The organism is Sphingomonas radicis (genome assembly GCF_051400635.1).
GTDB lineage: Bacteria > Pseudomonadota > Alphaproteobacteria > Sphingomonadales > Sphingomonadaceae > Sphingomonas.
Genome location: NZ_JBLFFG010000006.1, coordinates 116708 through 173776 on the forward strand (window position 1 = coordinate 116708; position 57069 = coordinate 173776).

Consider the following 57069-nt stretch of genomic DNA (forward strand, 5'->3'; position numbering starts at 1 on the left):
GGTGTAGCTCAGTTGGTTAGAGCGCCGGCCTGTCACGCCGGAGGTCGCGGGTTCGAGCCCCGTCACTCGCGCCACGCCTTTGCCTTTCGGTGTCCACTAACGCCCGCCGATCACGGAATCGGCCGAATAGCGGCCCGCACCAACGGTCGCGAAGATCAGCCCGAACAGGATCAGGCACGAAGCGGGAAAAGCACCGCGAATGCCAAGCTTGGCGTCGACCATAGCCACCGCGACTGCGAAATTGACTGCGCAGAGTAGCCCCCACCAGCGCGTCCCCAGGCCCAGGATGAAACCCGCGCCGCAGAGGAATTGTGCCCATACGGAAAGCGGGGCCGCGTAGCGGGGCAGGGGAAAGCCGTGGCTGGCGAGGAAGCCTGCGAACTCGGCCATGCGCGCCTCGCTCTCGATATTGTCCGACACGCCCCAGATCAGAAAGGCGCCGATCGCGACACGGGCAAGCAGCAGCGCCGCATCGCCGTAGCGCGACCAGCCAGGCCGGGCGATCTTGCTGCCGAGTCTCGTCATAGCTCGCCTCCTGATCTTTTGCCTTCGGTGGGGTCAGAGCAGCGCAAATCCGATCGCTCGGTTGACGATGTCGCGCACTGCCGCGAGCGCCGAATTGATTGCTGATTCGACCGCGATGATGCCCATGCCCCTGATCGCCAGCAACACCGTGCGAGCCGCGTTCTTCTGCATTTCGAGCATCACGCTCGCTTCGCCTTCGCTGATCTGCCCGGAAAGCGTCAGGCGCGTGATCTGCGCGAGCGAGACGCCAAGCTTCTGCGCCTCGCCTTCGGCAAAGTCACGAACCTGCGGCCATTGCTCGGCAAATGTCCCACGCATCGCGCCGACGATGGCCTTTACGATGTCCTGGAGCGGCAAATCGGCCATGCGCTATTCCCCATCCTCGCCACGCTTCTTCGCGAGCTCGAGCGCCAGGATTGCCCCGAGCTGCTGGTCGATCAGCTTTTGCGGTACGCTCGCGACGATCGGGCTCAGCCGTACGTCGCCGCGATCCTTTACATCCTGGCTGGCGCCATAAAGCGTCTGGCAGTCCATCGAGAGGTCGGGTCCCATCTGTTCCACTGCCGCACGCTGGGCATCGGTGAGTGGCCCCGTCACGCAGCCTTTGTGAAGCAGAATGAGATAGGCGAAATTGATCTGGGTGAGATCGATCTGCCCGCTGGTGATCTGGTTGCGGTAAATCGCCCCGACACGGACCTGAAGCGCGGAGAAATCGACTGCCGCTTCGCGATAGAAGTCGATGTTGTTCCTGAACGCGCGCTGCTCGGGATCGGTGGCCGAGGCGATCTTGACGAAGAAGGCGGCGAAATCGCGCTGAAGCTGGCTGGCTGCGAGTTCGGTCGCTTCGTCATATTGCGAGATGAGCTGTACCGGGGCGCAGCCGGACAGCACCAGCAGCGCAGTGAGGAACGACAATAGAGGGAGGCCGAACCGTTCGCGCATCGATGTTCCCTTCGAGTGACGGAAGGATACGCGGGTACGTGGCGGGACTATATCCCGCTCCCCTGCGCGAACAAGGGCGGGATCATGCGCGCCAGCGGCCCGTCTCCATCCAGCGCAGCAACGGCTTGAGCGGCGCGATCCAGACGATTCCGAGAACGACGTAGATCAGCGCCTGGACGAGCACCGGCAGCGCGCCGATCTCTGCCGAGAAGCTGGCGACCGCGATCACCCAGAAGAGGATCAGCGCCAGGACGGCGAACATGCCCGCGGGCTTGCGCCACGTCGCCTTCACGCTCCCTCGTGCCAAAACATGCCCTCCTCGGTGATGATCGCGTGCAGCGGCACGTCCCAGATGTCGGCGGGGATAGCGGGAACCTCCTGGATCGACCAGGCTACACCCACGCGCCATGCATGCTCGAACCGGGCAAAGGCGCGGTCGTAGTGCCCTGCGCCCTGTCCCAGCCGGTTGAGCCGCCGATCGTAACCGACGAGCGGAGTCAGGATCACGTCGGGCGTGACTTCGGGACGTGACGGATCGGGCTGGCGCAGCCCGAAGGGCCCCGGCACCAGCGGCTCGCCGATCTGCCAGGCGAGGAAGCGAATCGGGGTTGCGCGGTCGAGCACATGGGGAAGTGCGAGTTGGCAGCCGTGTTCGGCCGCGGCCGCGGCGAGCTGTGTCGGGTCCGCCTCGCTGCCGACGGGGCAATAGGTGGCGACAGTGCAACCGGGCGTCAGCCGCGAGATGAAATCCTCGGGCGCAACTACCGCCGTGGAGGATTCGGCCGCGAACAGGTCGCGGTCGGCGCGCAGCTTCGCGCGAAGGGCGGGTTTGTCGATGATCATGAAGCGGTGTGGCGGGACCGCCGTGGCCGTTTGCCAGAATATCCTCTGACGCCCGTTACGTCAGGTGGGGACCATATGCGACAGACCAGGATCTGCACAGGGACAGCCCCCATGGATGATGAATAGCCTCAGGGATAATGCCAAGGCTCGTACCGGGCAGTGCCCGCCACGGAGGTATCTAGGCGGTCGCGGCGTCTTCCTCAAGGGCTGCCGCGACGGCTTCGAGACGATCGGCGATGCGATCGAGCAGCACGGGGGAGACCCCCTGCGGCGGATTGCGTTCGGCCTCGTCGAGCAAATCCGCAAGGATCAGCGCGAGATAGACGAGCGTGCGCTCGGCGTTGAGCCCGCCCGAAGCGCGCTGCGCGGTCTCGGCATGGCGCTGAAGAATCGATTCGAGGTGCCGCAAATGCGGCTCGTCGCCATCGCGTGCGGCGACCGAATAGCTGCGGCCGGCGATGCTGATCGTGACATCCGCCATTATTCGGGCTCCGCTTCGGCAACGGCAGCGCGGGCGATCAGCGTATCGAGCGAAGTCACGGCCTCCTCGATCCGCTGGCGCAGTATGGCGTGACGCTGGGCGAGGCGTTCGGTGGCGTAGGCGCGGGCGCTTGCCGCGGCTTCGATCCGGGCCAGCGCCTGCTCGATGCGGGCTGCGTGTGTGTCGGCCATGTTGAAAACGGGATTAGGCACGGTCGGGCAGGGCGGCAACCCCGATGCAGCAAACCGTCCACCGAAAAATTTGCTGCGTGCCCGCGCCTCTGCGTGGTGGCGAGGGCGCGTCGGTTGACGCGCGCGCCCGTGCGCCGCAAAGGCGTCCGCGCAACGACCACGCGGCAGCAAGGAAAAATCAGTGTCCGCATCCTTCACCGACTGCGCCAACGCCATCCGGGCGCTCTCCATGGATGCGGTGGAGGCAGCCAACTCTGGGCACCCGGGCATGCCGATGGGTATGGCCGATGTCGCGACCGTGCTGTTCCAGCACTATCTGAAGTTCGATCCGGCCGATCCCTATTGGCCCGATCGTGACCGGTTCGTGCTCTCCGCCGGCCACGGCTCGATGCTGCTCTATTCGCTGCTTCACCTCACCGGATATGCGCGCCCGACGCTGGAAGACATCAGGAACTTCCGCCAGGTCGGCAGCCCCTGCGCCGGCCACCCCGAGAATTTCGAGCTGCCCGGTGTCGAGGCGACGACGGGTCCGCTCGGGCAGGGTGTGGCGATGGCGGTGGGCATGGCAATCGCGGAGCGCCACCTCAACGCGCATCTCGGCGACGATCTGGTCGATCATCGCACCTGGGTGATCGCAGGCGACGGCTGCCTGATGGAAGGCATCAACCATGAGGCGATCGGCCTCGCCGGGCATCTCAAGCTCGGCCGCTTGATCGTGCTGTGGGACGACAACAAGATCACGATCGACGGTGCGGTCTCGCTTTCGTCGAGCGAAGACATCCCGGCGCGCTATGCCGCGACCGGCTGGCACGTCGTCGAGTGCGACGGGCACGGCGATGCGAGCATCGCCGCGGCGCTCAACGCCGCAATGGCCGACGACCGCCCCTCGCTGGTCCGCTGCCGCACGATCATCGGCAAGGGTGCGCCCAAGAAGCAGGGCACGTCCAAGTCGCACGGCTCGCCGCTCGGCGCCGAGGAGATTGCCGGCGCGCGTGAGGCGCTCGGCTGGCACCATCCACCGTTTGAAATCCCGGGTGACATTCGCGACACTTGGCTGCGCGCCGGCAAGCGTGGCGCGGCACCGCATGCCGAATGGAAGCAGCGGCTGGCGAGCCATGAGGATCGCGTCGAAATCGAGCGCCGCTTGGCCGGGGACCTGCCGGGTTGGTTTCAGCTCGACGACCATATCCAGGGCCTGCTCGACGCCCCGCAGAAGATAGCGACCCGCAAGGCTTCGGAGATCGCGCTTGAGGCGATCAACGACCAGCTTCCCGACACGCTCGGCGGCTCGGCCGATCTCACCGGGTCGAACAACACGCTCACCAAGGCGCTCAAACCGCTGACCGCCGAGGATTACGCCGGGCGGTACATCTATTACGGCATCCGCGAGTTCGGCATGTCGGCCGCGATGAACGGCATGGCGCTGCACGGGGGCGTGATTCCCTATGGCGGCACCTTCCTGGTCTTTTCGGATTATGCGCGCCCGGCGATCCGCCTCTCGGCGCTCCAGCGCGCGCGCGTCGTCTATGTGATGACGCACGATTCGATCGGCCTCGGCGAGGACGGGCCGACGCACCAGCCGATCGAGCATCTGATGAGCCTTCGGGTGATCCCGAACCTCGACGTCTACCGGCCGTGCGACACGATCGAGACCGCCGAATGCTGGGCGCTCGCGCTCGCGAAGAAGGACGGGCCATCGTTGCTCGCGCTCTCGCGCCAGAACCTGCCGCAGCTTCGCACCGAGGCGGCCGAGAACCGGTGCGCCCGCGGTGCTTATGCGCTGATCGAGGCGGCGGCGCCGCGGAAAGTGGTGCTGATCGCGTCGGGCTCCGAAGTCGAAGTTGCAGTCGCGGTGCGCGAGGCGCTGGAGGCGCAGGGCATCGGCGCGGATGTGGTTTCGATGCCGTGCTGGGAGCGGTTCGACGCTCAGCCGAAAGAATATCGTGAGGACGTGCTGCCGCCGCACGCGCTCAAGGTTTCGATCGAGGCCGGAACGACGATGGGCTGGGAGCGCTACGTGGGAACGGATGGGTTGCGCTTCGGGGTCGATGCATTCGGCGCCTCGGGCCCCTATCTCAGGCTCTACGAGCATTTCGGGCTCAGCGCTGCGGCGATCGTGCCGCAGATCGTCGAGCGGCTGAAGTAAACAGTCTCAAACAGTCAGGAGAAGACGGGACATGACGAAGGTTGCGATCAACGGGTTCGGACGCATCGGCCGGCTGGTGGCGCGCGCGATCCTCGAGCGTCCCGATTCCGGGCTCGAGCTGGTGACGATCAACGATCTCGCCGACGCTGAATCGAACGCCTGGCTCTTCTCTCGCGACAGCGTCCACGGGAGGTATCCGGGCGAGGTCGCGGCGGACGGCAACGACATCGTCGTCGACGGCAAGCGCATCAAGGTGACGGCGGAAAAGGACCCGGCCAACCTCCCGCACAAGGAGAATGGCGTCGAACTGGTGCTCGAGTGCACCGGCTTCTTCACCGATCGCGCGTCGGCCCAGAAGCACATCGACGCAGGCGCGAAGAAGGTGCTGATCTCCGCTCCGGGCAAGAATGTCGACCTCACGGTGGTTTACGGTGTGAACCACGACAAGCTCGAGGCGGGCCACACGATCGTCTCCAACGCGTCGTGCACCACCAACTGCCTCGCACCGGTCGCCAAGGTGCTCAACGACACGATCGGCATCGAGCGCGGTCTGATGACCACGATCCACGCCTATACCAACGACCAGAAGATCCTCGACCAGATCCACAAGGACATCCGCCGCGCCCGTGCGGCCGCGATGAGCATCATCCCCACGACGACCGGCGCCGCGCGCGCGGTGGGCGAGGTGCTCCCGGAGCTCAAGGGCAAGCTCGACGGCTCCTCGGTGCGCGTGCCGGTCCCGGACGGCAGTCTCGTCGACCTGACCTTCACGCCCAAGCGCGACACGACCCGCGACGAAGTCAATGCGATCCTCAAGAAGGCTTCCGAGGAAGGCCCGCTCAAGGACATCCTCGTCTATTCGGAGGATCCGCTGGTCTCGATCGATATCGTCCATACGCCGGCTTCATCGACCGTCGATAGCCTCGAGACGGCCGTGATCGAGGGCACGCTGGTCCGCGTCGTAAGCTGGTACGACAATGAGTGGGGCTTTTCGAACCGCATGGTCGACACGGCCACGGCGATGGCGAAGCTGGGCTGACGCATATCTATCCCCCTCCCGCTCGCGGGGGGGGGGGGTAGGGGTGGGCGCCCGCCCTCCTCATGGGACAACGCGCGGGGTAGCGGGCGCCCACCCCCGGCCCCTCCCGCAAGCGGGAGGGGAGAAGAGAGAGTGATGACGCGATCCTTCAAGACGCTCGACGACATGGGTGACATCGCCGGCAAGCGCGTGCTGGTCCGGGAGGACCTCAACGTGCCGATGGCCGATGGCGCGGTGACCGACGACACCCGGCTGCGCGCGACGCTGCAGACGGTGACCGAGCTTGCCGATCGCGGCGCGATCGTGCTGATCCTCGCGCATTTCGGCCGACCCAAGACGCCGACGCCTGAATTCTCGCTGGCGCAGATCGTCAAGCCCTATGAGACTGTGCTCGGCCGGCCCGTGCGCTATATCGATTGGGAAGGCGATGCGGAGAATGTCGCGACCTTGCAGCCCGGCGACATCGCGGTGCTCGAGAACACGCGCTTCTTCGGCGGGGAGGAGAAGAACGATCCGGCGGTGGTCGATCGCTTCGCTGCGCTCGGTGACCTCTATGTCAACGACGCCTTCTCCGCCGCGCATCGCGCGCATGCCTCGACCGAGGGCTTGGCACACAAGCTGCCGGCGTTTGCCGGCCGGCAGATGGAAGCCGAGCTCGATGCGCTCGACAAGGCGCTCGGCAACCCCGAGCATCCGGTCGCCGCGGTGGTCGGCGGGGCCAAAGTCTCGACCAAGCTCGACGTGCTCAAGCACCTCGTCGCCAGGGTCGATCACCTGATCATCGGCGGCGGCATGGCCAACACGTTCCTCGCCGCGCGCGGCGTGAGCGTCGGCAAGTCGCTGTGCGAGCATGATCTGACCGGCACCGCCGAGGAGATCCTCGACGCCGCCGACCGCGCCGGCTGCACCGTCCATCTGCCCTATGACGTGGTGGTGGCGAAGGAGTTCAAGCCGAACCCGCCCACCCGCACCGTCAACGTCCACGAAGTCGCCGAGGACGAGATGATCCTCGACGTCGGCCCCGCGGCTACCGAGGCGCTCGCCGATGTGCTCAAGACCTGCCGCACGCTGGTATGGAACGGTCCGCTCGGCGCGTTCGAGACGCCGCCGTTCGACACCGCCACGGTGAGCCTCGCCAAGACTGCGGCTGCACTCACCAGGGAAGGTTCGCTGGTTTCGGTTGCGGGCGGCGGCGACACGGTTGCGGCGCTCAACCAGGCTGGGGTCGCCGGCGATTTCAGCTTCGTCTCCACTGCGGGCGGCGCCTTCCTCGAATGGATGGAAGGCAAAGCGCTTCCCGGCGTCGCTGCGCTCCAGCGCTAGGCGCCACGCCGGCTTTCCGGCTATCACTACAGTATCGACCGGATTTCCGGCGACTTCGAAGGGGCGTGGATGGCCGAAGAGCTGAGCGGCGAGCGTGCGGATCGGCCAGGGCTTCGCTGGCTGTTCGTAATCGCGATCCTTTCCGGATCGTTCCTGCTCTTCCTCGTCCAGCCGTTAGTCGCGCGCATGGCGCTGCCTCGCGTCGGCGGCGCGCCCGCCGTGTGGAACTCGGCGATGCTGGTGTATCAGGCGCTGCTGCTCGGCGGCTATGCCTATGCGCATTGGCTCGGTCGCGTGCGGCCACGGATGCAGGCCGGGATCCACCTGGCGGTGCTCGCGGTGGCGGCGCTGTGGCTGCCGATCGGGTTGATCGCTACCCAGCTTCCCGGAAGCGCCGAACCGGCTTTGTGGGTACCGTGGCTGTTCGGCGCCTCGATCGGGCCGCTCTTCTTCGCCATTTCGGCACACGCGCCATTGCTCCAGCGCTGGTACAGCGTCGCGAGCGGAGGGCGCGATCCCTATGCGCTCTACGCCGCGTCCAACATCGGCAGCTTCGGCGGGCTGATCGCCTATCCGCTGCTCGTCGAGCCGTTCATGGCGCTCAAGGTGCAGAGCTGGCTGTGGACCGCCGGCTATGGGCTTGTCTTCCTGCTGCTGGCGGGCTGCGCAACACGACTGCCGCGCGGCGGCACGGGTGAGCGCCACGTGCCCCACACCAGTCCGGCGCCGGGGTGGAAGCGCGTGCTCCTGTGGGTGGCGCTCGCCTTCGTGCCCTCCGGGCTCATGCTGGCGACGACCACTTTCCTCACCACCGACATCGTAGCGATTCCGATGCTCTGGGTGCTTCCGTTGGGGCTCTATCTGCTGAGCTTCTCGGTGGCGTTCCGTGAGAGCCGCTGGGTGCCGCATGCCTTCAGCCTGTTCGCACCGGTGATATTGCTGCTGTTCGGTGCCACGCTGATCGCAGGGCATCAGCAATATGCCTATTTCAATGCGCTGATCGGGCTGGTGCTGTTGTTCATCGTCGCGATCGCGCTCCATTCGCGCATGTACCAGCTTCGACCCGCGCCCGATCGACTGACGGGCTTCTATCTCGCGATGTCGGTGGGCGGTGCGCTCGGCGGCGTCTTCGCGGGGCTGGTCGCGCCGGTGGTGTTCGACTGGACCTATGAATATCCGCTGCTGATCCTCGCTGCCGGGGCGCTCGTTCCGCAGACGTTCCTGCTGGGAGTCACGGTACGGCTGTGGCAGGGGCGGCCGAGCGTACGGGCGGCAAAGGCCGCAGCGATGGCGTTGGCAGTCGGGCTGATCGTAGCGGCCGGGATACTGAACCCCGGCGGCGTGCTGGGCCAGGCCCATGATCAGGTCGCCTTCCTGCTCGTCGCGACGCTGGGGCTCGCCGCGGTGGGAGCACGGCTGCCCTTCGTGATCGCGCTCGCGGGCGGGCTGTTCCTGTTCGGCGGCTATCGAGCGATCGAGACGTCGCTGAGTGGCGATCGGACGCGGAGCTACTTCGGTGTCTATACAGTGAACGACTTGCCGACCCAGCGCCGGCTCGCACACGGGACGACGCTGCACGGCGTCCAGCTCAAGGGCACCCAATCGGCGACGCCGACCACCTATTATGTTCCCGGATCGGGGGTGGGCCGGGCGATGCTGGCGGCGCCGCATCTCTATGGACCATCCGCACGCATGGGCGTGGTCGGGCTCGGCACCGGTACGCTCGCTTGCTACGCAATCCCAGGCCAGCAATGGCGCTTCTTCGAGATCGATCCCGAAGTGGTGCGGCTGGCGCGCGACACCGGCGACTTCACCTTCCTTCGCGAATGCGCTCCGCAGGCGCAGATCGTCCTCGGCGATGCCCGGCTGCGCATTGCGGACATGCCCGAAAACAGCCTCGACCTGCTCGCGCTCGACGCCTTCTCGTCCGATTCGGTGCCGATGCACCTGATGACGACCGAGGCGTTCGACACTTACGGCCGCGTGCTCGGCGCGCATGGCCTATTGCTCGTCCATATTTCCAATCGCTTCCTTTCGCTCGCGCCGGTCGTCTCGGCAGCGGCGAAGCAGGGCGGGTGGTACACGGCGCGGATGATCTACAATCCCAGCGCGCTCGAGGAACTGAGCGAAGCGACCACGTCGGACTGGATCGCGCTGTCGCGCGACAAGGCCGCGATCGACCGGCTGATGATCGAGGATGCGGGCTGGACGCCGCTTACCCCCCGGCCCGGATTCCGGCCGTGGACCGACGACTATGCGTCAGTGATCCCGGTGATGCACATCTTCGATCGCTCGATGCAGGAGTGAGCCGGCTCAGGCGCCGGCAAGCGCGGCCTCCAACGCTGCGATCCGGTCGCCCTGCTCGGTCGCGAGCCGCTGCGCGCGTTCGCTCGCCTCCACGAGCGCGGGGTAGGGGGGCTGACCTGCCTGCCCGCGCTCCAGGACCAGGCGATCCAGATCAGCAAGCGCGTCGAGCGTGGGCGTGCGTAGCGATTCCAGCCCGCTCAGTGCCGTGTGCGCATCCAGCCACCGTTCCGATCCCTCCGCGACGCCGCGAGCGACAGCCACCTTGGCTTCGGCATCCTGCGCCGCAACCGTGAAGCGCCGGTTTCCCTCGTCGAGCGCGGCCGTGATCGCGGCGATCCGCGAATCGAGCGTGGCGTCGGGAGTGGCCTGGGGAATGGGTCTATCCGGCTCCGCCGTGCTCTGGGATTCGATCGGTCGCGGCAGCAGCGACGGGTATCGATTCGGGGTTTCGGTGCAGCCCGCGAGGGCGACGAGCGTCAAAAGAGCGGGTCTGCGCATGGGTTCGCTCTATGCCTGTGAAAAAGCCTGCGCAACGGGCTTGCGTTCCTGAAAAGCTCCGCCTATCAGCGCCGCTCCACAGCGCGCCCGTAGCTCAGCTGGATAGAGCATCAGACTACGAATCTGAGGGTCGGACGTTCGAATCGTTCCGGGCGCGCCAGGATTTCCCACAAGCAGATCGAAACCAGCGAGCGCGTGACCGTCGTGGTGCGTGGTCGCTCGCATGGCGAGGGAACAGCCGTATGGCTGACCATCTTTTCGTGATCACCGGAGGGCCAGGCTCGGGAAAGACCAGCCTGGTCAACGCGCTGGCTGAAGCAGGCCTGGCGCACATGCCCGAGGCAGGCCGCGCCATCATCCGTGACCAGGTGGCGATCGGCGGGAACGCGCTTCCCTGGGCCGATCGCGCGCTCTTCGCCGAGCTTATGCTGGCATGGGAGCTGCGCGCGCACCGCGAAGCGGGCGTGTTCGCCGGCCCTGTGATCCTCGACCGCGGCGTGCCCGACGTTCTCGGCTATCTGAGGCTCTGCGGGCTACCGATTCCGGATCATATGCGCCGCGCCGCCGAGCAGTACCGGTATAACCGAACCGTCTTCGTGGCTCCGCATTGGCCGGAGATCTTCGCGCAGGACTCCGAACGCAAACAGGACCCTGACGAAGCCGAGGCGACCTGTGTCGTAATGCGGCGGATCTATGCCGAACTAGGGTACAGGCTGGTGGAGCTGCCGCGCGTCGGGATCGCAGAGCGGGCGGCGTTCGTCCGCGCCCGGATCAGCACCGCTGCTGGCTAAGCACTTCGTAGGCCATCACTGCCGTCGCGACCGCGGCGTTGAGGCTGTCGGCCTTGCCCAGCATCGGGATCTTGACGAGCAGGTCGCACTCCGCGGCCATGAAATCGGGCATCCCCTGCGCCTCGTTTCCGGTGAGCAGGAATGTCGGCGCCTCGTAGCGCGGCGCCTGATAATCGTGTTCCGTATCGAGGCTCAGCCCGACGAGCTGGCCCGGACCGGCACGCAGCCAGTCGCGGAATTCGGCCCAGCTCGCCTTCGCGACCGGAACGGTGAACAGCGCGCCCATGCTGGCGCGGACGGCCTCGACCGAAAAGGGATCGACGCATTCGTCGACGAGGATCAGCCCGCCTGCGCCCACTGCGTCGCCGGTGCGCAGGATCGTGCCGAGATTGCCGGGATCGCGCAGCCGCTCGGCCACCAGCCAGATGGGCGAGCTGCTGCGATCGATCGCATCGAGCCCCAGTGCGAACTCGGAATAGACGCCCACCACCGCGCCCGGGTTGTCCTTGCCCGAGAGCTTGGAAAGAATGTCGGCGTTGGTCTCGATCGCCTCACCGCCCCTGGCTTCGGTCTCCGCGACCAGCGCTTCGATCAGCGGGTGCCGGCCATTGTCGCGCGCGAAGAAGAGATATTGCGGCACCCGCCCGGCCTCGCGCGCTTCGGTGAGGATGCGTAGGCCCTCGGCCAGGAACAGTCCTTCCTCGCGCCGGTGGCGCTTGTCGCGCAGGTTGCGGACGCGCTTGATGAGCGGGTTGGAAAAGGCGGTGATCTCGCGGGGCATGGGCAGGTCTTTAGACCGTTCGCCCTGAGCTTGTCGAAGGGCAGTTCTTGGTGGCGTTCCGTGGCTGGCCGGGAACGTTCTTCGACAAGCTCAGCACGAACGGGACCGGAGCGTAGGCCCGCGTCATTCCTCGCCGAAGCGCGCTTCGACCAGCTCGGCGAGTGCCTGGACGGCGGCTTCGGCACCGTCGCCCTCGGCGCTGATCGTGATCGAATCGCCTTTGGCCGCGCCGAGCATCATCAGGTCGAGGATCGAGGTGCCCGACGCGCTGTTGCCGTCCTTCTCCACCGTCAGTTCCACCGGCTGGCTGGTCGCGAGCGTCACGAAGGCCATGGAGGCGCGGGCATGAAGGCCGCGGCGGTTCTCGATCGTGACGGTACGGCTCGCGCGGCTCACGCGGCGGCTTCTCCGAGCACTTCCGAAGCGACAGTGATGTATTTGCGGCCCGCATCGCGCGCGGCGGCGACCGCATCGGTCACCTTCATCGTCTTGCGCGCGCTGCCCAGGCGGATGAGCATCGGCAGGTTGATGCCGGCGATCACTTCGATCCGCCCCGCTTCCATCAGTGAGATGGCGAGATTGGAGGGCGTGCCTCCGAAGAGATCGCTCAGGACGATCACGCCGCGACCTTCGTCGACCCGTGCAATTGCTGCGGCGATATCCGCGCGCCGGCTTTCCATGTCGTCCTCGGGCCCGATGCAGATCGGTGCGATCCGCTCCTGCTTGCCCACCACATGCTCCATCGCGACGACGAACTCCTCCGCGAGTCGCCCGTGCGTCACGAGTACCAAACCGATCATTTTCTAACTCCGACCCCTCATAAGGCGACCGGGGCCCCTTCCAGTGAATCCTGCGGCGCGGTCTGCAGATCGCGGTGGCGCACCGTGGGCGAAAATCCCTCGGCACGCAACCGCCGCGCCATCCGCTCGGCGACGTGCACCGAGCGATGCCGCCCGCCCGTGCAGCCGAACGCGATCGTCACATAAGCCTTGCCTTCGACCTGGTAGCGGGGGAGGAGAAACAGCAGCAGCGCCTCGATCTGTGTCATCGCTTCGGCATAGGCGGGATCCTCCGCGACATAGGCCGAAACATCGGCATCCTGGCCCGTTCCGGGACGCAGCGTCTCTACCCAGTGCGGGTTGCGCAGGAAGCGCATGTCGAACACCAGATCGGCATCGCGCGGAAGGCCGCGCGCGAAGCCGAACGAAGCGACGGTGATCACCGTGCGGCCGAGGCCATCCGCCGCAAAGGTGCTCCGGATCTGCTGCGCCAGCTCGTTCGACGCCATGCTGGTGGTGTCGATCAGCCGGTTGGACCAGCGGCGCAACGGGGCAAGCAGCTCGCGCTCGCGGGCTATCCCGTCGCTCGCCGGGCGGTCCTGGGCCAGCGGGTGCCGGCGCCGGGTTTCCGAATAGCGCCGCTCCAGCTCGGCCTCCGAGCATTCGAGGAACAGCGTGCCGACATCATGGCCATGGTCCTCGCTCAGTTTCTTGATCCGGCGCACGATGCTGTCGGCGTCGAACCCGCGCGTCTGCGTGCCGATGCCTAGGGCAAGCGGCCGCTCGTCGCCTTCGGTGCCCTCGCCGGGGGCCGTGTCGAGCAGGCGGTTGAGGAGTAGGAGAGGGAGATTGTCCACTACCTCCCAGCCGAGGTCCTCCAGCGTGCGAAGCACGGTCGACTTTCCGGCGCCCGACATGCCAGTGACGAGCAGAATGTTCTTTGGTTTGCGGCTCACTGCGCCTGGCGCCTGAGAGCAAGCTCGACCTTGATCGGGGCCGATGGTTCGAGCGCGGCGAGCGGCAGCACCGGCACGTCCACACCCGCGATCCGGCGCGTGGGCGCATCGTCGGGATGCTTCGACGGCGAATCGAGGATCGCGACCAACAGCCCCACCGGTACGCGTTCGGCGTGCGACATCTCCACGGCACCGATTCCGCGCACCTCGATCCGGCCCGCCGCATGCGCCGGCGGGCTCGCGACCAGGCCGCCGTTGTGCCGCTGACAGACGACCTGCTCGTCCGCCACCAGCGTTGCGCCACGGTCGATCAGGCGCAGCGCCAGATCCGACTTGCCGCCACCCGAGCGCCCCTCGATCAGCACCGCGCGGCCGCTGATCGCCACGCAGGTTCCATGCACCGTTTCCGAAGAAACTTCCGGCGGCGCCATCAATCGCCCTCCACCAGCGGAAGGCGAACTACGAACCGTGCCCCGCTCAATCGATCCTCGCGTGCTTCCACCCCGATGCTCCCCTGATGGCCTTCGACAATCGTCCGCGCGATGGCAAGGCCCAGCCCCGAATGCTGGCCGAAGGCTTCGCTCTCCGGCCGCACCGAATGGAAGCGGCGGAAGACCGCCTCGCGTGATTCTTCCGGCACTCCCGGTCCTTCGTCTTCCACCCGCACGATCAGCATGTCGCCCTCGCTGTATGCTGAAATGGTGACCAAACCGCCATCGGGAGAAAAGGAAATCGCATTTTCGATCAGATTCTCGAACACGCGCTCGAGCCGGGCGCCCTCGCCGAGGACGCGCAGCGCGTCGTGCGGGCGTCGGTCGAAGACCAGGCGGACGCCACGCGGCAGGCCGCGCGTCTCGCGCTGCTCGACCAAAGCGGCGATCATCGCGCCCACGTCCACCGGCTCGAACGTCGCGCGGCTGAGCTGCGCGTCCAGGCGCGACGCATCGGAGATGTCGGTGATCAGCCGGTCCAGCCGGTGCACGTCGTCGCGCACGATCGCGAGTAGCCGTTCCTGAAGCTCGGGATCCTTGACCTTCGAAAGTCCCTCGACTGCGGAGCGCAGCGAGGCGAGGGGGTTCTTGAGCTCGTGCGTCACGTCGGCGGCGAAGCTTTCGGTAGCATCGATCCGCGCGCGCAGCGCTTGGCTCATGTCGGAGATCGCGCGCGCGAGCATCCCGATTTCGTCGCTGCGCTCGGGCAGGCGCGGCACCACCACTTCGCGCGCCCGGCCCAGCCGCACCCGCACTGCGGCCCGGGCAAGGCGGCGCAGGGGCCGCACGATCGTTCGCGCGAGGAACAGCGAGAGCAGTATCGAGACGGCCAGGACCACGCCCAGCACCATTCCCAGCCGCAGCCGTTCGACGCGGACGGTGCGCGTGATCTCTCGCGCGTTGACTGTGGTCATCACCACGCCCAGCTGCGTGATCGGCGTCGCCGCAGTGATCACCGGCGTGCGGTCGGGCGCGCGCCACACGCTCGCGTGGGTGCCATGCGTTTCGCGCGCGGCCTCGACATCGGGCCAGGCGAGTCCCTTGTCGCGCGCCCGCTCGCGATAGAGTGGGACGCGATCCGCGCCGGCGACCGTATCGATCACCGCGTCCAGGAAACGCGCGACGGACTGGCCCCACGGGTCCTTGTCCGGATCGCGCAGCACGACGTTGTTGAGTCCCAGGTCGCGGCTGTCGGTGATCATCGCCCCGTTTTCGTCGAACAGGCGGATGCGACTGCCGGTGTCGCGCGCGAGGCTGAGCACGAGCAGGTCGCGGCGCTCGGGCGTGGCCGAGGCGAGTGCCTGTGCAATCAGCCGCGCCTCGCGCTGTGCCTGCGCGATACGGCTGTCGACCATCCGGCTACGATAGGAATCGAGATAGGAGAAGCCGCCGCCGAGGAGCGCGAGCGCGAAGATGTTGACCGCGAGGATGCGTGGCGTGAGGCTGACGCGGCTGGACCATTTGAGCGCGAGATCGCGCTCGCTACTCGTCCGAGAAGCGGTAACCGGCGCCATAGAGCGTTTCGATGGCGTCGAACTCAGGGTCGACTTGCCGGAACTTGCGCCGCACGCGCTTGATGTGGCTGTCGATGGTGCGGTCATCGACGTAGATGTCGTCCTGATATGCCGCATCCATCAGCTGGTTGCGGGTCTTCACGATCCCGGGCCGCTGCGCCAGCGTCTCGAGGATCAAGAACTCGGTGACGGTCAGCGTCACGTTGGTGCCGCCCCAGGTGACGCGGTGGCGCGCCGGATCCATTGTCAGCCGGCCGCGCACCAGCACCTCCGGCGGCTCCGTCTCGCCACCCTCGGCGCTCGGCTGGGTAGCCTCGGTGCGCCTGAGAATCGCCCGGATGCGCGCGATCAGCAGCCGCTGGCTGAACGGCTTGGCGATGTAGTCGTCCGCGCCCATCGCCAGGCCCAGCGCCTCGTCGAGCTCGTCGTCTTTGCTGGTGAGGAAGATCACCGGGATAGCGCTCTTCTCGCGCAGCCGGCGGAGCAGCTCAAGCCCGTCCATCTTGGGCATCTTGATGTCGAGGACCGCCAAGTCGGGCGGGTTGTCGATCAGCGCCTTGAGCGCGCTTTCTCCGTCCGAATAGACTCGCGTCAGGAAGCCTTCGGTCTGGAGCGCGATCGAAACCGAGGTGAGGATGTTCCGGTCGTCATCGACCAGCGCGATCGTCGCGCTCATGCGGGCACCGGGGCGTGGCTCAAAAGCATCGGAAAAGGAACTAGACCAAAGTTCCAGCACGCTCAATCGGCTGACAGCGTTTACCAGGATTGACCCATTTTCCGCGTCCCATATGGCGGGACCATCAACAGCCCCGGTCGCAGAAGCCGGGAATTCCGTCCCAAGCAGAAACTGGGGCGGAAAATTGGGAGAATATGGGTGACTGAGCGTCGATCGCTTCATGGCCTGGAGATGCAGGGCATCGCCACTACGGCCGAACTGTTCTGGAATCTGGGCACTGCCCCACTGGTCGAGCATGCCATCCGGCGCGGCGAAGGCGGGCTTGCCAAGGATGGCCCGCTGGTCGTCGCCACCGGCAAGCACACGGGCCGCTCGGCGAACGACAAGTTCATCGTCCGCGATGCCGAGACCGAGAGCAGTGTCTGGTGGGGCAAGGTCAACAAGCCGATGAGCCCCGAACATTTCGCTGCGCTCAAGGCCGATTTCCTCGCCGAGGCGGCGGCGCGCGAGACGCTGTTCGTGCAGGACCTGTTCGGCGGCTCGCAGCCCGAGCACCGCGTCAACGTCCGCGTGATCAACGAGTTCGCCTGGCACAGCCTGTTTATCCGCACGATGCTGGTGCGGCCGGCCGAGGACGAGCTTTCCGGCTTCGTGCCCGAATATACGATCATCGACCTTCCCAGCTTCCGCGCCGATCCCGCCCGCCATGGCACCCGTAGCGAGACGGTGATCGCGATCAGCCTCACCGAAAAGCTCATCCTGATTGGCGGCACTGCCTATGCCGGCGAGATGAAGAAGAGCGTGTTCGGGCTGCTCAACTATCTGCTGCCCGCCAAGGGCATCATGCCGATGCACTGCTCGGCGAACATCGGCCCCCAGGGCGACACTGCTGTCTTCTTCGGGCTCTCGGGCACCGGCAAGACCACGCTTTCGGCCGATGCGAGCCGCACGCTGATCGGCGACGACGAGCATGGCTGGTCGGACACCGCGGTCTTCAATTTCGAAGGCGGGTGTTACGCCAAGATGATCCGCCTCTCGCCGGATGCCGAGCCTGAGATCTTCGCGACGACCAGGCGCTTCGGCACGGTGCTGGAGAACGTCGTCATGGACGCCGAGACGCGCGAGCTCGATCTCGACGACGCCAGCCTGGCGGAGAACAGCCGCGGCGCCTATCCGATCGACTTCATTCCCAACACCTCGCCGCGCAACCTAGGCCCGGTGCCGCGCAACATCGTCTTTCTCACCGCCGATGCCTTTGGGATCATGCCGCCGATCGCCAGGCTCACGCCTGAGCAGGCGATGTATCATTTCCTTTCCGGCTACACCGCCAAGGTCGCCGGCACCGAGATCGGCGTCACCGAGCCGGAGGCGACCTTCTCGACCTGCTTCGGTGCCGCCTTCATGCCGCGGCATCCGTCGGTATATGGCAATCTGCTCAAGGAGCGGATCGCCCGGGGGAATGTCGATTGCTGGCTGGTCAACACCGGCTGGGCAGGCGGCATGGCGACCGATCCCGGGATCAAACGCATGCCGATCAAACTCACCCGCGCGCTGCTCAACGCCGCGCTCGACGGCAGCCTTGCCAATGCCGGGTTCCGCACCGATCCCAATTTCGGCTTCCGCGTGCCGGTGAACGTTCCCGGCGTCGCTCCGCAGCTGCTCGACCCACGCGAGCAATGGGCGAACAAGGCGCAGTATGACGCCACGGCAGCAAGGCTCGTCGACCTGTTCAACGAGAATTTCGCGCAGTTTGCGGAGCATGTCGATGAGGGTGTGCGCCAGGCGGCGCCCTGCGCGCCGCAGCCCGCCTGAGCCTGCTTGGCGAGATATACTGTTCGGACCTCGCCTGTCTTCGTCGTTAGTGTTAGGCTGGTGACGGGGGAGCCCTTCTGGAGACCATGAAGATGGGAATTTTCGACGGATTGCTCGGGCAGCTTGGCGGCGCCTCGGATGTTGCCAATCTCGCAAAAAAGATCGGGCTCGACCCCGCGCAGGTGGAGGGCGCGATCGGTGCGCTCGCCAAGGCGCACCCGGAACCCGGTGACACCGCCGCGACGGCAGCCTCGGCCACCGGCCTGCCGCTCGACAAGATCCAGGACATCATCGGCCAGATCGGGGGCGAAGGTTCGCTCACGCGGTTCGCCGAGATGCTCAAGGGGGACGCGGGCGGACTCGGTGGGCTCGCCTCGATGCTCGACCGTGACGGCGATGGTAACATGCTCGATGATCTGAGCGATCTCGCCGGTGGGTTTCTCGGCAAGAAATAGCCGAGCCGAGGGAGTTTTTCGTACTTCCGGTGCCTTCGGGCAGTTGGATGCCGCTCGGGACGATCAGCGCTTGACGACCCGGGCGGCTCCCCCTAATTGCCCGCCTTCCGCTGCAACGGCCCCTTCGTCTAGCGGTCTAGGACGTCGCCCTCTCACGGCGAAAACACGGGTTCGAGTCCCGTAGGGGTCACCACTTCCGCCGAAGTGCCGCGCTACTCAGCCCATCTGCGATAAATCGCTGCCGCAAGCGGTTCTCCGCTCCATCAATGCGGCTGTACGGACCCATGCCCAACCGGCGACGACCACGGCCGAGCCGAAGTTCGCTGCCCTCGTTCCGCGCCAGCAATCAACTTGCGCCGCGCTCGTTCGTTTTAATGCGCACAAACAAGGAGATCTGACATGGCAGATCGCGAGTAGCAGCGGCGCGAGAACGATGCGCTGCAGAGCGGGAGGGCAACTCAGCCTAGGGTAAGGATGCGCGGGAGGACATCCAGGTCCGCCGCTTGCCCGTGGTCGACCGCGACAAGCGACTGGTCGGGATGGTCTCGATCAGCGACCTGGCCGGCGAGGCCGACCCCGCACACGCCGGCGAGGCGCTGAGCGAGATCGTTCGGCCAAGCACGCAACATTCCCAGACTGTCTGAAGGAGGCTGCAATGAGCGCCACCGGTCTCGATGTATTCGACAAGACGATCCAGACCACCAACATCTGGCTCGACGAGATCATGGCCGAGATCGGCCCGGATCGGCAGATTGCGTGGAAAGTGCTCAGCACGGTGCTGCACAAGCTGCGCGACCGGCTGCCTGTCGAAGCCGCCGCGCATTTCGGAGCGCAGCTGCCGCTGTTGGTGCGGGGTGCATATTACTTACGATCAGTATGAACCGGCGAAGCAACCCACCGAATGCCGCACGATCGAGGAGTTCGTCGAGGAGGTGGGCGAATGGTTGACCGACGTTCGCCCGATCGATCCCACGGATGCGACACAGGCCGTCTTCGCGGTGCTCTCTCGGCACGTCGATCCCGGGCAAATTGCCAAAGTGCAGGGGATACTGCCTGAATCCATCCGCCGGTCGTGGGAGCGCGCCGGGCCTGAAGCAGCCGTCGCTTAGGGATCCTGGCCTGGGCCGGCGTGACAATTCGTCTTTCAACCGGACGACCATTCTCCGGCGTCCGGGTCAAATCCCCTTCGTGATGTACCTGTGTCCGGCAGGCGCGCTGCTTTTTCCTAGCCCAGTGAGTCGCTAGCCCATCGGTGTTCGGGCATATAGCCTTGGTGGACGGGCAACAGGGCAATCCTGGCTCACGACGATCTGGAGAAGGGGCAAAATGAAGCATCTCGCCTTGACATCGGCACTGCTGGCTGCCGCACCGACTGCGGTCTTCGCGCAGAGTACGGTTGCAAAACCTGCGGTATCGGCGATCGAGGTCGCGGTCCGCCTCGCCGACTGGCAGCTCGGCCAGATGCACGGCGGCACCGTCTCGCGCGTCACGGGCGAGACGCGCAACCCGCGCGCCTGGGAGCAGGCGGCTTTCTGGGTCGGGATGACGGCGCTCGCCGACGCCGGGGGCCCGCCGCGGGTCCGGCAGGCGATCCTCGACATGGGCGCCGCCAACCAGTGGCTTCCCGGCAAGCTGCCCTATTTCGCTGACGATCATGCCATCACGCAATCCTATCTCTGGGCGGCGCGGAACGGTGCGGGCGAAGCGGCGCGTAAGCCCGCCCGCCGCACCTTCGATCGCGTGATCGGCGAGCCCGCGGTCACGTCGCTCGCCTTCTTCGTTCCGCCCGAGGGCTATGGCGCGGCCGAATGCCTGAAGCGTTGGTGCTGGTGCGATGCGCTGTTCATGGCGCCGCCTGCCTTCGCCGAAATGTCGCTGCAGACCGGCGACCCGCGCTACCTCGATTTCGCGATGCGCGAATTCTGGGCGACGACCGATTTCCTCTACGATCCCGCCGAACGCCTCTATTACCGCGACAGCCGTTTCTTCGAGCGCCGCGATGCCAGAGGACGCAAGGAGTTCTGGAGCCGCGGCAATGGCTGGGTGTTCGCCGGTATGGCGCGCACCATTCCGCTGCTCGTGAAAGGCAGCGCGGATCGTGTGCGGATGGAGGGCTTGTTCCTCCAGATGGCGAGGCGCCTGAAGGAGCTGCAGAAGGCGGATGGCTATTGGTCTCCCTCACTGCTCGCGCCGGAGGGCTCGCCGCCGGAGTCGAGCGGCACGGGCTTCTACACCTATGGCCTCGCCTGGGGAATCAACGCAGGGCTGCTGCCACGCGCCGAATATGAGCCGTCAGTCCGTCGCGGCTGGACTGCGCTCCAGCGTGCGATCCAGCCCGACGGACGTCTCGGCTATGTTCAGCAGGTGAGCGATCGCCCGGAGAAGGTCGAGCCCGGCGATACCCAATATTACGGCGTCGGCGCCTTTCTGCTCGCCGCCACCCAGGTGGCCGCGCTCGACAAGGGCAAGCGCTAGTCCGCAAGAGGCGGACCTGCTTGATGCTAACCAGAGTTGTCGCGCTGCGAGGCTCGTGGAAGTCCAGCTCGTGGGGCATCCAGGCTTGAAAGCCGGCTTGGTACCAGCGTCCGGCAAGTCGATTAAACGAAGTTGCCAGCCGCGATCGCTGCCTGGGTTCGGTTCCGCACGTTGAGCTTGCGCATCAGGGCCGTCATGTGGACCTTTACTGTCGCTTCGGCGATGCCGAGCTCATGGGCGATCTGCTTGTTCAGCAAGCCCGAACGCACGCAGCGCAGCACTTCCATCTGCGTGGGCGTGAGTTGCGGCCGGGACGGAGGTTCCGGGATCCGGCGGTCTCGGGGGTTGAGATTGTCATGCGAATGCATTTCGGGGTGCATTTCACTCTCCCTGTAGCGATCCGTTTGCGAGACCGTCGGCCGAAGGGCCGAGCGGAGCCTCCAGATTCGTTAGCGCTAACTTAGGAGAATTGGTTGGACAGATTCAAGCCGAATATTGCTGACCCAGCTTCGTTTGGCCGCAAAAAACCGATTCTCTGGCATTTTTGCCTGCAAGAGTTTAGAATCTGTCTAACAGGTTTGCGAGAGTCATGAAGCGCTCGAGAGGGGGAGGAATGTCGATCATGAAAACCGCAGTCGCCGCCGCCGACCTGGTGTTGATGCTTCTCGGCAGCGCCATTCTGTCGCCAATGATGACGATATTGACCGAAGGACTGCTGCTCCGATGAACCACGCGCGGCTCTCCGATCATGTCTATGCGGGCATCGTCGAGCTCATCAAGGCGAAGGATCTCGACGTTGGCGCGCGCCTGCCGTCGGAATCGCGGCTCGCGGAGATGTTCGGTGTATCGCGCGCGATCGTGCGCGAAGCCTTGGTGCGGCTGGGATCGGACGGCATCACCGAGGCGCGGCGTGGGGCAGGTTCCTTCGTCAAGGGACGGCCTTCGGAGCGGCTGGCAGCCTTCATGCCGCTCGACGAATTGCCGACGACGCTGGGCAGCTACGAAGTGCGCTTCGTGCTGGAGGCGGAGGCCGCGCGGCTGGCGGCGCTGCGGCGAACGCCCGAACAGATGGCGCGCCTTGACGCGGCGATGGCGAGCCTTCGCGACGCACTGCTGTCGAGCGCTCCCGCGCACGTCGAGGATATGGATCTCCATCGATCCATCGCGGAGGCGACGGGAAACCCCGCCTTCCTCCACGCCTTCGACGCACTCTGGTCCGACGTCGAAAAGGTGATGCGGGCCGGAGTCGACATATCCCGCTCGCGTCCCCCGGAGGTAATCGCAGTGATGCTGCACGAGCATGAGGTGATCGTGAATTCGATCCGCGCTCAGGACCCCGAGCGCGCCGCGCTGGCAATGCGCTGGCACCTGGGAGAAGGGCGCCGCCGCCTCATGCCGTGAGGCAGCGCTCTTTCAGGCGTGCGAGGGCCAGATCCCGAAGCGTGCCAGGAGGTCCTTCCGTCATGAGCGTGAGCGCATCTTCTTCGGCAACAGGGCGTTCGAGCGTCGCGAGTTGGCTGTCGAGCAGGCTGACCGGCATGAAATGTCCTGCGCGCGTCGCCAGCCGGTCCAACAGTCGTTCGCGCGTATTCTCCAGCAGGATCAGCTGAACCGGCTGCCCGATCGTGGCCCGCAATCGATCGCGATAGCATTTGCGCAGCGCCGAGCAGGCAGCCACGGCCGCACCGTGGTCCGCAATCGAGCGAGCCGTCGCCGCGCCCAGCCGATCGAGCCAAGGCCAGCGGTCCTCGTCCCCCAGCGCTTGTCCGCCGCGCATCTTCCGGATCGCCTCTGGCGAGTGGAAATCATCGCCTTCGAGGAATGGGCAGCCCAGTGCTTCGGCGAGCAGTGCGCCCAACGTCGACTTGCCGCAGCCGCTGACTCCCATGACGATCACGGCGAAGGCTGGCTTGGGTCGCACGGAAGGCAGCAAATCGGATGTCCTCGACAACTGGTTGTCCTGCCGAGCCTGCTACCCGACCGATGCTGTCGCGCTTTTGGATCGCTGTCCGGGCGCTGAAAACTACGACCTTGGTCGCAGATGCCTTGGCCTGGCGGGCGGGTTAGCCAGCGGGAACGATGCCGAGGCTGGGAGAATCCCGATGAATATGCGCTGCGTTCTGACTGGCTTGCTCGCTGCAACGGCATTGACCGGGCCCTTCGCGGCTTTCGCGCAGAGCGCGTCCGTATTCCCGACGGCCCCCGCCGAACCGAAAGCAGTGACGGTCAAGGCGAAGGGCGACGGCAAGGCGGACGACAGCGACGCGCTGCAGAGAGCCTTCGATCAGGCGCGCGACGAAACCCGCCACGGAATCGTCTTCCTGCCTTCGGGCAAATACCGGATCACGCGCACGCTGGTGGTTCCACCGGGCGTCCGCGTCTATGGCGTCGGGGCGACCCGCCCGGTCATCCAGCTCGGCGCCAACACGCCCGGATTCCAGCAAGGCGTGTCGACGATGATCGTCTTCGGAGGCGACGATCAATATAATGTCGGCAAGGTCCCGGTGCCGGTGCCGACGATCGTGCCGCGCGACAAGATCGTCCGCGACGCCAATTCGGGCACTTTTTATTCGTCGATGAGCAACATCGACATCGAGATTGCGGAGGGCAATCCGGCGGCCGCGGGCGTGCGCTTCCGCATGGCCCAGCATGCCTTCCTCAGCCACATGGAGTTCCGCCTCGGCTCGGCGTTCGCGGGCGTGTATCAGGCGGGCAACGTGATGGAGAACGTCCACTTCAAGGGTGGACGCTATGGCATCGTCACCGAGAAGACCTCGCCCGCCTGGCAGTTCACGCTGCTCGACTCGACCTTCGAGGGGCAGCGCGATGCGGCGATCCGCGAGCATGAAGCGCGACTGACGATGGTCAATGTCGCGATCCGCGACACGCCGGTCGGCATTGAGATCGATCGCGGCTACGGCGATTCGCTGTGGGGCAAGGACGTCCGTTTCGAGAATGTCAGCCGCGCAGGCGTGATCATCTCCAACGAGAACAATGTCTTCACCCAGGTCGGCTTCGAGGATGCGGTCGCCGTCGACAGCCCGGTCTTCGCACGTTTCCGCGACAGCGGGCGTACCGTCGACGGGAAAGGAAAGACCTATCGGGTGGCATCCTTCTCCTATGGCCTGAAGGTTCCCGAGCTCGGCCACATGGGCAGCTATGCTACCGATGCCGATATCCGCACGCTTCCGGCGATGCCGGCCCGCCGGGAGCCTGTCATCCGTGCGCTCCCGGCCATGTCGGATTGGGTCAATGTGCGCAGTCTAGGCGTGACGGGCGACGGCAAGGCCGACGACACCGCAGCGATCCAGCGCGCGATCGACGCGCATCGCATCCTCTATTTCCCCACCGGCTTCTACAAGGTGACCGACAAGCTGACGCTCAGGCCGGATTCGGTGCTGATCGGGCTCCATCCGGCGATCACGCAGCTCTATATCCCCGATGACAATCCGCGCCACGCCGGCCTGGGTCCCGTGCTTCCGATCCTCGAGAGCCCGCGCGGGGGAGACAACATCCTGTCCGGCCTCGGCCTCTTCACCGGCCGGGTGAACCCGCGCGCCGCCGCGCTGCTGTGGCGCTCGGGCGAGCAGAGCCTGGTCGAGGACGTGAAGATCATGGGCGGCGGCGGCACGCCGACCGCGGACGGCAAGCCGCTTGGGACACTGTCGGCGCGGAGCGGCGATCCGGTATCGGACGGGCGGATGGACGCGCAATACCCGAGCATCTGGGTGACCGACGGCGGCGGCGGCACCTTCGCGGACATATGGAGCCCCAACACCTTCGCCTCGGCCGGCTTCACGGTGACCAACACCAGTACCCCGGGCCGCGTCTACGAGATGTCGGTCGAGCACCATGCCCGCAACGAGTTCGTGCTCGACAATGTGCAGAACTGGGAGTTCTACGCGCCGCAGACCGAGCAGGAAGTCGGCGACGGGCCGAACGCGATCGGGCTGGAGATCCGCAACTCGCGCAACCTGCTCTTCGCCAATTATCACGGCTATCGCGTCACGCGCAGCTATGCTCCGCAGCGCAGCGCAGTGAAACTGTTCAACTCGGGCGACATCCGCTTCCGCAATGTCCATGTGAACGCCGAGAGCGGCTATGCGAGCTGCGACGATGAAGGGTGCGGCACCTTCCTGCGTGCCAGCAAATATCCGTTCGGCAATGCGATCGAGGATGTGTCGCGCAAGCTGGTGGTGCGCGAACGTGAGTTCGCGAGGCTCGATATCGGCCCCGTGGACCGCAAGATCGCCCCGGCTCCGGCCGGAATCGCAAAGGTCGACAAGCTCGCGGAGGGCTTCTGGTCGATCTCCGGCGCGGCCGTCGACGCGCAAGGCGCGCTCTACTTCATCGACCGGCGCTTCCAGCGCATCCATCGTTGGAGCGAAGCCAAGGGGCTGGAGATCGTGCGCGATCACGCGCTCGACCCTGTGAACCTGGCGGTCGACTCCTCGGGGCATCTGCTGGTGCTCTCGTCGTTGGGACCCAAGGGTGCGGTCTATTCGATCGATCCCGCCGGGCCGCCCGACCAGCTGACGCTGATCCAGCCGACCGCGGTGCGCAGCGATGCGCGCGCCAGGACGCTGCTACCCGTCAATTGGTGGAACAACGGCGAGTTCCGCGACCAGCTCGACCACAAGACCTACGAGTTCACCACGCTTGCCGAGATGTTCGCGCGCGAAGTCGCCACGCCCAAGGCTTTGGAATATGTCTCGCCCGACGGCAGCCTCGCGCTCCCGGCGTTCCGCGTATGGCAGCAGGGGCCGATCGATCATGTCGGCTGGCGCTGGTCGAACGGGCTCAACGCCAACGGACTGGTCGGCGGCCGCCAGGGTGAGCGGCTGTTCGTCACCAACGGATCGGAGAACGTCACCTATAGCGGTGCGATCGGCGCCGGCGGAACGCTAACCGATCTGAAGCCCTTCGCCAACCGCGGCGGCGAGAGCGTGGCGGTGGACGGCCGCGGCCGCGTCTATGTCGCGAATGGCCAAGTGTTCGTCTATGGTCCGGACGGCAGCCCTGCCGGGCGTATCGACGTTCCCGAGCGGCCGCTGCAGATCCTGTTCGGCGGACCGGATCGCCGGACTCTGTTCATCCTCACCCACCACGCGCTCTACGCGGCGCGGCCCTAAGCCAGCGCTACGACCTATGTCGTACGTGCGGCGAGGCGGGCTGCGCGTTACCGTTAACAATAAGCCGGACGTTCGAAGCCGGCGCAGCCAGAATAGAAACGAGAAACATTGAGGGAGGGTAGGAGATGAACGGGATTTTTGCACCGCATCGGTTCCGCCATCGCGCGAGCCTGACGGCGCTTGCCGCAATGGCGCTGGCGAACGCCGCGCACGCCCAGACTGCGCCGGTTCCGCAGGAGGAGCCCCCCGCGACGGTTCTCGCGACGAGCGAGATGACCGAAGAGCAGGAAGGCGAGATCGTCGTCACCGGCTCGCGCATCGTGACCAGCGGCTTCAACGCGCCCACTCCCACCACCACCATCGGTGAGGAGCAGATCGCCGCCAGCGCGCAGCCCAACATTTTCAACACCATCGCGCAGCTGCCGTCGCTCCAGGGATCGACCGGCACGGCGACCGGCACCTTCAGTACCTCCAGCGGCCTGCAGGGTCTCAGCTCCTTCTCGCTGCGCGGCCTCCAGCCGATCCGCACCTTGACGCTGCTCGACGGCCAGCGCGTGGTCGGCGCCAACGTCACCGGCGTGCCCGACATCAGCCTGTTCCCGCAGCTGCTCGTCAAGCGCGTCGATGTCGTCAACGGCGGCGCCTCGGCCTCCTATGGTTCGGACGCGGTCGGCGGTGTCGTCAACTTCATCACCGATACGCGTTTCACCGGCTTCAAGGCCAATGTGCAGGGCGGCATCACTACCTATGGCGACAATGCGCAGATCCTTGCGCAAGGCGCCTGGGGCGGCGCGCTGCTCGACGACAGGCTGCACGTGATCGTCAGCGGCGAATATGCGCACGATCAGGGCGTAGGCCCCGGCGATTTCGGCACCGACCTTGCGGGCAAGCGCGACTGGTATCGCGCAACCACGCTGCTCAACACCGGAGTGACCGACAACGGTCTGCCGCAGTTCAACTATCGCGACTATGCGCAGCCATACCAATATGCGCTCTACGGCCTGATCAACAACGGTCCACTGCAGGGCATCGCGTTCGACCAGAACGGCGCGCCATTCAACTTCAACTACGGATCGGGTGGCCAGCCGCTGGGCAACGGCCGGGTGAGCAATTGCTATCCCGGCAACAGCTTCTGCGTGGGCGGCGATCTGTCGGGCGCTCCGGGTTCGGGCGCTTCGCTGGCCTCGGCGCTCCAGCGCGTCAACGGCTTCGGCCGGATCGGCTTCGACTTTGCCCCGGACAACGAAGTCTATGTGACCGTCAACGTGGCGCAGGTGAAGACCAACAACCAGCCGAGCCCCGGGTACGGCCGCCCGAACCTCACGGTCCAGTGCGCGAATCCGTTCCTGCCACAGCTGGTTCGCGACCGGTGCGCCGAAGCGGGAATCACGTCCTTCAATTTCGGGACGAGCAACGGTTCGTTCCCCGATCCGAGGGTCTATACCGATCGGCGCCAATATCGCTTCGTCGGCGGGCTCAAGGGCGAGTTCGGGCTGGCCGGGACCGATTGGAACTACGACGCTTATTACCAGCACGGCATCACCATATCGGATATCGACGTCAACGATATCGTCCTGCAGAACCGCTATGTCGCCGCGACCAACGCGATCGCCCTGAACGGCGCGATCGTCTGCGCCGACCCGGTAGCGCGGGCGGCGGGATGCCAGCCGATCAACATCTTCGGCGGCGCCGCCCCCTCATCGGCAGCGCTCGCCTATGTCACGCCGGCCAACGGGCCGTTCCAGCACACCCGGCTGACCCAGGATGTCGCCAGCGTCAGCGTTTCGGGCGATATCTTCGATCTATGGGCGGGCCCGCTCACCCTGGCCTTCGGCGGCGAGTATCGCCACGAATTCTATCGGGTGAACGCCGATCCCTATGGCGCCGGCGTCAGCGCCGCCAGCCCGAACAGCGAGGCTTATCCGGCGGACCCGCTGCTCAACGCCCCCCTGGGAAGCAATTGGGCGGCCGGCAACTACAAGAACGGCGGCGGCGCCTATGACGTGTACGAAGGCTTCGTCGAGCTCAACCTGCCGCTGTTCAACAGCAGCGGGGCGGGGCGCGCCAACCTGAACGGTGCCGCGCGCGTGACCAATTACAGCACCTCGGGCACGGTCTGGGCGTGGAAGATCGGCGGGACCTGGGATACGCCGCTCGACGGGATCAGGCTGCGCGCGGTGACCTCGCGCGACGTTCGTGCGCCGAACCTGTCGGAGCTGTTCGCTGCGCCGACCGTCACGACGCTGCCGAACTTCAACGATCCGTTCCGCAACGTCGCAGTGCAGGCGTTCCAGAACACCATCGGCAACCCCGATCTCGAGCCGGAGATCGCGCGCAACACCGAAGTCGGCATCGTCCTGTCGCGCCCGTCTTGGCTGCCGGGGCTCAGCCTTTCGTTCGATTATTACAGCATCAAGCTGGACGGCGTCATCTCGACGCTGACGGCGGACCAGATCGTGCGCTTCTGCTTCGAAGGCAACCAGACCTTCTGCGGCGGCTTCGTGCTGGACAGCCCGGTCCAGGGCGGCAACTTCATCAACGTCCAGCCCTTCAACCTCGCTTCGTGGAAGACGAGCGGGTTCGATATCGAGGCGAGCTATCAATGGACCAAGCCGCTCGGGCTGCCGGGCAGCTTCACTTTGCGCGCGCTCGGCACCCATGTTCGCGAGTTCGTGGTCAATGCCGGCATCGCCGGTGTCGATCCGGTCGATCAGGCGGGCGCCAACAGCGGCGCTACGCCCGATTGGAAGTGGCTGGCGATCCAGAGCTATGAGAACGACGAGTTCAGCTTCACGCTCACGGAGCGCTGGTTCTCCGACGGCGTGTTCGGCAACCAATATGTGGTCTGTAGCTCGGGGTGTCCGGTGTCGACCGGCAACCATCCGACCATCGACCGGAACTTCATGAAGGGCGCCTTCTATGTGGACGTCGGCGCGACCTATAATGTGACGCCGGGCATCAGGGCCTATTTCAAGGTCGACAATCTGTTCGATCAGGATCCCGAGCCGTCGCCGCAGACCAACACCGGCCTCGACGTCAATCCCGCGCTCTACGACACGCTCGGCCGCACCTATCGTGCGGGCGTTCGCTTCAACTTCTAAGCTTCGGTTCGCCCCCAAACTCGTCCCGGCCGCGAGGTCGGGACAATTCGTTCGTGGAGGAGCAGCATGCACAGGAGACGGATGGGCGCCGGGGCGCTGCTATTGCTGCTCCTCGCGATGGCATGGCCCGCCGCCGCGTCGCAGTCGGTCTACACCAGCGCGCCGGATGAGCCGCACGCGGTGCGGGTGGCCGGCGTGGGCGACGGGCGCGCGGACGACAGCGGGGCGATCCAGCGGGCGATCGATGCGGCGGCGGAAAAGGGCGGCGGCGGCATCGTCTTCCTTCCCACCGGTACCTATCGCATCACCCGCACCGTCAATCTCTGGCCCGGCGTTCGCATCTTCGGCGTGGGGCCGACGCGTCCCGTGATCCTGCTCGGCGCCAGCACGCCGGGCTTTCAGCGCGGCGTCGCCCATATGCTGATCTTCGCGGGAGGACGGCCGGGGCGCGACGGCCCGCCCGGCGGCAAGGTGGCCTTCCCGCCCCCTGGAAGCGTTCCTTTCAACAAGGACCTGCGGGACGCGAACCCCGGCACTTTCTACTCGGCGCTCAGCAACATCGACTTCCGCATCCTCGACGGAAACCCGGCGGCAACCGCAATCCGCTTCCACTCCGCCCAGCACAGCTTCGTCAGCCATGTCGACTTCGACATCGGCTCCGGGCTGGCGGGCCTCTACCATGTTGCGAACGAGGCGGAGGATCTGCATTTCCGCGGTGGCCGCTACGGCATCCTCGCCGAAAAGCCCTCGCCAGCCTGGCCCTTCGCGCTCGTGGACTCGACGTTCGAAGGGCAGCGCGACGCTGCGATCCGCGAGCATGAGGCAGGGCTGACGCTGGTGAACGTCGCCTTCCGCGACACTCCGGTGGGGATCGAGATCGACAGGGGATATGGCGACTGGCTCTGGGGCCAGGATCTCCGTTTCGAGAACGTCTCGAAAGCCGCGGTCGTCATCTCCAACGAGAACAATGTCTATACCCAGGTCGGCTTCCAGAACGTCCTGGCGGCGAACACCCCCGTTTTCGCGCGCTTCCGCGACAGCGGAAAGACGGTCGAGGGCGTCGCTGCCGCCTATAAGGTCGCGGCGTTCACGCATGGGCTGACGCTTCCCGGGCTCGGGCACATGGGCGCGTTCAAGACCGATATGCAGGCCGCGCGTATCGATCGCCTTCCGCCGCGGGCCAAACCCGCCATTCGTCCGCTCCCGCCGGTTTCCGAATGGGTCAGCGTCCGGTCGTTGGGCGCCAAAGGCGATGACGCGACCGACGACACCGCGGCGATTCAGAAGGCGATCGATACGCATCGCGTGGTCTATCTCCCCGCCGGCTTCTATCGTGTCACCGATACGTTGCGCCTGCGGCCGGAGACTGTGTTGTTGGGCCTGCATCCGAGTCTGACCCAGATCGTGCTGCCGGACGGAACGCCGGGATATCAGGGCATCGGCGGGCCAAAGGCGCTGGTCGAGAGCGCGCGCGGGGGCGGTGCCATCGTCGTCGGCCTGGGTCTGGACACCAACGGCGTCAATCCCCGCGCGACCGCGCTGCTGTGGATGGCGGGCGCCGATTCGATGGTCAACGACGTCAAGTTCCAGGGCGGACACGGCACGAACCGCTACGACGGCACCCGCGTCACTCCCTACAACAACAACGCGACGGCTGATCCAGATGCGGCGCGGCGCTGGGATGGCCAATATGCGAGCCTCTGGGTGACGTCCGGCGGGGGCGGCACCTTTGCCAACATCTGGAGCCCGAGCACCTTTGCCCACCCGGGCATCCTCATCTCGGACACCGAGACCCCGGGGCGCATCATCCAGGCGTCGGTCGAGCACCACGTCCGCACCGAGATCGGCCTCAACCGGGTTGCCAATTGGGAGCTGCTCGCCCCTCAGACCGAGGGAGAGGCAGGCGAGAGCGGGGACGCGGTCGCGCTCGAGATCCGCGATTCCCGCAACATCCTGGTCGCCAATCTCCACGGCTATCGAGTCACTCGCACGCGCAAGGCTGCGCCGGCCGCGGTGACGCTCTACAATTCGCACGATATCCGCTTCCGCAACGTGCATGTGAACGGTGAGAGCGGCCTGGGCACCTGTGACGAGAATGGGTGCGCGACCTTCCTTCGGCTGACCAAATTTCCCTATGAGAATGCGATACGGGACGTGACTCATGGCCTGGACGTGCGCGAGCGGCAGTTTGCCGTGCTGGACGTGCCCCTCGCACCCAAACCGGTGGAGCCCGCGACGTTCGGCGGTGCGAAGCTGGAAAAGCTGGCGGACGGTTTCCACTCAATCGGGGGAGGGGCCGCGGACGCGCAGGGGAGGCTCTATTTCGTCGATCGCTTTTTCCGGCGCATCTGGCGCTGGTCCGACGATCGGCGCCTGGAGCTCGTGCGCGACGCCCCGCTCGATCCGGTCAATCTGGCGGTCGACCGGTCGGGCAATCTGCTGGTTCTCTCCTCCTACGGACGGAACGGCACCGTCTACAGTTTCCGCCCCGGTTCGCCGGATCACGAGCTGACGGTGATCCCCGCGACACCGGTAGCCGCTCGGCGCGGCGCGAGCGTCGTGCTGCCGGTGAATTGGTGGAACAACGGCGAATTCAAGGATCAGCTCGATCCTCAGACTTATACCTTCACCACGCTCGCGGAGATGTTCGCGCGGGACATGGCCGTGCCCAAGGGCAGCGAATATGTATCGCCCGACGGCAGCATCGTGCTCCCGGCCTGGCGCGTGTTCCAGCAGGGGCCGCCCGATCATCGCGGGCTGCGCTTCTCGGATTCGCTCGACAGCTACGGGTTCATTCAGGCGCGGCCGGGCGAGCGTGTCTTCATCACCAACGGGTCGGAGAACCGCACCTATAGCGGAAAGCTGGGATCCGGCGGCGCGATCACCGATCTGAAGCTGTTCTCCGAGCGCGGAGGAGAGGGCGTGGTCGCGGACGCGCAGGGGCGCGTCTATGTCGCGAACGGCCAGATTTTCGTGTTCGATTCAGGCGGGCAGTCGATCGGGCGGATCGACGTACCGGAGCGCCCGCTTCAGCTGGTGCTTGGTGGTCCGGATGGGCGGACGCTCTTCGTTCTCACGCATCATGCCCTGTACGGACTTCGGCTGAGATGAGGCGCGTTCGTTTTCCCGAAATGCGGGATTGACCCGGCTATTAGTCAGACTATTCTCCCGAACAAACAATTCCGGAGAGCGGCGATGGGAGAGGTCATCAGGCAGGCGAAATTCGCAGCGCTGTTTGTGGTAGCGCTAACATATCCGGCCTTCGCCTTGGCCCAGACGGCTCCAAACACCGCCCCGGGCGCCAATCCTCTCTTCCGCGACAAGTTCACCGCTGATCCGGCACCCCTGGTGGTCGGCGACCGGCTCTACCTCTATGTCGGGCACGACGAAGCCCAGCGCGACGAGATGTTCAACATGCGCGAGTGGCTCGTCTATTCGACAACCGACATGAAGCATTGGACCGATCACGGTCCGATCCTGAAAGTAGCCGACTTCAAATGGGCGAAGAAGGATGCCTGGGCGTCGCAGGCGATCGAGAAGAACGGCAAGTTCTGGTTCTACGCCGCAGTCGAGCACGACGACACGCACCCCGGGAAGGCGATCGCAGTCGCCGTATCCGATACGCCCACCGGCCCATTCGTCGACGCCAAGGGCTCTGCGCTCATCACCAACGAGATGACCCCCAAGGGAACGCACAGCTGGGAGGATATCGATCCCACCGTGTTCACCGATGCCGACGGGACGACCTGGATCGCCTGGGGCAACCGCCAGTGCTACATCGCCAGGCTCAAGCCCAACATGATCGAGATCGACGGCCCGATCACCGAGATCACGCCGCCGCATTTCGAGGAGGGGCCATGGCTGCACAAGCGCGGCGGCCTCTATTACCTGACCTATGCCTCGCTCGACCGCTCGAAACACCGTGACGAGAAGGTGTCCTATTCCACCGCGCCCTCCATCCAGGGGCCATGGACTTATCGCGGCGCACTGACCGGATCGGGCAAGTATAGCTTCACGATCCACCCCGGGATCGCCGAGTTCAAGGGCAACTGGTATCTGTTCCTGCACAATGCTGCGCTGGCGATCGGCGACCTCAACGGTGCGATCGGGCGGCGCGCGGTCACCGTCGAGTATCTCCAGTACAATCCGGACGGCACGATGAAGCCGGTGGTCCAGACCGACGCCGGGGTGACTGTTCCGCCCCCGCGCTGAACACCGCCGCTGCCGGACCGCGCCGGAGCCGAACAAGCTACGACAACGAAGGAGGGGATGAGCATGGCCAGCAAATGGACGAAGCGTGCACGGGCGCGGCTGACGGCGGCAGCGGTTGCCGCGATCTGGGCGTTCGCACCGGTGGCGCACGCACAGGACGACCGGATGACGCCGATTGCGACGCCGGCGCAGCCAACCGCGATCGAACTGGGCACCGGCCCGCTGCCGGGCGCCGCCAATTCCGAATCATGGCACAGCCAATATGGCAGCGTCTTCGCGCGCAACGTGACCGTCGCGACGCTGACCCCATTTCTCCCCGACCCGGCGAAGGCGACCGGCGCGGCAGTGGTCGTCACCCCGGGGGGCGGCTTCCGGACGCTGTCGATGGAGAACGAAGGCTGGGACGTGGCCAAGGCACTTGCTGCCAAGGGCGTGGCGGCGTTCGTGCTCAAATACCGGCTCAACCAGACTCCGGCGGACATGGCGAGTTTCGAAGCGTCGATGCGCGAGATGTTCAGTGGCGCCGCACGGCCGCCGCGCCCCGCGCCCGAGGCGGCGATCCGTGGGCTCGCGCCGCAGATCGCCGATGCGCGGGCGGCATTTGCGCTGATCCGTCGGCGAGCGAAGGAATGGCGCGTCGATCCCGACCGTATCGGGATGGTCGGCTTCTCGGCCGGGGCTATGCTTACGATGGCGACTACGCTCGCTGGGGAGGACGCGAAGCCGGCATTCATCGCCAACATCTATGGTCCGCTTGCGCCGGTGACGGTGCCTGCGGCCGCGCCGCCGATGTTCGTCGCGCTTGCCGCCGACGATCCGCTGTTCGGGAACACCGGGTTCGGCCTGATCGAGAGCTGGCGGGCAGCGAAGCGGCCGGTCGAGTTCCACCTTTACGAACAAGGCGGGCATGGCTTCGGCATGTACAAGAAGGAAACCACCAGCACCGGCTGGTTCGACGCCTTCGCAAATTGGATCGGGATGCACGGGTTCTTGACGGCTAGGCAACGGCCCTAGGTGTTCGATCCCTGGCTACCTGTCGCTGACTTCGCCCCGTGAGAGGCTGTTCCATGCATCATTTATCGGAGGGACCATGCTGACGAGACGCGACGTTCTCTTGACCGGATCGGCTGTCGTGCTCGGCGGCGCCGCCGGTGGCGGGCAAGCGGCTTCGAATGGGCCGGTTCGGGGCGACTGGCAGTCGCTTGCCTCGGTGTTTCACGTGCCGGAATGGTTTCGCGACGCCAAGTTCGGGATCTGGGCGCATTGGGGCCCGCAATGCCAGCCCGAGCATGGCGATTGGTACGCCCGCCTGATGTACATGACCGATCGGCCGTCGTGGATGAAGGGCGAGACGGCCTATGAGCACCATCTGAAGCATTACGGCCACCCGAGCCAGACCGGGTTTCTCGATATCATCGGCCAATGGAAGGCGGAGAAATGGGATCCGGAATATCTGGTCCGCCGCTACGCAAAGGCCGGCGCGCGATACTTCTTTGCGATGGCGAACCACCATGACAATCTCGACCTGTTCGACAGCAAGCACCATGGCTGGAACAGCGTTCGGGTGGGGCCCAAGAAGGACATCCTGCGCGGGTGGGAGAAGGTGGTCCGGCAGACGGATCTGAAGTTCGGCATCTCGAACCACGCCGCCCACGCCTGGCACTGGTACCAGACCGCCTATGGCTATGATCCGGAAGGGCCGATGCGCGGCCGCCGCTATGACGCCTATTGGCGGCGGAAGCACCACGGCAAGGGCACGTTCTGGGAAGGCCTTGACCCGCAGGAGCTCTACACCGGCCCCTCATTCGTCGCACCGCCAGGAATCACCACCAATAAAGCGATGGCTGAATGGCATGACAAGCGCGACGGCCAATGGATCGAGACCGTGCCGCCGGCCAACCCCGAGTTCGTCCGCAAATGGCTGCTGCGGCAGAACCAGATCGTCGATGATTACCGGCCCGATCTGATCTATTTCGATAATACCGGCCTTCCGCTCGAACAGGCCGGGCTCGATGCCACTGCGCATTATTACAACCAGGCGCTGGCACGAGGCGGCAAGCTCGACGTCGCCGTGTTCGGCAAGAAGCTCGAGGGATTCCAGCGCCGCGCCATTATCGAGGACGTCGAACGCGGCGTGCTCAACGAGATCCGCGCGGAGCCGTGGCAGACCTGCACCTGCATCGGCAGCTGGCACTATTCGCGGGGGATCTATCGGGACAACGCTTACAAGCCCGCCAAACTCGTCGTTCAGATGCTGAGCGATATCGTTTCGAAGAACGGTAACCTGCTGCTGAGCATTCCGGTGCGCGGCGACGGCACGATCGACGAGAAGGAGGAGGCGATCGTCGATCAGATCGCCGCCTGGAACGCGCGCAATGGCGAGGCGATCTTCGGGACGCGGCCATGGACCAAGTTCGGCGAGGGCCCGACCCAGCCGCCGCCCGCCGGCGCCTTCGGCGAGGAAAAGCAGAAGCCGTACACTGCCCGGGACGTGCGGTTCACGAAGAAGGGCGACGCGCTCTACGCGATCTTCCTCGATTGGCCGCAGGCCGAAAGCGCCATCGCTTCGCTCGGCTCGAACGCACTGCCCGGCGCGGCGATCGAGCGCGTCGACTTGATCGGCGGCCCCGAGCTGCAGTTCCGCCGCGACGCCGACGCACTGCGCTTGACGCTGCCGGGCCCGGAAACCGGTGCCTTCGTGCCGGTGATCCGGATCAGGGGGCGCGGGCTCGTTTGATGGGGCTCCCAACGAAGCAGGGGAAAATTGTGTCGCGTTTACTGAGCCTGGCCTGCGCTTTCATCGCCCTGTTGATTTCGACGACAGTGGCGCCGGCCGCGGCGGAAACGCGAAGCCTGTCCCAAGACTGGTTGTTCAAACCGGGCGAGAACAAGGGCGCCGAAAGTCCTACTTTCGACGACAGCGGCTGGCGCAGGGTGGTCGTGCCGCACGACTGGTCGATCATGGACAAGCCGGACGGCAGCCCGCCGTTCGATCCCAAGGCGATCGCCGGCCAGGATTCCGGCTATCTGCCCGGCGGCATCGGCTGGTACCGCCGCCACCTGAACCTCACCGCAGCCGAGGCCGCCCAGGTCGTGCGGCTGAACTTCGAGGTGATCTACATGGACGCCGAGATATGGGTGAACGGCGAGCGGCTCGCCCGGCAGGCCTATGGCTATACTGCATTCTCCGTCGATTTGACCGGCAAGGTGCGCGCCGGGGACAATGTCATCGCCGTACGTGCGAATCATCCCGATCCGTCTTCGCGCTGGTACGCCGGCTCCGGCATCATCCGCCCGGTCTTGCTCGAAATTCTCGATCACGTGCACCTGGATCCGGACAGCATCTTCGTGACCACGCCAGTCGTAACCGACGAGCGTGGCGTGGTTTCGGTGAAGTCGGCGGTGAGCAACCGCTCGGACAAGGCCCGGACGATCGAACTAGTGTCGCGAGTGGTGTCGGCGCAAGGAGCAACCGTTGCCGAGGCGCGCGAGAGCCGTTCGATTGGCCCCGGCGCCCTGATGGAATCGGCGCAGAGCCTGGAGCTTCCGCGTCCGCTTCTGTGGTCGCCGGAGGCGCCCAATCTCTACGCGCTGGTCCAGGAGGTGCGCATCGGCGGCGTGAAGGTCGACGAGCGGCGCGCCCGCTTCGGTTTGCGCACGGTGACGTTCGATGCACGCAATGGCATGCGCATCAACGGCAAGCCGGTGAAGATGCGCGGCGGCAACATCCATCACGACAATTACATGATCGGCGCGGCGGGCGCGCCGGATGCCGATCGGCGTAAGGTCGCTCTGATGAAGGCCGCCGGCTACAACGCGATCCGCAGCGCCCACAATCCCGCGAGCCAGGCGACGCTCGACGCGGCGGACGAGCTCGGCATGTTCGTCATCAGCGAAGCGTTCGACAGCTGGAACAAGAGCAAGCGCGCGCAGGATTACAGCCGTTTCTTCCAGACCGATTGGGAGAAGGACATCGACAGCCTCGTCATCAGCGGCCGCAATCATCCGAGCATCGTGCTCTGGAGCATCGGCAACGAGATCCCCGAATCCGGAACGCCGCTGGGCGTGGAGACCGCCAAGCGGCTCGCGGCGCGCGTGCGGATGCTCGATCCCACGCGGCCCGTCACCCAGGCGATCAACAATGATCAGCCGCTCAGCACGGCGCAGGCGGCCGTGCTCGACGTAGCGGGTTACAACTATCATGCGGAGCTGTTCGCCAAAGACCACGCAAAGCTGCCCGACACGCCGATGTATACTGCAGAGTCGCTGCCGAAGGATGCGTTTCCCTACTGGCAGGCGGTCGAGACCATGCCCTGGGTGGTTGGCGATTTCGTCTGGACTGCGATCGATTATCTCGGCGAATCCGGCATCGGCTGGATGGGCTACACGCAGGATTGGCAGAAGCTCGGCCCCTATCCGTGGCACCTCGCCTATTGCGGCGAGATCGACGCGACCGGGCGCAAGCGGCCGGCCGCCTATTATCGTCAGATTCTATGGAAGACCGGAATCGACCCGATCGCGGCCTTTGTGCGGCAGCCGAAGGGAACCGAGGACCTGCCCGATCGCCACCTCTATCCGATCGTTCCTCCGCACCTCGACTGGTCGCTTCCGGATGTGCATCCAAGCTGGACCTGGCCCGGGCAGGAGGGCAAGCCGCTCGAGGTCGAGGTTTATTCGGAATTCCCGCAAGTGGAGCTTTTCCTGAACGGGCGGAGCCTCGGCCGAAAGACCACCGGTAGCGAGAGCGAATATAGGGCCATCTTTCAGGTGCCTTACGCGTCCGGGGAACTGCGCGCGGTCGGCTACCGCGACGGGCGCGAGGCCGGGCGCTGGATGTTGCGGACTGCGGGCGCGCCGGAGCGGGTGGCGGTTTCGGCAGACCGCTCGCAGATTCCGGCCGATGGCGAGAGCCTCGTCTACGTCACCGTCGAACTGCTCGATGCCGCCGGCACGCCCGTCTATGCCCAGGATGCCGACCGTAAGGTGCGGGTCCGGGTGAGCGGTGCTGGAACACTGGCGGGCATGGGCAACGGCAACCCGATCGATGTCTCGAGCCTCCAGTCCGGCGAACGCCGGACATTCCACGGGCGCGCAGTTGCAATAGTACGCGCGGGAACCACCCCCGGTCCCATCACCATCGATATCGAGGCCGACGGGGTGCCCGCGCGACGGTTGCAGCTGGACGCAGTCTCAGGGCGGGCGCTGTGATCAACGGCGCTCGAGACCTAGCACATGAGCCGGGCGTTCAGAACCGCTTGCTGAACGACAGCTCGACGCTGCGCGGCGCGCCGATGAACACGAGTCCCGACGCATAGCCCGACCAGTCGGCGTAGAATCGATCGGTCAGGTTGCGGCCCCGCAGCGTGAAGGTGCCGAACGGCGCATTCCACGAAACCGCCGCGTCGAAGGTCGTGAACCCTGACACTTTCACGCTATTGTCGTTCGCGGTGTAGAAATCGCCATTGTGCCGGACGCTGCCGGTGAGTGTGATCGGCAGCGCCTCTGGCGACCAGCTGACGACGATATCGGCCAGCCTTTCGGGTACATTGGGGGGACGGTTGCCGGAGCGGTCGACGCCGCCCGCCTCGATCAGGTTCGCCAACTCGGCGTTGAGCAGAGTCCCGCTCGCGGTGATGCGCAACGCGTCGGTTGCTGCCCAGTCGAGCGACAGTTCGCCGCCGGTGGAGCGGAGGACGCCGCGCTGGAACACCACGGCCGGGTTAGCGGGATCGCGAGTGAGAATATCGTCCTGGCGTATGTCGAACAGCGACGCGGTTAGCTGCACCCGGTTGTCGGCAAGCGAGGCCTTGATCCCGCCCTCCCAGGATTCGCCGGTAGTAAGCCGGTATGCAGCGTTCGAGGCACTCATGAACAGGAAGGCGCTCACCGGCGTCACCGCGCGGGTGTACTGCCCGTAGAGCTGCGTGTCGGGCGTGATGCTGTAGACGGTGCCGACGCGCCAGGTGAGCGGGTCATAATCCTGGCCATAGGTCTGGGTCGCACCGCTGTTGACCGTCACCACCCGCCGGTCGAACTTGATGTCGTCGAGGCGGATGCCTCCGACGAGCAGCCACTCGGGCGTGAGATTGAGGGCGTTCTCGGCGAAGAATGCGAGCTGCTGTACCTCGGCCGTCACGTCCTGGCGCGTCGAGAAGTTGGCCGCGGTGTCGGCGGGAAAGGTGCCGCGCACCGGGTTGAACGGGTCGACCGACGGAGCCGAACCGAAGCGGCGCTGGGTGAAGAAGTCGGTCCCGCCTACTTCGAATCCGGCTGCGAATCGGTTGTGCAGGCCGCCGATCCTGCCGTCGAAGGCAAGGTGGACGCGCTGGTTCCAGAATTGGTGGTCGTGGGTGATCAGCGACGTGGAACGATCGATCAGGCCGGTGCCGGCGTTGAACCTATATTCGTCCGCGTCCCGCCAGATGCGGTCCGAGCTGTACCAGCTGGTGTCGCTGAACAGCGTCACCGTGCTCGAAAGCCGATACTCGCCGCTCGCTCGCAGCCACAGCGACTGCGAGTTCACGGCGCCGTCGGTGACGTCGAAGTTGACGCGCCGCATCGCCTTGTCGAGCACCAGGCCGGCGCTGCCCGAGATCACCGAAGACGGGTCCTGCGCCACTTCGCGCGAGACGACCGGCGTGCCGAAATAGGCCGTCGAGAAATCATCCTCGAAATAGTCCGCCGAGAAGGTCAGCGACAGGCGGTCGCTCGGCTCGATGAGAAGCGAGCCCGATGCCGCGAAGGTGCGGGAGTCGGCGTCTTCGATCCACCCGGACGAGCGCGACCAGGATGCGTTGGCGCGCGCGGCGACCGTCCGTCCGATCGGCACGTTGATGTCGCCTGCCAGGCGTGCGGTCTCGAAGCTGCCATAGCTCGCCAGCATTTCGCCGCTGAGCCCGTCGAGCTTCGGGCGGCGCGGCACGAAGTTGATCGCACCGGCCAGCGCGCCCTCGCCGGAGGTGACGGACGCCGGGCCCTTGATGACCTCGATTCGCTCGAACGCCCAGCTGTCCCAGTTGCGCAGGCCGACATCGGAGTTGGCCATGCGTACACCGTCATAGAGATAGTTCACTGCCCGGTGAAAACCACGCATCGAGACCGATCCGATCGAGCCGGGCAGATTGCCCGAAGCCACTCCGGGCGCGCTGTTCATCGCTTCGATCGCGGTGCGGGCACCCTGTAGCTGAAAATCCTTCTGGGTGACGATCTCCACCGTGGCCGGGGTCTCGCGGATCGAAAGGCCGAGCCGTCCCGCTACACCGGCCTCCGCTTCGAGCTGACGCTCACCGGTGACGACGATGGTGTCGCGCTCGGGGCGTTCCGGGCTCGTGTCCTGGGCATAGGCTGGCGTGGCGAGACATGCGATGAGAGCGATGATCGAGGTTTTCACGAGTGTCTCCCTGTTGAAATGCGGGTGCGGCGGCGCGCGGCGGAGCGCCGCCGCCAATGGAGAATTCCGGTGATGAACAGCAGCGCGGGGACGAGCCCGAGGATCATCGCGAGGATGCGGGTCGCGGTGCCGCCGATCGACCCGTCGTGGAGCACGCGGATCCACTTGGAGACGGCGGTCGAGCTATTGCCGCGCCGCGTGTCGTGCACGGCCAGCACGCGGCCCGAATATTGATCGACGAAGATGAAGCTGTTCGGAAAGCGTCGGTGCGGATCGCCCGGCACCTGCACTCGCATCCTGAACGGCTCGGCGCCGGCTCGGGGAACGTCGATGAACGCGAGCCGAGCGTCGGGCAGGGCGCGATGTGCAGAGGCCAGTGCCCGGGCGATCGGGATCTGCCTCCCGCTCGTGGCGGTCGACAAGGGCTGCGGCACCTTGTCTGGCGCGACGATCGCAGCGGTCAATAGCTGCGTCTTGATGTTCGGCAGCGCGAGCAACACGCCGGCCCCGACCAGGACGAAGAGGAGCAGCACGCTCCAAAGGCCGGTCAGCTTGTGCAAATCGCGCAGCCTACGGATCGGGGCCGCGGCCGGCTTGAATGCCAGCGCCTTGCGCCAGCTACCGCGCGGCCACCACGCCAGCACGCCCGTGATCAGAAGGACGAGCATTGCAAAGCCGGACCAGCCGACCACTTGCCGGCCCGCCTCGCCGGCGAGCAGGTGCATATGAAGCTCGTAGAGCCAGCTCATCAGATAGCTGCCCCAGGGCTCGGCCCGCACGATCCGAGAGCCGTCGGCGGAGAACCACACCATCGTGCGCTCGGCATGATGCCCGCCGTGACGCGAGGGCGGATAATAGCGTGCGGGGATAGTCCCGCCCGAGCCGGTCACCTCGAACGACCATCTCCCCGCAGGATCGGTCCATCGGGTGCGCGCAGTCGCCAGCGCCTGGTCCCAGACGGGGGAGTTCCAGTCGGGCGGCGGCAAAGCCTCCGCGCTTCGAACCTCGCGGTGGAGCGCCGCGTCGATCTCGACATAGAAGACCAGCGCGGAACCGCTGATCCCCAGCACGACGAAGAGAAGTCCCACGCTGAGGCCGAGCCACAGGTGGAGGCGGCGCAGCAAGATGCGGGTACGTGCGGTCATGCCCATCCTCGTGCTGGACGGGGGATGGCATGCCGAACGCGGCGGCCGATCGAACGGCAAGGCTCGCGGTCATCGGGCGATCGTGTGGCCAGCGTGCCGCGCGGGACCGCGGGGGACGCGACAAATAGGACAGTCAAGGACAATGCTCCGGCAGGATGCAAGGGCGCCGAGGCGCCGGCGATGCCGGAGAGGATTGATTGGATGGCACGTCCCGAACGGACGCGCGGCTAATCGACTCCGGCCTCAGGCCAGAGCGGGCGGTCCCCTCAAGGGAGGAACGAGGAAATCGCTGCGCGGAACGCTGACCGCGGCTGGGGGTGGCAGCGCGATCTCCTGGATCGAACCGGCGATCGGTGGACGAACGATCACGGGGTCGTTGTCGATCGCCGGGCTCGCCAGCGCCGTGAAGGCGCAGAATTGGGGTTGCTCGGGGTGCGCCGGCTTCTTGTCTTCATCAGACCATGGAATTTCGAGGACCATGGTCTTGCCGCCCATGCCGTCGCAGAGGGAAACGACAATTCCATTGGGCGTCTGCGTCGGCATGAAGCCGCTCGGGACCAGAAGGCGTACCGATAAGGCGAGCGCGAACAGCACGGCCATCATGGCTCGCGCGCGTCCCGAGTCGTGAAGCCACCTTATCATTGGGGAGGGCGCATAGCGAAGCGCCCGGGACGTGTCACCTAGCCGGCTGGAGCATGGGTGGCGCCGTGCGCTTGCCTTTTGGACGGCGGAACCAGAAAGACCAGGTCGCGAGCGTGCCGAGCAGGGTCAGCGCCAATCCGACAACGGTCAGGACCAGGCGATAGGCGATGCCGCCGACCTTCCCGGCGTGGACAGGATAGGCGACGTTGAACAGTTGCGGTCCAGCCGCCAGCGTTAGGGCGTCGCGGGCGAACAGGAGCTCGCCTGTCGCGGCGTCGAACAGCAGCAGCGTTCGTCCGTTCGGCAACCACTCGGCCGCGCGGCGCATCCTCAGGCTGATCGGATCGCCCGATCGGCGCGGCAATGCCACGATACGGAACTCGGCGTCGGGGAAGCGGGCTCGCGCCGCTGCAAACATTGCCTGCCAGTCAGGCCGGGCAGCGAGCGGACCGCTGCTCACGACGCGCGGCGGCTTCAGGGATTCGCTGAGGCTTGCGGACGGGGAGAAGGGGGCCACGACTGCCTCCGCGACCGGGCGGAATATCATCATGGTTCCGGTCAACGCCGTCACGAACAGCAGCGGGGCGACGACAATGCCAATATCGCGGTGATGCATGAGGATCGCCGGGCGCGACACCCGCTTGGGCAGCACGCGCCAACGGAAAGTCCTCCGCGTGCGCCACCACAGGATCGCACCGGAGATGACGAAGAACAGCGCCGCCAGTCCCGCGACGCCGGCGACGGTCTCGCCCAGATCGCCGCTGAACAGATGATGGTGCAGGTCGAAGATCCATAGCTCCGGCCGTTCCCATTGGCTCGCCCAGTGGGTGACGACGGCGCCATCCTGGCTGGCGTAGAGACCCGCATCGCCTCCGAGGGTGAGGCGGTGCAGCCCGAAATTCTGGCTGGCGTAGATGATCGACCGCGGCCCCTCTGCCGCGTGCGCGGTCAGCAGCCGTTCGGTCGCTGCGGCAAGAGTTGCCGGGTCGGTACGTTGAGCATCGTCGGCATGGGGCAGCAGGATCCACCAGGTCTTGTGCAGCAGGATCGTGCCGGTGAGGCCGAGCACCGCCAGCACCAGGCCGATCAGGCCGCCCATCCAGCGATGGAGAAGGTCGAGCCAGCGCAGGATCAAAAGCGATAATCCCAGCCGAGGGTGAAGGTCCGCCCGCGCCCGGCGAAATAGCTCAGATTGTCGGTCGGCAGCCGCGTATCGCTCGAATAGTCGATATACTGGGCGTTGAGGAGGTTCTGGGCGCTGAGGCTGATTCCACCGAAGCCGGTGTCGTACCGGATGGTCGCGTCGGTCACGTTGTAGCCGCCGAAGTTGTTGCGCTGATCCGGCTGCGGTTTGCCCGCATCGGCGTGGAAGCTGCGCGAGAGGTAGAAGTTCGACTGCACCAGCGCCGCGATGCGGCCCCGGTTGAAGCTCGCCGAGAGGTTCAGGCGATCGGGTGAGATATTGACGCCGTCGAGATCGGTATCGACGATCCCGTCCGGCGCGCCCCGGTTCGCGTCGCTGTCGAACCGCCCCTGGATATGGGCATAGCCGACACCCAGCTTCAGCCCTTCGACCGGCATCGCGACGCGAAGGTTGAGCTCGAGACCCTCGATCTCCAGGCGCAGCCGCTGCACGTCGAAATTGCGATCGAGGCCCTGGATCAGCAGCTGGCCCTTGTCGCTCGACGACCAGAAATAGGTGGCGCTGGCATCGAGCGGGCCGCGCTTCACCTCGACGCCGATCTCGCGGTTGTTCGAGACGATCGGCTCGATATCGAGGAAGTTGTCGATGTCCACACCGGCCTCGCCGATCGCGCGAGTGATGCGGCCGACATCGGGCACGGTGAAGCCCTCGGCATAGCTCGCATAGGCGCGGATGCCTTCGATCGGCTCGACGATGACGCCGCCGTTGAGCAGTGCGTCCTTGAAGGTCGGGCTGCCGCCGGCCACGGCGACGCCGCCATAGGTGGAGGGGCCGCACGGTCTGGAGGAAGGGCAGGGGTTAAAGGTGGTCGAGGCGATCGTGTGATAGTCATCGATCTTGATCTGGATATTCTCCCACCGCACTCCGCCAGCAAGGCGCAACAGGCCGTCAAACAGCTTCAAATTGGCCTGGCCGAACGGCGCGAGGCTGCGGAAGTCGGTCGGCGGCACATAGGTGCGGTCGGTTGCGATCAGCCGCTGCTCGGTGCGGTCGAACAGCGCGTCGAAGCCGATCGTGGCGGTCAGCGCCTCGAAGCCCGGGATCGCGCGCTCGTAGCTGATCTTGGCGCCGATCTTGCGTGAGCTGTTCTCGGTCTGGTCGAACAGCGTGCCGAGAGGCGCGAGCGCGGGGTCCTGCTGGCTCGGCTGCGGAGTCACGTCGGCGCCGAAGGTGTCGCGCGTGCGGCTGATGAAGACCTGGCTCACGAAATTGCCGCCCCACAGGTCGGTGTCGGTCAGCGACAGCGCGGCGCTTTCGGCAAGGTTCGCGGCGGGAAGGAGCGGCGGATCGCCGCGGCGTGCGCTGGTCGGCAGGCCGGTCGCGCGATGGCCGGCGACCGGGACATATTCGCCCCTGGAGTCGAGATCGAAGCGGGAGAGGGTCAGGTCGAGCCGGGCCGTATCCGAGACCGCGTAGCCGAATCGCCCGAACAGGGAGACAGCCTTGGAATCCATCGTCTCGCCTTGGGTGAGATTGATGCCGATCGGGCGCCCCTCTGCATCGTAGAATATACCGCGATCCTCATAGGCGGCGCCCACCGACGCATCGAAGCGGCCCGCCTTGTACTGGACAAGCGCCGCGGCCTTGCCGCCAAAGCCTTCGTTATGGAAATCATTGTCGGCGGTGCCCTGGACGAGCACCCGGCCTGACAGTCCCTCGGCCTTTGGGGCACCGACGGTCACCTGGTTGACGATACCGCCCGTGCCGCCGATCCCCTGCAGCGCGTTCGAGCCATAGATGAGCTCGACGCGATCGACGAAGAAGCCGTCGATGGTGAAGCCGTCGCGGCTGCCATCGCGCAAGGGAGTCGACTGGGGAATGCCGTTGATCGCATAGAGCGGCGAGCGGCCCCGCAGCGTCTCGCCTGCGCCCGACAGCTTCTGCCGCGTCGGCGAGAAGGACGGAGTCAGGTTGGCGACCGCGTCGGTGACGGATCCGGCGATCGCCATCTGCTGGGTCAGCGTCTCGTTGTCGATCACCTCGATCGTGAGCGGCAGCGCTGAAGGGGGGAGTACGGTACGCGCCGCGGTGACGATGACTTCACCTTGAGCGCCGTCCGCGTTCTCGTCTTCAGCCGACGCGGAATCGCTGGGCGCCGAATTTTCCGGCAATGCCTGTGCGAACGCCGGCGTCGCCACGGCCGACACGATTGCGAACAAGCTGCAACCCAACAACAAACGCATGCGAACCCCCGATCCGAAACGAGGGCCGGGTAGCGCTACGGCTGATTTACTGCAAGTGACAATCAATAGCGTCGACTGGCAGCATCTGCGCAGCAATGCAGTTGCACGTGCCAAAAATCGGATATGTCGGCAGGAAAGGCGACTCTCTCGGCCGAGACGGCTGGCTCCCCGAGTTGGATTCGAACCAACGGCCGCTCGATTAACAGTCGAGAGCTCTACCGCTGAGCTATCGGGGATCGCCTGTGCTGTCGCCGGGGGCTCGCCATCGCCCGGGCCGGCGATCGCCGGCTGGCTCCCTGAGTTGGATTCGAACCAACGGCCGCTCGATTAACAGTCGAGAGCTCTACCGCTGAGCTATCAGGGAACAAGCCGTAGGCGGGCGTCTATAGCTGCAGATTCCGCCGATGCAAGCACCTCAGGCGAGGAATTGTTCCATCGTAATGCGATCGTCGAGCGCATGCTCGGGATCGAAGAGCAGGGTGAGGTCGCGCATATGGTCGATCTCGACATGAACATGCGCCACCTCGCGGACCTCGCGCTGGTCTGCGACGGCGCTCACCGGGCGCTTGTCGGCTTCGAGCACGCGAATTCCGATTCGCGTCTTTTCAGGCAAGATCGCGCCGCGCCAGCGCCGCGGACGGAAGGGGGAAATGGGGGTGAGCGCCAGCAGCGCCGAGCCGAGCGGCAGGATCGGCCCCTGCGCGGAGAAATTATAGGCGGTGGAGCCTGCCGGGGTCGCGACGAGAATACCGTCGCACACCAGCTCGGGCAGCACGATCCGGTCGTTCACCGTCACTTCCAGCTTGGCGGTCTGGCGTGTCTCGCGGAGCAGCGACACTTCGTTGATCGCGGGCAGCACGCAATGTTCGCCCGATACGGTCACCGCGGCCATCGCCAGCGGCGAGACGCGGAACGGCCGCGCGCGCGTGAGCCGCTCGTCCAGCCGTTCGAGCCGCCAGTCGTTCATCAGGAAGCCGACGGTGCCCAGGTTCATCCCGAACACCGGCAGGATGCGGCGGCGCTCGAGCATCGTATGGAGCGTCTGGAGCATGAACCCGTCGCCGCCCAGCGCGACCACCTGCTCGGCCTGGGCGATCGGCACCCAGTCATAGGCGCCGCGCAGCTCCTCGGCGGCGAGCTGCGCGGGCGGGGTCGGAGATGCCACGAGCGCGCGTGCGGTCATCCGCCGGTGACGCTCATGTGGCGGGCTACGGCAGGGGCGGCACCGGCTTCGATGCGGAAATCGTGCCGCTCGGGCTTGGCACGCATCGCATCGTCGAGCAGGGCGTCGACCGCGGTGAGCCCCCCGCTGCGGATCGCCGCCCGAAGGTCCACCGCATCCTCGTGGCCCAGGCACATGTGGAGCTTGCCGTCGGTCGAGAGTCGCACCCGGTTGCACGTCGCACAGAAATTACCGGTGAGCGGCGAGATGAGCCCCAGCCGCGTGTCCGTTCCGGTGACGCGCAGATAGCGGGCAGGCCCCCCGGTCGTGCGATCGTCGGGAACGAGATCGAACTGTTGCCGCAGCGAATCGAGCACCGCCGGGAGCGGCAGGAAACGATCGGCGCGATCCTCGTCGATCTGGCCGAGCGGCATCGTCTCGATGAGCGTCAGGTCGTGGCCTTCGCTCGCGCACCAGGCGAGCATCGGCGCGATCTCGGCCTCGTTGAGACCCTTGAGCGCGACCATGTTGATCTTGACCTGGAGGCCCGCGCTCCTGGCGGCGGCAATCCCGCCCAGCACGCGGCCGACCTCGCCGTGGCGGGTGATATAGCGGAAGGTCTCGGGATCGCGGCTGTCGAGGCTCACGTTGATGCGGCGCACGCCCGCGTCGAACAGGTCCGCGGCATGTTCCGCCAGCCGTGTGCCGTTGGTGGTGAGCGTCAGCTCGTCGAGCGCGCCCCCGAGCTGCCGGCCAAGCCTGTATGCGAGCTCGATCATGTCGCGGCGGACCAGCGGTTCGCCGCCCGTCAGCCGGATCTTGCGCACACCGCGGGCAATGAAGCGCTCGGCGATCAACGCGATCTCCTCCAGACTCAGCAAGGCGTTGCGGGGCAGGAAGGTCATCTGCTCGGCCATGCAATAGCGGCAGCGCAGATCACACCGGTCGGTCACCGAAATGCGCAGATAGGTGATCGCGCGGCCATAACGGTCCACCAGTCGATCGGGGTTCATGACAGGGGCGCAGGCCATGAGCAGGGGGTAAGCACTTCGTCGCAGGCAAACAACCCTTGCGATGGACGGCGAGCAAGCGTTGCCGCTATCGAAGGCGCGATGGATGAAAATTTCACGGTCGTCGATACCGCTGCCACAACTCCCGATAGTTCGGTGTTCGTGCTGTCGTTCCGCCAGCGCGACGAAGTTGCTGCCGCCGCTGCGGGGGGCGGCTGGCGCGTGGTGGCGGCGCGGCGTGCGGAAGGGCTCGACCAGCGCTTCCTCGCCAGCGGCGCCAGCGTGGCCGTAATCGACGCGCGTGGCGCGATGACCGACGGGATCGACGCCGCCAAGGCATTGGGTGCGACGATCGAGGCGCAGGGCGGGGCGCTGCTGATCCTCATTTCGCAGAGCGACACCGTGCACATGCGCCACTTTTACGAGGCCGGCGCCACGCATTTCCTCAGCAGCCCCATGTCCTCCGCGGCGATGGCGCACGCGATCCGCTTCGCAGAGCGCCACGTCGAACGGCTGACGGGTGCGAGCGGCCAGGCGAGCGGGCCGCCCGAACCGCTCGGCTGGCACTATGATCCCGAGATGCGCTCGCTCCAGCTCACGCCGGGGCTCGCGAATCTGCTCAGCCTTGGCGAAGCGCCCGGCGTGCGCGCCGCGATGCGCCGGCTCGATCCTGGCGACCGCAAGCTGGCCACGGCCGCGTTCCGGCGGCTTGGAGGCGATCGATATTCGACTGCGTTCGCGCATGACGTGCCGGGAGTGGGACGGGTCGTGCAGCATCTCCAGCGCGACCGCGAGACCGGCCGGGTGCACGCGTTCGTCGAAGCGTTGGGCGTGGCGCCGGACGCGAGCAACGCGGTGCGCGACGCACTCACCGGCGCCCGCGATGCCGCGAGCGCCCGGCGCTGGATCGATCGGCGACTGGGGGAGGGCGCGTGCATCGGCCTGGTGATCATCGGGCTCACGCGCTTCGAGACGGTGAACCGTGCCTATGGCCGGACCGCGGGCGACGAACTGCTGCGCGGAGTCTCGCGCCGCCTGGCCGAAGTCGCGCGCGACGCGTTCGGCCCCGGCGCCATCGTCGCTCGCATCGGCGGATCCGAATTCCTCGTTGCCGACGAGGTCGTCGGCGAAGCAATGCTAGATCGGGCCCGCACGCGAATCGAAGAGGCATTGGGGCGGCCGTTCGTGGCGGCGGGGGAAATCGCTCCGCTGGGAGCCCGGCTGGTGAGCCTGATCGGCGGGTCAGAGGACAATGCCGGGGCCCTGCTCCGCCGCGCCGGTGAACTGCTGCTCGGCGACGCACCCGCTCCGAAGGATGGAAGCCCGCCCATCGAGGCGCTGGTGGCCGATCTGCATCGCGCACTCGAACGCAGCGAGATCGGCGTGCTCTATCAGCCGCAGGTCGAGCTCGCGTCGGGCAACGTGGTCGGGGCGGAGGCGCTCGCCCGCTGGCAGCATCCGAGCTTCGGAGAAGTGGGTGCCGAGGCATTGTTCGCGGCGGCCGAGCGCGCCGGGTTGGACGCGGCCCTCAGCGATCATGTCCAGCGGCGCGCGCTCGCCGGCGCTGCGCAATGGCCCTCACGGCTCGCGCACCTGCGGCTTTCGATCAACGTCGCTGCTGCCGATGTCGCGCGGCCGGGCTTCGTCGACAATCTGCTCGGCCGGATCGATTCGAGCGGTTTCCCGCGCGCGCGGCTGACGGTGGAGATCACCGAAAGCGGCATCATGGCGGATCTGGGCGAGGCAGCGCGGCTGTTGACGCAGCTCCGCACCGCCGGCTGCCGCGTCGCGATCGACGACTTCGGCACCGGCTATTCGAGCCTCGCCTATCTCAAGGCGCTTCCGCTCGACTATCTCAAGATCGACCGGCGGCTGACCCAGGACATTACCGGCAGCCCGCGCGATCGGGTGGTGGTGCGCGGCGTCATCGACATGGCGCGCTCGCTGGGGCTGGCGGTGATTGCCGAGGGGGTGGAGACCGAGGCACAGCTCGATCTGCTCGCCAAGGAAGGTTGCCAATATTATCAGGGCTATCTTTGCGCCGGTCCTGTCGACGTGCCGGCGCTGGCAAAGCTGGCGGTCGCATGAGCGATCCGCGCGATCTGAGCGGCATCTGGTACGGAAGCTATGTCGCCGATCGCGAGGATCAGGCCAACAGCTTCATCGCGGTGCTGGAAGAGACGCTCGGCGCGGTGACGGGGACGATCACCGAACCGGACGACACCGGGCAGGCCGACCTGCGCCGGGCGAGCGTAGCCGGGCAACGCGGCGGGCCGACGCTGCGCTTCCTCAAGCAATATGACGGGCACGGAAGCTGGGACCATACAGTCCATTATACCGGCCAGGTCGACGAGGCGGGGACTGAGGTGGCGGGCCGCTGGATCGTCGAGGGAGTGACCGGCAGCTTCGCGATGCACCGCGAGAAATTCTCCGCCGAAGAGCTGGAGGCTGAGGAAGTGACGGTCGAAGCCGGTCCCGTCGAGTTCGAGCGCTAGGCGGCGCGGCGCCCGGTGATCTCCCGGCATGCGGCGACGATTGCGGTCTCGATCACCAGAAGCGCGAGCACGGCCACGATGGTGGCGGTGATCGGGTTCCAGCCGGTCGCGTGCAGCCAATAGCCGAGCAGCAGGAACGCCGCGACCCATAGCGCGCTGCCGAGCAGCACTGCGAGCGTGAACCCCGGCAGCGGCACGCGCAGGATACCGGCCGGGAGCGATAGATAGATGCGCACCACCGGCACGGCCTGGCCGATGAAGGTCGCGGCAAAATAGTGGCGCTGATAGCGCTCGCCGAGCGAATGATAGAGCTTCTCGGAGAGCCAGACATATCGGCCGAAACGGCGAACGAGCGCCTCGGTCCGCTCCGCGCCCAGCAGTCGCCCGGCGCCGTACCAGCACAGCCCGCCGAACGACGAGGCGAGCGTGACCGCGACGGTGAGCCAGACAAGGTCCGCGGGGGTAGGCGCAAGGCTGGCGCCGAGGAAGATGAACAGCGCATAGGAAGGCACCACCGGCACCAGCCGTTCGAGCAGCGCGAGCAGCATTGCGCCCGTCAGGCCATAGCTGGCGATCGCGGCAACCGGCACGATCGAATCGGAAATCAGACTCATGCCAACCCTCCCCGCGCATCCCTGCGCCTAGCCGGCTGCCTTTGCCAAGCCCCGCGAGAGCTGGAGCGCGCCGTGCAGCCGCGCCGCGGGGTTCGCCCAGGCCCGGTTGATGACGAGTTTCATGTCCGGACGCAGCCGCGCAGTCTCGCCGAGCTTGTCGACATAGGCCAACAGCCCGGGAACGTTGGGGAATTTGTCCTCGTGGAAGCTGACCAGCGCACCCTTGGGCCCGACGTCGATTTTGGCGATGCACGCCTTCTTCGCGTTGAGCTTGGTCTCGATCAGCCGCAGCAGATTGTCGGTAGGCTCGGGCAGCTTGCCGAATCGGTCGATCAGCTCGGCGGCAAATTCCTCGATCCCGCGCGTATCCTCGACTTCGTTGAGGCGGCGGTAGAGCCCCATGCGCAGGTCGAGATCGGGCACATATTCCTCGGGAATGAGGATCGGCGCGTCCACGGTGATTTGCGGCGACAAGTCCTTTGGCCGCTCGTCGGCAAGCCCGCCCGACTTGGCCTCCAGGATCGCTTCCTCGAGCATCGACTGGTAGAGTTCGTAGCCGACTTCCTTGATGTGGCCCGACTGCTCGTCGCCGAGCAGATTGCCCGCGCCGCGAATGTCGAGATCGTGGCTCGCGAGCTGGAAGCCGGCGCCCAGCGATTCGAGGTCGGAGAGGACCTTGAGCCGCTTTTCGGCCGCTTCGGTCATCATCCGCTCGGGGGGCGTCGTCATATAGGCATAGGCGCGCGTCTTCGATCGCCCGACGCGGCCGCGCAGCTGATAGAGCTGGGCAAGGCCGAACTTGTCCGCGCGGTTGACGATCAGCGTATTGGCGGAAGGAATGTCGAGCCCGCTCTCGACGATCGTGGTCGAGACCAGCACTTCGAACTTGCGGTCATAGAAGGCCGACATCCGCTCCTCGACCTCGGTCGGCGACATCTGGCCGTGCGCGACGACATAGCGGACCTCGGGCACGGCCTCGCGCAGGAATTCCTCGATCTCCGGCAGGTCAGAGATACGCGGCGTGACGAAATAGGCCTGGCCGCCGCGATAATGCTCGCGCAGCAGCGCCTCGCGCAGCACCACTGGGTCCCAGGGCATCACATAGGTGCGCACCGCGAGCCGATCGACCGGCGGTGTCTGGATCACCGAAAGCTCGCGCAGGCCGCTCATCGCCATCTGGAGCGTGCGCGGGATCGGCGTCGCGGTGAGCGTCAGCACATGGACATCGACCCTGAGCGCTTTCAGCCGCTCCTTGTGCGTCACGCCAAAGCGCTGCTCCTCGTCGACCACCACGAGCCCCAGCCGCTTGAACTCGACTCCCTTGGCGAGCACGGCGTGCGTGCCGATCACGATATCGATCGTGCCGGCGGCCAGGCCCTCCTTGGTCGCCTTTGCCTCCCCGGCGGGAACGAGGCGCGACAGGCGGCCGATGTTGATCGGAAAGCCCTGGAAACGCTCGACGAAGTTGCGGTGATGCTGGCGCGCGAGTAGCGTGGTGGGGCAGACGATCGCCACCTGCATCCCCGACATCGCGGCGACGAACGCAGCCCGCAGCGCCACCTCGGTCTTGCCGAAGCCGACGTCGCCGACGACGAGCCGGTCCATCGGCCGGCCGGCAGCGAGGTCTTCGAGCACGTCGCCGATCGCGCGGTCCTGATCGTCGGTCTCTTCATAGGGAAAGCGATCGACGAAGGCCGGGTAGCCGCCCGAATCGGGCTCGGCGACGTCGGCCGCGCGGGTGGCGCGTTTGGCCGCGGTCGCGATGAGCTCACCCGCGATCTCGCGGATCCGCTCCTTCATCTTGGACTTGCGCCGCTGCCACGCCTCGCCGCCGAGCCGGTCGAGGGTCGCGCCTTCCTCGCCCGATCCGTAGCGGCTCAGCACTTCGAGGTTCTCGACCGGGACGTAGAGCTTGTCGCCGCCGGCATATTCGAGCGCCACGCAGTCGTGCGGCGCCTTCTGCACCGGGATCTGGGTCAGCCCCTCGTAGCGGCCGATGCCGTGATCGACATGCACCACCAGGTCACCGGGCGACAGGGTTGCCAGCTCCTGGAGGAAGGCGTCGGTGTTCTTGCGGCGCTTCGATCGGCGGACGAGCCGGTCGCCGAGCATGTCCTGCTCGGTGAGCAGCGCCACGTCGGGGGCGGTGAAGCCGTGGTCGAGCGGCAGCACGATCAGGGCGACGCCCTTGTCCGCAGCGCCGAGCGCTTCCTGCCAGGTTCCGGCAGGACGCGCGCCTTTCAGTCCATGATCGGCGAGCAGTCCCGAAAGCCGCTCGCGCGCGCCGTTCGAATAGCTGGCGAGGATCGGCTTGCGTCCATCCTTGCGCACCTTGGCGAGGTGCGCGACCACCGCTTCATAGACATTCACGCCCGATGCGCGTTCGGGCGTGAAGTCGCGCGGGCCATCCACATTGAACTCGAGCACGCGATCGCTCTCGGGCTCGTGGAAGGGGGTGGCGATATGCACCGCCGCGGCATCTAGCGCGCGCGCCCATTGCTCGGGCGTCAGATAGAGCGTGTCGGCGGGAAGCGGACGATAGCTGCCCGGCGCCGAGGATTCGGCCCGCGCCCGGTTCTGGTGATAGTCGGCGATCGCCTCGAAACGCTGCTGCGCTGCCCCTTCGGTTGCAGTGTCGCGGACGATCACCACGCCGTCGGGAAGATGCTCGAACAGCGTCTCCAGCCTGTCCTCGAAAAGCGGCAGCCAATGCTCCATGCCGGCGAGCCGGCGCCCGTCGCTGATCGCCTGGTAGAGCGGGTCGCCCGTCGCGGTCGCGCCGAACTGCTCGCGGTAGCGCGCACGGAAACGCTTGACCGATTCCTCGTCGAGCAGCGCTTCAGAGGCCGGGAGGAGGGTGAAGCCGTCGATCCGGCCAGTGGTGCGCTGATCCTCGGGCGAGAAGGTGCGCACGCTCTCGATCTCGTCGCCGAAGAAATCGAGCCGCAGCGCCTGTTCGGAGCCCGAGGGGAAGAGATCGACCAACCCGCCGCGCACCGCGAACTCGCCATGATCGTTCACCGTGTCGACTCGGACATAGCCGTTGGCCTGGAGCAGTGATGCGAGCCGATCGAGCCCGATACTTTCGCCCGGAGCGAGCGTCGCCACCAGCTGCCGGATGCGGAACGGCGTGAGCGTCCGCTGGGAAGTCGCGTTGACGGTGGTGACGAGCAGGCGCGGCTTGTCGGACTTCGTCTGGAGCGCATGGAGCGTCGCCAGCCGCTCGGCCATGACGCGCAGCGTGGGCGAGGCGCGGTCGTAGGGCAGACAATCCCACGCGGGATAAGCGAAAATCTCGAGCTCGGGCGCGAAGAAACCGGCAGTCGAGGCAACCGCGCGCATTGCCGCTTCATCAGGCGCGACGAACACCGCCGTGCCCGCGCGCGCCAGATCGGCGAGCATCCAAGGGAGGAATCCGGCCGGTACACCCGAAAGGGTGAGGGGACGGGTTGCGGAGAGGATCGTCTTTAGGTCGGGCATCGGCGTCCTGCAAAGCCCTCTCCCCTTCGGGGAGAGGGTTGGGAGAGGGGCAGGGTGGAGAGGGTGCGGTGCTTGCCCCTCTCCCCGACCCTCTCCCCGAAGGGGAGAGGGAGTTAGGATGAAATCGGCACGTAATTCAGCGTCTTGAGCGCATTCATCACCGTGCCCGCATAGCGTTCAGGCACCGGCTGTGTTCCCATTGCCCAGGCCATGATGTCGACGTCCTGCTCCTCGAGCAGTGTCTCGAACAGCGCGATCTCGGCATCGTCCCAGCGCTGGGCATGCGCATCGAAGAATCCCCCGATCAGCAGGTCGGCTTCCTTGACGCCGCGGTGCCAGGCGCGGAAGCGCAGGCGCTTGAGACGGTGATCGCGATCCATAGGCTCCAACGCAAATTGGCCGGCGGCGCTTTGAGCGACCGTCGGCTTCGGTGTAGGGCCGAAATAGTCATGCGGCCCGACATTCTCAATCCACTGTTCGCGGAAGTCACCGCGCTCAAGGGCATCGGCCCGGGGCTCGCCAAGCCGTTGGAGCGGCTGGGGCTGGCGCGCGCGGTCGACGTCGCCTTCCATCTGCCCACCGGATTCATCGACCGAATCGAGCGCGACGAGCTGATGGCGGCGGACGCGGGACGCGTGATCGCGATCCAGCTGACGCCGGTAAGCTATCGCATGGGCGGTAGCGCGCGGGCGCCGGCACGCGTGCAGGCAGTCGATGCGCACGGGAATCACGTCACCCTGGTCTATTTCGGCGGCAATTCGGGCTGGGTGAAGAAGCTGCTGCCCTTGAACGAGCCGCGCTGGGTCTCCGGCAAGCTCGAGCAATACGGGCAGGACCTGCAGATCGTGCACCCCGACTATGTCCTGCCGCTCGACCAGAAGGACGAAGCCGGCGGGCGCGAGGCGATCTATCCGTGCTCGGAAGGAATCACTTCGAAGCGGATCGCCGCGCTGGCTGCGCAGGCGATCGAACGCGCGCCCGAACTTCCCGATTGGATTGAGCCGAGCCTCAAGGCGCAGCGCGACTGGCCTGCATGGAAGGAGGCGCTGGTCGGCATTCATGCTGATCCCGCCGATGCCAAGGCGCGCGAACGACTCGCCTATGACGAGATCTTCACCAACCAGCTCGCGCTGCTGCTGGTGAGCGGCGCCGCGCGCGCCCGGCGTGGACGGCCGTTGCAGGGTGACGGCAGGCTGCGCGACGCGCTTCGGCTGCCCTACGCCCCCACGAGCGCGCAGGCGCGGACGATCCGCGAGATCGAAGGCGACATGGCACAGAGCCAGCCGATGCTGCGGCTGCTCCAGGGCGATGTCGGCTCGGGCAAGACCCTGGTGGCGACGATGGCGCTGCTGATCGCCGCCGAGGCCGGCGCACAGGGCGCGATGCTGGCGCCGACCGAGATCCTCGCGCGCCAGCATTTCGAGACGCTCACGCGCGTTCTTTCGGGGATGGACGTCAACGTCGCGATCCTCACCGGGCGCGACAAGGGCAAATCCCGGGAGGCGACGCTTATGGGGCTCGCCGACGGATCGGTCGACATCCTCGTCGGCACCCACGCGATCTTTCAGGAGGGAGTCCGCTACAAGGATCTCGGCCTGGTGGTGGTCGACGAGCAGCATCGCTTCGGCGTCGCCGAACGGCTGATGCTCCAGTCCAAGGCGCAGGTGCCGCCGCACCTGCTGGCAATGACCGCGACTCCGATTCCGCGAACCCTCCAGCTCGCCACGCACGGCGAGATGGACGTCAGCCGGCTCGATGAGATGCCGCCGGGGCGCGAACCGGTCGAGACCAGCGTGATCTCCGAAGATCGCCTTGGGGAGATCGTGGAGGCGCTGGGCCGGCATCTCGGCTCGGGCAGGCAGGCTTACTGGGTGTGCCCGCTGGTCGAGGAGAGCGAGAAGGTCGATCTCGCCGCCGCCGAGGAGCGCGCGGCGCAGCTTCAGGCGCGGTTTGGGGACAAGGTCGGGCTGGTCCACGGGCGGATGAAGGGCGCCGAGAAGGACGCCGTGATGGCGCGCTTCGCCAGCGGCGACATCGGCGTGCTGGTAGCAACGACGGTGATCGAGGTCGGCGTAGACGTTCCCAACGCAACGCTGATCGTGATCGAGCATGCCGACCGCTTCGGGCTCGCGCAGCTCCACCAGCTGCGCGGGCGCGTCGGACGGGGCGGGGGTCGCTCCCATTGCGTGCTGCTGCGCGGCAGCGGCCTCAGCGAGACGTCCCGCGCCAGGCTCGCGCTGATGCGCGACACCAACGACGGCTTTGTCATCGCCG

49 protein-coding genes and 4 tRNA genes (1 of these 53 running past the window's edge) are annotated in these 57069 nt (G+C 66.2%); 24 read left to right on the forward strand and 29 right to left on the reverse strand.

Translation table 11 applies throughout. From position 1 onward, the window contains the following. Window positions 1-96: 96 nt before the first annotated feature. From ACMGDH_RS17505 to ACMGDH_RS17535, 7 genes are all read right to left on the reverse strand, one after another. Window positions 97-525: a DoxX family protein gene (locus ACMGDH_RS17505; RefSeq protein WP_436829265.1), complete on the reverse strand. Its 429-nt coding sequence runs from the start codon at window positions 523-525 to the stop codon at window positions 97-99. A gap of 33 nt (window positions 526-558) precedes the next feature. Further along, on the reverse strand, window positions 559-891 hold the full coding sequence (locus ACMGDH_RS17510) for a hypothetical protein (protein WP_436829266.1): 333 nt from the start codon (window positions 889-891) through the stop codon (window positions 559-561). Between the two features lie 3 nt (window positions 892-894). Beyond that, window positions 895-1467, reverse strand: coding sequence for a hypothetical protein (locus ACMGDH_RS17515; RefSeq protein ID WP_436829267.1), 573 nt, complete (start codon window positions 1465-1467; stop codon window positions 895-897). 82 nt (window positions 1468-1549) lie between these two features. Continuing rightward, window positions 1550-1774 (reverse strand): DUF2842 domain-containing protein, encoded by a 225-nt coding sequence (locus ACMGDH_RS17520; RefSeq protein WP_436829268.1) that lies wholly within the window; start codon window positions 1772-1774, stop codon window positions 1550-1552. Then, complete coding sequence (locus tag ACMGDH_RS17525) at window positions 1756-2310, reverse strand: 5-formyltetrahydrofolate cyclo-ligase (RefSeq protein WP_436829269.1); 555 nt, start codon at window positions 2308-2310, stop codon at window positions 1756-1758. Before ACMGDH_RS17525 ends, ACMGDH_RS17520 begins: the two co-directional genes overlap by 19 nt. A 178-nt stretch (window positions 2311-2488) precedes the next feature. Next, window positions 2489-2791, reverse strand: coding sequence for a cell division protein ZapA (zapA, locus tag ACMGDH_RS17530; RefSeq protein WP_436829270.1), 303 nt, complete (start codon window positions 2789-2791; stop codon window positions 2489-2491). Further along, the gene (locus ACMGDH_RS17535; protein ID WP_436829271.1) at window positions 2791-3198 is read right to left on the reverse strand and encodes a hypothetical protein; all 408 of its coding nucleotides are present in this window, start codon (window positions 3196-3198) and stop codon (window positions 2791-2793) included. The genes zapA and ACMGDH_RS17535 overlap by 1 nt, the downstream gene beginning before the upstream one ends. Window positions 3199-3211: 13 nt before the next feature. On the opposite strand from ACMGDH_RS17535, the gene tkt reads away from it, so the two are divergent. From tkt to ACMGDH_RS17555, 4 genes are all read left to right on the forward strand, one after another. After that, complete coding sequence (tkt, locus tag ACMGDH_RS17540) at window positions 3212-5128, forward strand: transketolase (RefSeq protein WP_436829368.1); 1917 nt, start codon at window positions 3212-3214, stop codon at window positions 5126-5128. A gap of 31 nt (window positions 5129-5159) precedes the next feature. Then, window positions 5160-6167, forward strand: a complete 1008-nt coding sequence (gene gap, locus ACMGDH_RS17545) for a type I glyceraldehyde-3-phosphate dehydrogenase (RefSeq protein ID WP_436829272.1) — start codon at window positions 5160-5162, stop codon at window positions 6165-6167. Between the two features lie 135 nt (window positions 6168-6302). Beyond that, window positions 6303-7490 (forward strand): phosphoglycerate kinase, encoded by a 1188-nt coding sequence (locus tag ACMGDH_RS17550; protein ID WP_436829273.1) that lies wholly within the window; start codon window positions 6303-6305, stop codon window positions 7488-7490. Between the two features lie 69 nt (window positions 7491-7559). Next, entirely contained in the window at window positions 7560-9797 is a 2238-nt protein-coding gene (locus ACMGDH_RS17555; RefSeq protein WP_436829274.1) for a hypothetical protein, read from the forward strand. A gap of 6 nt (window positions 9798-9803) precedes the next feature. Here the strand turns inward: ACMGDH_RS17555 and ACMGDH_RS17560 are convergent, their stop codons facing one another. Next, the gene (locus ACMGDH_RS17560; RefSeq protein WP_436829275.1) at window positions 9804-10295 is read right to left on the reverse strand and encodes a hypothetical protein; all 492 of its coding nucleotides are present in this window, start codon (window positions 10293-10295) and stop codon (window positions 9804-9806) included. Window positions 10296-10378: 83 nt separating this feature from the next. Here ACMGDH_RS17560 and ACMGDH_RS17565 point away from each other — a divergent pair. Continuing rightward, a tRNA-Arg gene (locus ACMGDH_RS17565) sits at window positions 10379-10455 on the forward strand. A gap of 82 nt (window positions 10456-10537) precedes the next feature. Then, on the forward strand, window positions 10538-11086 hold the full coding sequence (locus ACMGDH_RS17570; protein ID WP_436829276.1) for an AAA family ATPase: 549 nt from the start codon (window positions 10538-10540) through the stop codon (window positions 11084-11086). Here the strand turns inward: ACMGDH_RS17570 and ACMGDH_RS17575 are convergent. The 7 genes from ACMGDH_RS17575 to ACMGDH_RS17605 form a co-directional block, all read right to left on the reverse strand. After that, complete coding sequence (locus ACMGDH_RS17575) at window positions 11067-11867, reverse strand: TrmH family RNA methyltransferase (protein WP_436829277.1); 801 nt, start codon at window positions 11865-11867, stop codon at window positions 11067-11069. The genes ACMGDH_RS17570 and ACMGDH_RS17575 overlap by 20 nt on opposite strands. A 123-nt stretch (window positions 11868-11990) precedes the next feature. After that, window positions 11991-12263 carry an HPr family phosphocarrier protein gene (locus ACMGDH_RS17580; RefSeq protein WP_436829278.1) on the reverse strand — a complete coding sequence of 91 codons (273 nt, stop codon included), beginning with the start codon at window positions 12261-12263 and terminating at the stop codon, window positions 11991-11993. Further along, complete coding sequence (locus ACMGDH_RS17585; RefSeq protein ID WP_436829279.1) at window positions 12260-12667, reverse strand: PTS sugar transporter subunit IIA; 408 nt, start codon at window positions 12665-12667, stop codon at window positions 12260-12262. The genes ACMGDH_RS17580 and ACMGDH_RS17585 overlap by 4 nt, the downstream gene beginning before the upstream one ends. Before the next feature lie 17 nt (window positions 12668-12684). After that, entirely contained in the window at window positions 12685-13602 is a 918-nt protein-coding gene (gene rapZ / locus ACMGDH_RS17590; protein ID WP_436829280.1) for an RNase adapter RapZ, read from the reverse strand. Next, window positions 13599-14033: an HPr kinase/phosphorylase gene (locus ACMGDH_RS17595; protein WP_436829281.1), complete on the reverse strand. Its 435-nt coding sequence runs from the start codon at window positions 14031-14033 to the stop codon at window positions 13599-13601. The genes rapZ and ACMGDH_RS17595 overlap by 4 nt, the downstream gene beginning before the upstream one ends. Beyond that, entirely contained in the window at window positions 14033-15607 is a 1575-nt protein-coding gene (locus ACMGDH_RS17600) for a stimulus-sensing domain-containing protein (protein ID WP_436829282.1), read from the reverse strand. The genes ACMGDH_RS17595 and ACMGDH_RS17600 overlap by 1 nt, the downstream gene beginning before the upstream one ends. Further along, window positions 15576-16283 (reverse strand): response regulator, encoded by a 708-nt coding sequence (locus tag ACMGDH_RS17605; protein WP_436829283.1) that lies wholly within the window; start codon window positions 16281-16283, stop codon window positions 15576-15578. Before ACMGDH_RS17605 ends, ACMGDH_RS17600 begins: the two co-directional genes overlap by 32 nt. Window positions 16284-16481: 198 nt before the next feature. Here ACMGDH_RS17605 and ACMGDH_RS17610 point away from each other — a divergent pair, with 198 nt between their 5' ends. From ACMGDH_RS17610 to ACMGDH_RS17640, 7 genes are all read left to right on the forward strand, one after another. Then, window positions 16482-18095 carry a phosphoenolpyruvate carboxykinase gene (locus tag ACMGDH_RS17610; RefSeq protein ID WP_436829284.1) on the forward strand — a complete coding sequence of 538 codons (1614 nt, stop codon included), beginning with the start codon at window positions 16482-16484 and terminating at the stop codon, window positions 18093-18095. An 86-nt stretch (window positions 18096-18181) separates the two neighbouring features. Then, window positions 18182-18550, forward strand: a complete 369-nt coding sequence (locus tag ACMGDH_RS17615; RefSeq protein ID WP_436829285.1) for a hypothetical protein — start codon at window positions 18182-18184, stop codon at window positions 18548-18550. A 117-nt stretch (window positions 18551-18667) separates the two neighbouring features. Then, window positions 18668-18743 (forward strand) — tRNA-Glu (locus tag ACMGDH_RS17620). A 295-nt stretch (window positions 18744-19038) separates the two neighbouring features. Next, the gene (locus tag ACMGDH_RS17625; protein ID WP_436829369.1) at window positions 19039-19194 is read left to right on the forward strand and encodes a CBS domain-containing protein; all 156 of its coding nucleotides are present in this window, start codon (window positions 19039-19041) and stop codon (window positions 19192-19194) included. A gap of 11 nt (window positions 19195-19205) precedes the next feature. Continuing rightward, complete coding sequence (locus ACMGDH_RS17630) at window positions 19206-19430, forward strand: DUF2267 domain-containing protein (protein WP_436829286.1); 225 nt, start codon at window positions 19206-19208, stop codon at window positions 19428-19430. Then, window positions 19405-19659 (forward strand): DUF2267 domain-containing protein, encoded by a 255-nt coding sequence (locus ACMGDH_RS17635; protein ID WP_436829287.1) that lies wholly within the window; start codon window positions 19405-19407, stop codon window positions 19657-19659. Before ACMGDH_RS17630 ends, ACMGDH_RS17635 begins: the two co-directional genes overlap by 26 nt. 217 nt (window positions 19660-19876) lie before the next feature. After that, a complete protein-coding gene (locus ACMGDH_RS17640) occupies window positions 19877-21025 on the forward strand; it encodes a glycoside hydrolase family 88/105 protein (RefSeq protein WP_436829288.1) in 1149 nt (382 codons plus the stop codon). 122 nt (window positions 21026-21147) lie between these two features. Here the strand turns inward: ACMGDH_RS17640 and ACMGDH_RS17645 are convergent, their stop codons facing one another. Continuing rightward, window positions 21148-21393: a helix-turn-helix domain-containing protein gene (locus ACMGDH_RS17645; protein WP_436829370.1), complete on the reverse strand. Its 246-nt coding sequence runs from the start codon at window positions 21391-21393 to the stop codon at window positions 21148-21150. 355 nt (window positions 21394-21748) lie between these two features. On the opposite strand from ACMGDH_RS17645, the gene ACMGDH_RS17650 reads away from it, so the two are divergent. Continuing rightward, a complete protein-coding gene (locus ACMGDH_RS17650) occupies window positions 21749-22426 on the forward strand; it encodes a FadR/GntR family transcriptional regulator (RefSeq protein ID WP_436829289.1) in 678 nt (225 codons plus the stop codon). Here ACMGDH_RS17650 and ACMGDH_RS17655 read toward each other — a convergent pair. Further along, window positions 22416-22913 (reverse strand): gluconokinase, encoded by a 498-nt coding sequence (locus ACMGDH_RS17655; protein ID WP_436829371.1) that lies wholly within the window; start codon window positions 22911-22913, stop codon window positions 22416-22418. The two genes, ACMGDH_RS17650 and ACMGDH_RS17655, sit on opposite strands and share 11 nt — an antisense overlap. Before the next feature lie 214 nt (window positions 22914-23127). Here ACMGDH_RS17655 and ACMGDH_RS17660 point away from each other — a divergent pair, with 214 nt between their 5' ends. From ACMGDH_RS17660 to ACMGDH_RS17690, 7 genes are all read left to right on the forward strand, one after another. Then, window positions 23128-26157, forward strand: coding sequence for a glycosyl hydrolase family 28-related protein (locus tag ACMGDH_RS17660; RefSeq protein WP_436829290.1), 3030 nt, complete (start codon window positions 23128-23130; stop codon window positions 26155-26157). A gap of 125 nt (window positions 26158-26282) precedes the next feature. After that, window positions 26283-29258: a TonB-dependent receptor plug domain-containing protein gene (locus ACMGDH_RS17665; protein ID WP_436829291.1), complete on the forward strand. Its 2976-nt coding sequence runs from the start codon at window positions 26283-26285 to the stop codon at window positions 29256-29258. Window positions 29259-29324: 66 nt separating this feature from the next. Further along, entirely contained in the window at window positions 29325-32369 is a 3045-nt protein-coding gene (locus ACMGDH_RS17670; protein WP_436829292.1) for a glycosyl hydrolase family 28-related protein, read from the forward strand. 84 nt (window positions 32370-32453) lie between these two features. Beyond that, window positions 32454-33470 carry a glycoside hydrolase family 43 protein gene (locus ACMGDH_RS17675; RefSeq protein ID WP_436829293.1) on the forward strand — a complete coding sequence of 339 codons (1017 nt, stop codon included), beginning with the start codon at window positions 32454-32456 and terminating at the stop codon, window positions 33468-33470. A gap of 63 nt (window positions 33471-33533) precedes the next feature. Then, entirely contained in the window at window positions 33534-34484 is a 951-nt protein-coding gene (locus tag ACMGDH_RS17680) for an alpha/beta hydrolase (RefSeq protein WP_436829294.1), read from the forward strand. Between the two features lie 76 nt (window positions 34485-34560). Continuing rightward, entirely contained in the window at window positions 34561-36207 is a 1647-nt protein-coding gene (locus tag ACMGDH_RS17685; protein WP_436829295.1) for an alpha-L-fucosidase, read from the forward strand. A gap of 29 nt (window positions 36208-36236) precedes the next feature. Continuing rightward, a complete protein-coding gene (locus tag ACMGDH_RS17690) occupies window positions 36237-38678 on the forward strand; it encodes a glycoside hydrolase family 2 TIM barrel-domain containing protein (protein WP_436829296.1) in 2442 nt (813 codons plus the stop codon). 37 nt (window positions 38679-38715) lie between these two features. Here the strand turns inward: ACMGDH_RS17690 and ACMGDH_RS17695 are convergent, their stop codons facing one another. The 9 genes from ACMGDH_RS17695 to moaA all read right to left on the reverse strand — a co-directional run bounded on the left by ACMGDH_RS17695 (window position 38716) and on the right by moaA (window position 48227). Continuing rightward, the gene (locus ACMGDH_RS17695; protein WP_436829297.1) at window positions 38716-40860 is read right to left on the reverse strand and encodes a TonB-dependent receptor; all 2145 of its coding nucleotides are present in this window, start codon (window positions 40858-40860) and stop codon (window positions 38716-38718) included. Then, window positions 40857-42005: a PepSY-associated TM helix domain-containing protein gene (locus ACMGDH_RS17700; protein ID WP_436829298.1), complete on the reverse strand. Its 1149-nt coding sequence runs from the start codon at window positions 42003-42005 to the stop codon at window positions 40857-40859. The genes ACMGDH_RS17695 and ACMGDH_RS17700 overlap by 4 nt, the downstream gene beginning before the upstream one ends. A gap of 243 nt (window positions 42006-42248) precedes the next feature. Beyond that, window positions 42249-42605, reverse strand: coding sequence for a hypothetical protein (locus ACMGDH_RS17705; protein WP_436829299.1), 357 nt, complete (start codon window positions 42603-42605; stop codon window positions 42249-42251). 76 nt (window positions 42606-42681) lie between these two features. Continuing rightward, entirely contained in the window at window positions 42682-43776 is a 1095-nt protein-coding gene (locus ACMGDH_RS17710) for a PepSY-associated TM helix domain-containing protein (RefSeq protein ID WP_436829372.1), read from the reverse strand. A gap of 2 nt (window positions 43777-43778) precedes the next feature. After that, a complete protein-coding gene (locus ACMGDH_RS17715; RefSeq protein ID WP_436829300.1) occupies window positions 43779-46034 on the reverse strand; it encodes a TonB-dependent receptor in 2256 nt (751 codons plus the stop codon). A 161-nt stretch (window positions 46035-46195) separates the two neighbouring features. Continuing rightward, a tRNA-Asn gene (locus tag ACMGDH_RS17720) sits at window positions 46196-46270 on the reverse strand. 53 nt (window positions 46271-46323) lie between these two features. Next, window positions 46324-46398 (reverse strand) — tRNA-Asn (locus ACMGDH_RS17725). A 51-nt stretch (window positions 46399-46449) separates the two neighbouring features. Further along, window positions 46450-47217: an NAD kinase gene (locus ACMGDH_RS17730; RefSeq protein ID WP_436829301.1), complete on the reverse strand. Its 768-nt coding sequence runs from the start codon at window positions 47215-47217 to the stop codon at window positions 46450-46452. Beyond that, entirely contained in the window at window positions 47214-48227 is a 1014-nt protein-coding gene (gene moaA, locus ACMGDH_RS17735; protein WP_436829302.1) for a GTP 3',8-cyclase MoaA, read from the reverse strand. Before moaA ends, ACMGDH_RS17730 begins: the two co-directional genes overlap by 4 nt. Before the next feature lie 81 nt (window positions 48228-48308). On the opposite strand from moaA, the gene ACMGDH_RS17740 reads away from it, so the two are divergent. Continuing rightward, complete coding sequence (locus tag ACMGDH_RS17740) at window positions 48309-50294, forward strand: putative bifunctional diguanylate cyclase/phosphodiesterase (protein ID WP_436829303.1); 1986 nt, start codon at window positions 48309-48311, stop codon at window positions 50292-50294. Continuing rightward, window positions 50291-50701 (forward strand): hypothetical protein, encoded by a 411-nt coding sequence (locus ACMGDH_RS17745; RefSeq protein WP_436829304.1) that lies wholly within the window; start codon window positions 50291-50293, stop codon window positions 50699-50701. The genes ACMGDH_RS17740 and ACMGDH_RS17745 overlap by 4 nt, the downstream gene beginning before the upstream one ends. Here ACMGDH_RS17745 and ACMGDH_RS17750 read toward each other — a convergent pair. The 3 genes from ACMGDH_RS17750 to ACMGDH_RS17760 all read right to left on the reverse strand — a co-directional run bounded on the left by ACMGDH_RS17750 (window position 50698) and on the right by ACMGDH_RS17760 (window position 55175). Further along, window positions 50698-51315, reverse strand: a complete 618-nt coding sequence (locus tag ACMGDH_RS17750; RefSeq protein ID WP_436829305.1) for a DedA family protein — start codon at window positions 51313-51315, stop codon at window positions 50698-50700. The genes ACMGDH_RS17745 and ACMGDH_RS17750 overlap by 4 nt on opposite strands. Window positions 51316-51342: 27 nt before the next feature. After that, the gene (mfd, locus tag ACMGDH_RS17755) at window positions 51343-54795 is read right to left on the reverse strand and encodes a transcription-repair coupling factor (RefSeq protein WP_436829306.1); all 3453 of its coding nucleotides are present in this window, start codon (window positions 54793-54795) and stop codon (window positions 51343-51345) included. Between the two features lie 113 nt (window positions 54796-54908). Then, the gene (locus tag ACMGDH_RS17760) at window positions 54909-55175 is read right to left on the reverse strand and encodes an FAD assembly factor SdhE (RefSeq protein ID WP_436829307.1); all 267 of its coding nucleotides are present in this window, start codon (window positions 55173-55175) and stop codon (window positions 54909-54911) included. A gap of 69 nt (window positions 55176-55244) precedes the next feature. Between ACMGDH_RS17760 and recG the strand changes: the two genes are divergently transcribed. Continuing rightward, on the forward strand, window positions 55245-57069 hold the 5' portion of the coding sequence (recG, locus tag ACMGDH_RS17765; protein ID WP_436829308.1) for an ATP-dependent DNA helicase RecG. Its footprint extends 239 nt past the window's final position; 1825 of the gene's 2064 nt are visible here — the first part of the coding sequence; the start codon lies at window positions 55245-55247; the stop codon falls past the right edge of the window.

What these genes read in the sequence shown, in the direction of transcription:
- ACMGDH_RS17515 (WP_436829267.1), bottom strand. Translation starts at nt 1,467, where the DNA reads ATGCGCGAACGGTTCGGCCTCCCTCTATTGTCGTTCCTCACTGCGCTG.
- ACMGDH_RS17650 (WP_436829289.1), top strand. Translation starts at nt 21,749, where the DNA reads ATGAACCACGCGCGGCTCTCCGATCATGTCTATGCGGGCATCGTCGAG.
- ACMGDH_RS17745 (WP_436829304.1), top strand. Translation starts at nt 50,291, where the DNA reads ATGAGCGATCCGCGCGATCTGAGCGGCATCTGGTACGGAAGCTATGTC.
- ACMGDH_RS17630 (WP_436829286.1), top strand. Translation starts at nt 19,206, where the DNA reads ATGAGCGCCACCGGTCTCGATGTATTCGACAAGACGATCCAGACCACC.
- ACMGDH_RS17645 (WP_436829370.1), bottom strand. Translation starts at nt 21,393, where the DNA reads ATGCATTCGCATGACAATCTCAACCCCCGAGACCGCCGGATCCCGGAA.
- ACMGDH_RS17525 (WP_436829269.1), bottom strand. Translation starts at nt 2,310, where the DNA reads ATGATCATCGACAAACCCGCCCTTCGCGCGAAGCTGCGCGCCGACCGC.
- moaA (WP_436829302.1), bottom strand. Translation starts at nt 48,227, where the DNA reads ATGGCCTGCGCCCCTGTCATGAACCCCGATCGACTGGTGGACCGTTAT.
- ACMGDH_RS17595 (WP_436829281.1), bottom strand. Translation starts at nt 14,033, where the DNA reads ATGGCGCCGCCGGAAGTTTCTTCGGAAACGGTGCATGGAACCTGCGTG.
- ACMGDH_RS17585 (WP_436829279.1), bottom strand. Translation starts at nt 12,667, where the DNA reads ATGATCGGTTTGGTACTCGTGACGCACGGGCGACTCGCGGAGGAGTTC.
- ACMGDH_RS17560 (WP_436829275.1), bottom strand. Translation starts at nt 10,295, where the DNA reads ATGCGCAGACCCGCTCTTTTGACGCTCGTCGCCCTCGCGGGCTGCACC.
- ACMGDH_RS17730 (WP_436829301.1), bottom strand. Translation starts at nt 47,217, where the DNA reads ATGACCGCACGCGCGCTCGTGGCATCTCCGACCCCGCCCGCGCAGCTC.
- tkt (WP_436829368.1), top strand. Translation starts at nt 3,212, where the DNA reads ATGGATGCGGTGGAGGCAGCCAACTCTGGGCACCCGGGCATGCCGATG.
- ACMGDH_RS17640 (WP_436829288.1), top strand. Translation starts at nt 19,877, where the DNA reads ATGAAGCATCTCGCCTTGACATCGGCACTGCTGGCTGCCGCACCGACT.
- gap (WP_436829272.1), top strand. Translation starts at nt 5,160, where the DNA reads ATGACGAAGGTTGCGATCAACGGGTTCGGACGCATCGGCCGGCTGGTG.
- ACMGDH_RS17505 (WP_436829265.1), bottom strand. Translation starts at nt 525, where the DNA reads ATGACGAGACTCGGCAGCAAGATCGCCCGGCCTGGCTGGTCGCGCTAC.
- ACMGDH_RS17740 (WP_436829303.1), top strand. Translation starts at nt 48,309, where the DNA reads ATGGATGAAAATTTCACGGTCGTCGATACCGCTGCCACAACTCCCGAT.
- ACMGDH_RS17660 (WP_436829290.1), top strand. Translation starts at nt 23,128, where the DNA reads ATGAATATGCGCTGCGTTCTGACTGGCTTGCTCGCTGCAACGGCATTG.
- ACMGDH_RS17600 (WP_436829282.1), bottom strand. Translation starts at nt 15,607, where the DNA reads ATGGCGCCGGTTACCGCTTCTCGGACGAGTAGCGAGCGCGATCTCGCG.
- ACMGDH_RS17570 (WP_436829276.1), top strand. Translation starts at nt 10,538, where the DNA reads ATGGCTGACCATCTTTTCGTGATCACCGGAGGGCCAGGCTCGGGAAAG.
- ACMGDH_RS17665 (WP_436829291.1), top strand. Translation starts at nt 26,283, where the DNA reads ATGAACGGGATTTTTGCACCGCATCGGTTCCGCCATCGCGCGAGCCTG.
- ACMGDH_RS17555 (WP_436829274.1), top strand. Translation starts at nt 7,560, where the DNA reads ATGGCCGAAGAGCTGAGCGGCGAGCGTGCGGATCGGCCAGGGCTTCGC.
- ACMGDH_RS17535 (WP_436829271.1), bottom strand. Translation starts at nt 3,198, where the DNA reads ATGGCGTTGGCGCAGTCGGTGAAGGATGCGGACACTGATTTTTCCTTG.
- ACMGDH_RS17655 (WP_436829371.1), bottom strand. Translation starts at nt 22,913, where the DNA reads ATGGGAGTCAGCGGCTGCGGCAAGTCGACGTTGGGCGCACTGCTCGCC.
- mfd (WP_436829306.1), bottom strand. Translation starts at nt 54,795, where the DNA reads ATGCCCGACCTAAAGACGATCCTCTCCGCAACCCGTCCCCTCACCCTT.
- ACMGDH_RS17680 (WP_436829294.1), top strand. Translation starts at nt 33,534, where the DNA reads ATGGCCAGCAAATGGACGAAGCGTGCACGGGCGCGGCTGACGGCGGCA.
- ACMGDH_RS17685 (WP_436829295.1), top strand. Translation starts at nt 34,561, where the DNA reads ATGCTGACGAGACGCGACGTTCTCTTGACCGGATCGGCTGTCGTGCTC.
- ACMGDH_RS17750 (WP_436829305.1), bottom strand. Translation starts at nt 51,315, where the DNA reads ATGAGTCTGATTTCCGATTCGATCGTGCCGGTTGCCGCGATCGCCAGC.
- ACMGDH_RS17605 (WP_436829283.1), bottom strand. Translation starts at nt 16,283, where the DNA reads ATGAGCGCGACGATCGCGCTGGTCGATGACGACCGGAACATCCTCACC.
- ACMGDH_RS17550 (WP_436829273.1), top strand. Translation starts at nt 6,303, where the DNA reads ATGACGCGATCCTTCAAGACGCTCGACGACATGGGTGACATCGCCGGC.
- ACMGDH_RS17760 (WP_436829307.1), bottom strand. Translation starts at nt 55,175, where the DNA reads ATGGATCGCGATCACCGTCTCAAGCGCCTGCGCTTCCGCGCCTGGCAC.
- ACMGDH_RS17700 (WP_436829298.1), bottom strand. Translation starts at nt 42,005, where the DNA reads ATGACCGCACGTACCCGCATCTTGCTGCGCCGCCTCCACCTGTGGCTC.
- ACMGDH_RS17675 (WP_436829293.1), top strand. Translation starts at nt 32,454, where the DNA reads ATGGGAGAGGTCATCAGGCAGGCGAAATTCGCAGCGCTGTTTGTGGTA.
- ACMGDH_RS17575 (WP_436829277.1), bottom strand. Translation starts at nt 11,867, where the DNA reads ATGCCCCGCGAGATCACCGCCTTTTCCAACCCGCTCATCAAGCGCGTC.
- ACMGDH_RS17670 (WP_436829292.1), top strand. Translation starts at nt 29,325, where the DNA reads ATGCACAGGAGACGGATGGGCGCCGGGGCGCTGCTATTGCTGCTCCTC.
- ACMGDH_RS17715 (WP_436829300.1), bottom strand. Translation starts at nt 46,034, where the DNA reads ATGCGTTTGTTGTTGGGTTGCAGCTTGTTCGCAATCGTGTCGGCCGTG.
- ACMGDH_RS17615 (WP_436829285.1), top strand. Translation starts at nt 18,182, where the DNA reads ATGAAGATGGGAATTTTCGACGGATTGCTCGGGCAGCTTGGCGGCGCC.
- ACMGDH_RS17705 (WP_436829299.1), bottom strand. Translation starts at nt 42,605, where the DNA reads ATGGCCGTGCTGTTCGCGCTCGCCTTATCGGTACGCCTTCTGGTCCCG.
- zapA (WP_436829270.1), bottom strand. Translation starts at nt 2,791, where the DNA reads ATGGCGGATGTCACGATCAGCATCGCCGGCCGCAGCTATTCGGTCGCC.
- ACMGDH_RS17510 (WP_436829266.1), bottom strand. Translation starts at nt 891, where the DNA reads ATGGCCGATTTGCCGCTCCAGGACATCGTAAAGGCCATCGTCGGCGCG.